Source organism: Limosilactobacillus urinaemulieris (genome assembly GCF_014838745.1).
GTDB lineage: Bacteria > Bacillota > Bacilli > Lactobacillales > Lactobacillaceae > Limosilactobacillus > Limosilactobacillus urinaemulieris.
In genome coordinates, this window is the sequence record NZ_JABUXR010000003.1 from 1 (window position 1) to 57,671 (window position 57,671).

The 57,671-nt window shown below is 40.3% G+C and carries 57 protein-coding genes and 2 pseudogenes (1 of these 59 running past the window's edge); 25 read left to right on the forward strand and 34 right to left on the reverse strand.

Features of this window, described 5'->3' with window-relative positions:
* Positions 1–117 (forward strand): transposase (locus HUK45_RS01965; protein WP_191910853.1); only part of this gene is annotated, 117 nt, incomplete at its 5' end.
* A gap of 85 nt (positions 118–202) precedes the next feature.
* Here the strand turns inward: HUK45_RS01965 and HUK45_RS01970 are convergent.
* From HUK45_RS01970 to HUK45_RS01980, 3 genes are all read right to left on the reverse strand, one after another.
* The gene (locus HUK45_RS01970; protein ID WP_191910854.1) at positions 203–1,195 is read right to left on the reverse strand and encodes a LacI family DNA-binding transcriptional regulator; all 993 of its coding nucleotides are present in this window, start codon (positions 1,193–1,195) and stop codon (positions 203–205) included.
* A 67-nt stretch (positions 1,196–1,262) separates the two neighbouring features.
* Complete coding sequence (locus HUK45_RS01975; protein ID WP_191910855.1) at positions 1,263–2,711, reverse strand: UDP-glucose--hexose-1-phosphate uridylyltransferase; 1,449 nt, start codon at positions 2,709–2,711, stop codon at positions 1,263–1,265.
* A gap of 173 nt (positions 2,712–2,884) precedes the next feature.
* A complete protein-coding gene (locus HUK45_RS01980; protein ID WP_102167912.1) occupies positions 2,885–4,063 on the reverse strand; it encodes a galactokinase in 1,179 nt (392 codons plus the stop codon).
* Positions 4,064–4,288: 225 nt separating this feature from the next.
* On the opposite strand from HUK45_RS01980, the gene HUK45_RS01985 reads away from it, so the two are divergent.
* The 4 genes from HUK45_RS01985 (at position 4,289) to HUK45_RS02000 (ending at position 6,814) form a co-directional block, all read left to right on the forward strand.
* Complete coding sequence (locus HUK45_RS01985; RefSeq protein WP_191910856.1) at positions 4,289–5,242, forward strand: GDSL-type esterase/lipase family protein; 954 nt, start codon at positions 4,289–4,291, stop codon at positions 5,240–5,242.
* Between the two features lie 69 nt (positions 5,243–5,311).
* Positions 5,312–6,052: a tyrosine-protein phosphatase gene (locus HUK45_RS01990; RefSeq protein WP_191910857.1), complete on the forward strand. Its 741-nt coding sequence runs from the start codon at positions 5,312–5,314 to the stop codon at positions 6,050–6,052.
* Positions 6,053–6,065: 13 nt separating this feature from the next.
* On the forward strand, positions 6,066–6,572 hold the full coding sequence (locus tag HUK45_RS01995) for a YbhB/YbcL family Raf kinase inhibitor-like protein (RefSeq protein WP_191910858.1): 507 nt from the start codon (positions 6,066–6,068) through the stop codon (positions 6,570–6,572).
* A gap of 14 nt (positions 6,573–6,586) precedes the next feature.
* A complete protein-coding gene (locus tag HUK45_RS02000; RefSeq protein WP_191910859.1) occupies positions 6,587–6,814 on the forward strand; it encodes a hypothetical protein in 228 nt (75 codons plus the stop codon).
* A gap of 58 nt (positions 6,815–6,872) precedes the next feature.
* Here the strand turns inward: HUK45_RS02000 and HUK45_RS02005 are convergent, their stop codons facing one another.
* From HUK45_RS02005 to HUK45_RS02015, 3 genes are read right to left on the reverse strand one after another with little or no spacing between them, the layout of a single operon-like run.
* Positions 6,873–7,052 carry a hypothetical protein gene (locus HUK45_RS02005; RefSeq protein ID WP_191910860.1) on the reverse strand — a complete coding sequence of 60 codons (180 nt, stop codon included), beginning with the start codon at positions 7,050–7,052 and terminating at the stop codon, positions 6,873–6,875.
* A 13-nt stretch (positions 7,053–7,065) separates the two neighbouring features.
* Entirely contained in the window at positions 7,066–7,392 is a 327-nt protein-coding gene (locus tag HUK45_RS02010; protein ID WP_191910861.1) for a hypothetical protein, read from the reverse strand.
* Between the two features lie 38 nt (positions 7,393–7,430).
* A complete protein-coding gene (locus tag HUK45_RS02015) occupies positions 7,431–8,582 on the reverse strand; it encodes a hypothetical protein (RefSeq protein ID WP_191910862.1) in 1,152 nt (383 codons plus the stop codon).
* A gap of 107 nt (positions 8,583–8,689) precedes the next feature.
* Here HUK45_RS02015 and greA point away from each other — a divergent pair.
* The 9 genes and pseudogenes from greA (at position 8,690) to HUK45_RS02060 (ending at position 17,774) form a co-directional block, all read left to right on the forward strand.
* Positions 8,690–9,208: pseudogene (gene greA, locus HUK45_RS02020) on the forward strand (transcription elongation factor GreA).
* A 222-nt stretch (positions 9,209–9,430) separates the two neighbouring features.
* On the forward strand, positions 9,431–10,177 hold the full coding sequence (pnuC, locus tag HUK45_RS02025; protein WP_191910863.1) for a nicotinamide riboside transporter PnuC: 747 nt from the start codon (positions 9,431–9,433) through the stop codon (positions 10,175–10,177).
* A gap of 98 nt (positions 10,178–10,275) precedes the next feature.
* Positions 10,276–10,959, forward strand: coding sequence for a response regulator transcription factor (locus HUK45_RS02030; protein ID WP_191910864.1), 684 nt, complete (start codon positions 10,276–10,278; stop codon positions 10,957–10,959).
* Entirely contained in the window at positions 10,949–11,935 is a 987-nt protein-coding gene (locus tag HUK45_RS02035; protein ID WP_191910865.1) for a sensor histidine kinase, read from the forward strand. Before HUK45_RS02030 ends, HUK45_RS02035 begins: the two co-directional genes overlap by 11 nt.
* Before the next feature lie 595 nt (positions 11,936–12,530).
* The gene (locus tag HUK45_RS02040; protein WP_191910866.1) at positions 12,531–13,286 is read left to right on the forward strand and encodes an ABC transporter ATP-binding protein; all 756 of its coding nucleotides are present in this window, start codon (positions 12,531–12,533) and stop codon (positions 13,284–13,286) included.
* 2 nt (positions 13,287–13,288) lie between these two features.
* A complete protein-coding gene (locus HUK45_RS02045; protein WP_191910867.1) occupies positions 13,289–15,238 on the forward strand; it encodes an FtsX-like permease family protein in 1,950 nt (649 codons plus the stop codon).
* Positions 15,239–15,364: 126 nt separating this feature from the next.
* Entirely contained in the window at positions 15,365–16,252 is an 888-nt protein-coding gene (locus HUK45_RS02050) for an ABC transporter ATP-binding protein (RefSeq protein ID WP_191910868.1), read from the forward strand.
* Positions 16,242–16,991 carry an ABC transporter permease gene (locus HUK45_RS02055; protein ID WP_191910869.1) on the forward strand — a complete coding sequence of 250 codons (750 nt, stop codon included), beginning with the start codon at positions 16,242–16,244 and terminating at the stop codon, positions 16,989–16,991. Before HUK45_RS02050 ends, HUK45_RS02055 begins: the two co-directional genes overlap by 11 nt.
* Before the next feature lie 12 nt (positions 16,992–17,003).
* Positions 17,004–17,774 (forward strand): ABC transporter permease, encoded by a 771-nt coding sequence (locus HUK45_RS02060; RefSeq protein ID WP_191910870.1) that lies wholly within the window; start codon positions 17,004–17,006, stop codon positions 17,772–17,774.
* A gap of 50 nt (positions 17,775–17,824) precedes the next feature.
* Here HUK45_RS02060 and HUK45_RS02065 read toward each other — a convergent pair whose 3' ends face one another.
* The 8 genes from HUK45_RS02065 to HUK45_RS02100 all read right to left on the reverse strand — a co-directional run bounded on the left by HUK45_RS02065 (position 17,825) and on the right by HUK45_RS02100 (position 26,177).
* Complete coding sequence (locus HUK45_RS02065) at positions 17,825–18,334, reverse strand: O-acetyl-ADP-ribose deacetylase (RefSeq protein ID WP_191910871.1); 510 nt, start codon at positions 18,332–18,334, stop codon at positions 17,825–17,827.
* 175 nt (positions 18,335–18,509) lie between these two features.
* A complete protein-coding gene (locus tag HUK45_RS02070; RefSeq protein WP_191910872.1) occupies positions 18,510–19,511 on the reverse strand; it encodes an SHOCT domain-containing protein in 1,002 nt (333 codons plus the stop codon).
* Positions 19,512–19,711: 200 nt separating this feature from the next.
* Complete coding sequence (locus HUK45_RS02075) at positions 19,712–20,338, reverse strand: helix-turn-helix domain-containing protein (RefSeq protein WP_191910873.1); 627 nt, start codon at positions 20,336–20,338, stop codon at positions 19,712–19,714.
* Between the two features lie 484 nt (positions 20,339–20,822).
* Complete coding sequence (locus tag HUK45_RS02080) at positions 20,823–22,736, reverse strand: M13 family metallopeptidase (protein ID WP_206683752.1); 1,914 nt, start codon at positions 22,734–22,736, stop codon at positions 20,823–20,825.
* Between the two features lie 45 nt (positions 22,737–22,781).
* Entirely contained in the window at positions 22,782–23,075 is a 294-nt protein-coding gene (locus HUK45_RS02085; RefSeq protein WP_191910875.1) for a hypothetical protein, read from the reverse strand.
* Positions 23,072–24,367, reverse strand: coding sequence for a vWA domain-containing protein (locus HUK45_RS02090; protein WP_191910876.1), 1,296 nt, complete (start codon positions 24,365–24,367; stop codon positions 23,072–23,074). The genes HUK45_RS02085 and HUK45_RS02090 overlap by 4 nt, the downstream gene beginning before the upstream one ends.
* Positions 24,364–25,539, reverse strand: coding sequence for an AAA family ATPase (locus HUK45_RS02095; protein ID WP_191910877.1), 1,176 nt, complete (start codon positions 25,537–25,539; stop codon positions 24,364–24,366). Before HUK45_RS02095 ends, HUK45_RS02090 begins: the two co-directional genes overlap by 4 nt.
* A 2-nt stretch (positions 25,540–25,541) precedes the next feature.
* Positions 25,542–26,177: a DNA-3-methyladenine glycosylase gene (locus HUK45_RS02100; RefSeq protein WP_191910878.1), complete on the reverse strand. Its 636-nt coding sequence runs from the start codon at positions 26,175–26,177 to the stop codon at positions 25,542–25,544.
* Positions 26,178–26,241: 64 nt separating this feature from the next.
* On the opposite strand from HUK45_RS02100, the gene HUK45_RS02105 reads away from it, so the two are divergent.
* Positions 26,242–26,640 (forward strand): DUF488 domain-containing protein, encoded by a 399-nt coding sequence (locus HUK45_RS02105; RefSeq protein ID WP_191910879.1) that lies wholly within the window; start codon positions 26,242–26,244, stop codon positions 26,638–26,640.
* 166 nt (positions 26,641–26,806) lie between these two features.
* On the opposite strand, the gene HUK45_RS02110 is transcribed toward HUK45_RS02105, so the two are convergent.
* The gene (locus HUK45_RS02110; RefSeq protein ID WP_191910880.1) at positions 26,807–27,124 is read right to left on the reverse strand and encodes a DUF7671 family protein; all 318 of its coding nucleotides are present in this window, start codon (positions 27,122–27,124) and stop codon (positions 26,807–26,809) included.
* Positions 27,125–27,239: 115 nt separating this feature from the next.
* Here HUK45_RS02110 and HUK45_RS02115 point away from each other — a divergent pair, with 115 nt between their 5' ends.
* Together HUK45_RS02115 and HUK45_RS02120 are read left to right on the forward strand one after the other, a co-directional pair.
* Complete coding sequence (locus HUK45_RS02115; RefSeq protein ID WP_191910881.1) at positions 27,240–27,881, forward strand: NAD(P)H-hydrate epimerase; 642 nt, start codon at positions 27,240–27,242, stop codon at positions 27,879–27,881.
* A gap of 143 nt (positions 27,882–28,024) precedes the next feature.
* Positions 28,025–29,026 carry a D-2-hydroxyacid dehydrogenase gene (locus HUK45_RS02120; protein WP_191910882.1) on the forward strand — a complete coding sequence of 334 codons (1,002 nt, stop codon included), beginning with the start codon at positions 28,025–28,027 and terminating at the stop codon, positions 29,024–29,026.
* 74 nt (positions 29,027–29,100) lie between these two features.
* Here the strand turns inward: HUK45_RS02120 and hisS are convergent, their stop codons facing one another.
* The 3 genes from hisS to HUK45_RS02135 all read right to left on the reverse strand — a co-directional run bounded on the left by hisS (position 29,101) and on the right by HUK45_RS02135 (position 32,414).
* Complete coding sequence (gene hisS / locus HUK45_RS02125) at positions 29,101–30,378, reverse strand: histidine--tRNA ligase (RefSeq protein WP_191910883.1); 1,278 nt, start codon at positions 30,376–30,378, stop codon at positions 29,101–29,103.
* Positions 30,379–30,524: 146 nt separating this feature from the next.
* Positions 30,525–31,700: an MDR family MFS transporter gene (locus HUK45_RS02130; protein WP_191910884.1), complete on the reverse strand. Its 1,176-nt coding sequence runs from the start codon at positions 31,698–31,700 to the stop codon at positions 30,525–30,527.
* A 93-nt stretch (positions 31,701–31,793) separates the two neighbouring features.
* The gene (locus HUK45_RS02135) at positions 31,794–32,414 is read right to left on the reverse strand and encodes an LVIS_2131 family protein (protein WP_191910885.1); all 621 of its coding nucleotides are present in this window, start codon (positions 32,412–32,414) and stop codon (positions 31,794–31,796) included.
* Between the two features lie 224 nt (positions 32,415–32,638).
* On the opposite strand from HUK45_RS02135, the gene HUK45_RS02140 reads away from it, so the two are divergent.
* On the forward strand, positions 32,639–32,839 hold the full coding sequence (locus tag HUK45_RS02140; protein WP_003716400.1) for an LBP_cg2779 family protein: 201 nt from the start codon (positions 32,639–32,641) through the stop codon (positions 32,837–32,839).
* A 105-nt stretch (positions 32,840–32,944) separates the two neighbouring features.
* Here the strand turns inward: HUK45_RS02140 and HUK45_RS02145 are convergent, their stop codons facing one another.
* Entirely contained in the window at positions 32,945–33,880 is a 936-nt protein-coding gene (locus HUK45_RS02145; RefSeq protein ID WP_191910886.1) for a LacI family DNA-binding transcriptional regulator, read from the reverse strand.
* Between the two features lie 337 nt (positions 33,881–34,217).
* On the opposite strand from HUK45_RS02145, the gene HUK45_RS02150 reads away from it, so the two are divergent.
* Positions 34,218–36,191: a LysM peptidoglycan-binding domain-containing protein gene (locus HUK45_RS02150; protein WP_191910887.1), complete on the forward strand. Its 1,974-nt coding sequence runs from the start codon at positions 34,218–34,220 to the stop codon at positions 36,189–36,191.
* A gap of 135 nt (positions 36,192–36,326) precedes the next feature.
* Positions 36,327–36,638, forward strand: coding sequence for an ArsR/SmtB family transcription factor (locus tag HUK45_RS02155; RefSeq protein WP_040530638.1), 312 nt, complete (start codon positions 36,327–36,329; stop codon positions 36,636–36,638).
* Positions 36,639–36,744: 106 nt separating this feature from the next.
* Here HUK45_RS02155 and HUK45_RS02160 read toward each other — a convergent pair whose 3' ends face one another.
* From HUK45_RS02160 to HUK45_RS02185, 6 genes are all read right to left on the reverse strand, one after another.
* Positions 36,745–36,981: a hypothetical protein gene (locus tag HUK45_RS02160; RefSeq protein ID WP_191910888.1), complete on the reverse strand. Its 237-nt coding sequence runs from the start codon at positions 36,979–36,981 to the stop codon at positions 36,745–36,747.
* A gap of 185 nt (positions 36,982–37,166) precedes the next feature.
* Positions 37,167–39,146, reverse strand: a complete 1,980-nt coding sequence (locus HUK45_RS02165; RefSeq protein WP_191910889.1) for an ABC transporter ATP-binding protein/permease — start codon at positions 39,144–39,146, stop codon at positions 37,167–37,169.
* A gap of 122 nt (positions 39,147–39,268) precedes the next feature.
* Positions 39,269–39,955: an ABC transporter ATP-binding protein gene (locus HUK45_RS02170; RefSeq protein ID WP_191910890.1), complete on the reverse strand. Its 687-nt coding sequence runs from the start codon at positions 39,953–39,955 to the stop codon at positions 39,269–39,271.
* Between the two features lie 13 nt (positions 39,956–39,968).
* Positions 39,969–41,033, reverse strand: coding sequence for an ABC transporter permease (locus HUK45_RS02175; RefSeq protein ID WP_191910891.1), 1,065 nt, complete (start codon positions 41,031–41,033; stop codon positions 39,969–39,971).
* 5 nt (positions 41,034–41,038) lie between these two features.
* Positions 41,039–41,557, reverse strand: a complete 519-nt coding sequence (locus tag HUK45_RS02180) for a TetR/AcrR family transcriptional regulator (RefSeq protein WP_191910892.1) — start codon at positions 41,555–41,557, stop codon at positions 41,039–41,041.
* Between the two features lie 178 nt (positions 41,558–41,735).
* Positions 41,736–42,749, reverse strand: a complete 1,014-nt coding sequence (locus HUK45_RS02185) for a zinc-dependent alcohol dehydrogenase family protein (protein WP_191910893.1) — start codon at positions 42,747–42,749, stop codon at positions 41,736–41,738.
* 359 nt (positions 42,750–43,108) lie between these two features.
* On the opposite strand from HUK45_RS02185, the gene HUK45_RS02190 reads away from it, so the two are divergent.
* From HUK45_RS02190 to thrS, 3 genes are all read left to right on the forward strand, one after another.
* Positions 43,109–44,713 carry an Nramp family divalent metal transporter gene (locus tag HUK45_RS02190; RefSeq protein ID WP_191910894.1) on the forward strand — a complete coding sequence of 535 codons (1,605 nt, stop codon included), beginning with the start codon at positions 43,109–43,111 and terminating at the stop codon, positions 44,711–44,713.
* A gap of 262 nt (positions 44,714–44,975) precedes the next feature.
* Positions 44,976–45,557 carry a hypothetical protein gene (locus HUK45_RS02195; RefSeq protein ID WP_191910895.1) on the forward strand — a complete coding sequence of 194 codons (582 nt, stop codon included), beginning with the start codon at positions 44,976–44,978 and terminating at the stop codon, positions 45,555–45,557.
* Between the two features lie 338 nt (positions 45,558–45,895).
* Positions 45,896–47,701, forward strand: a complete 1,806-nt coding sequence (gene thrS / locus HUK45_RS02200) for a threonine--tRNA ligase (RefSeq protein WP_191910896.1) — start codon at positions 45,896–45,898, stop codon at positions 47,699–47,701.
* Between the two features lie 80 nt (positions 47,702–47,781).
* On the opposite strand, the pseudogene HUK45_RS02205 reads toward thrS, so the two are convergent.
* From HUK45_RS02205 to HUK45_RS02220, 4 genes and pseudogenes are all read right to left on the reverse strand, one after another.
* Positions 47,782–48,536, reverse strand: a pseudogene (locus HUK45_RS02205) (MIP/aquaporin family protein).
* A 79-nt stretch (positions 48,537–48,615) separates the two neighbouring features.
* Positions 48,616–48,924 (reverse strand): MGMT family protein, encoded by a 309-nt coding sequence (locus tag HUK45_RS02210; RefSeq protein WP_191910897.1) that lies wholly within the window; start codon positions 48,922–48,924, stop codon positions 48,616–48,618.
* Positions 48,925–50,178 (reverse strand): MFS transporter, encoded by a 1,254-nt coding sequence (locus HUK45_RS02215; RefSeq protein WP_191910898.1) that lies wholly within the window; start codon positions 50,176–50,178, stop codon positions 48,925–48,927.
* Entirely contained in the window at positions 50,179–51,480 is a 1,302-nt protein-coding gene (locus tag HUK45_RS02220; RefSeq protein ID WP_191910899.1) for an alkaline phosphatase family protein, read from the reverse strand.
* Positions 51,481–51,689: 209 nt separating this feature from the next.
* Between HUK45_RS02220 and HUK45_RS02225 the strand changes: the two genes are divergently transcribed.
* Positions 51,690–53,048, forward strand: a complete 1,359-nt coding sequence (locus HUK45_RS02225; RefSeq protein ID WP_191910900.1) for an APC family permease — start codon at positions 51,690–51,692, stop codon at positions 53,046–53,048.
* A 98-nt stretch (positions 53,049–53,146) separates the two neighbouring features.
* Here HUK45_RS02225 and phoU read toward each other — a convergent pair whose 3' ends face one another.
* From phoU to HUK45_RS02250, 5 genes are read right to left on the reverse strand one after another with little or no spacing between them, the layout of a single operon-like run.
* Positions 53,147–53,845: a phosphate signaling complex protein PhoU gene (gene phoU / locus HUK45_RS02230; RefSeq protein ID WP_191910901.1), complete on the reverse strand. Its 699-nt coding sequence runs from the start codon at positions 53,843–53,845 to the stop codon at positions 53,147–53,149.
* A gap of 14 nt (positions 53,846–53,859) precedes the next feature.
* On the reverse strand, positions 53,860–54,615 hold the full coding sequence (gene pstB / locus HUK45_RS02235) for a phosphate ABC transporter ATP-binding protein PstB (RefSeq protein WP_191910902.1): 756 nt from the start codon (positions 54,613–54,615) through the stop codon (positions 53,860–53,862).
* A 10-nt stretch (positions 54,616–54,625) separates the two neighbouring features.
* Positions 54,626–55,507 carry a phosphate ABC transporter permease PstA gene (gene pstA / locus HUK45_RS02240; protein WP_191910992.1) on the reverse strand — a complete coding sequence of 294 codons (882 nt, stop codon included), beginning with the start codon at positions 55,505–55,507 and terminating at the stop codon, positions 54,626–54,628.
* Positions 55,507–56,406, reverse strand: a complete 900-nt coding sequence (gene pstC, locus HUK45_RS02245; RefSeq protein WP_191910903.1) for a phosphate ABC transporter permease subunit PstC — start codon at positions 56,404–56,406, stop codon at positions 55,507–55,509. Before pstC ends, pstA begins: the two co-directional genes overlap by 1 nt.
* Before the next feature lie 3 nt (positions 56,407–56,409).
* Positions 56,410–57,282, reverse strand: coding sequence for a phosphate ABC transporter substrate-binding protein PstS family protein (locus HUK45_RS02250; protein ID WP_191910904.1), 873 nt, complete (start codon positions 57,280–57,282; stop codon positions 56,410–56,412).
* Positions 57,283–57,395: 113 nt separating this feature from the next.
* On the opposite strand from HUK45_RS02250, the gene HUK45_RS02255 reads away from it, so the two are divergent.
* A protein-coding gene (locus HUK45_RS02255) for a winged helix-turn-helix transcriptional regulator (RefSeq protein WP_191910905.1) crosses the window boundary here: on the forward strand, positions 57,396–57,671 show its 5' portion. It continues 438 nt past the right edge of the window; 276 of the gene's 714 nt are visible here — the first part of the coding sequence; the start codon lies at positions 57,396–57,398; its stop codon lies beyond the right edge, outside the window.

Consider the following 57,671-nt stretch of genomic DNA (forward strand, 5'->3'; position numbering starts at 1 on the left):
TTCTCAAATGGCCCCTTAGAAGGAATCAATCGAAAAATTAAAGCACTCAAACGAACCTGTTATGGTTTTGCCAATCAAAAATTTTTCTTTTTAAGAATTGATTGTCTTTTTGTATAAAAAATACCACCCACATTTCTGTGAGTGGTATCGATATCCATCAATACCAGTTGACAGATACCCCTTTTTCTCACCCTTATTAATCTTATTTCGTCGTCTGTCGCTTAATCAAATGGGTTCCAACAACCGTTTTACATGGATCACTAGCTGGATGTGCGAGGCGTTTGACCATCACATCAACTGCGGCGTGAGCCATTTCATCAGTTCCCACATGGATCGCCGACATACTTGGATAAACATACTTCACAATTGCCGTATCATTAAAGCTAATCATTGCTAAACGATCAGGAATATTAATTTTTGCTTCCTGAACGGCCTTTAGTGCCCCGACAGCCATCGGATCATTAGCAATAAAAATTGCGTGAGGTAACTTGTCACCAAGTTCTTCAATTGCCCTCTTCATTGCCCGATAGCCCGACATTGACGTATAATCACCGGCAAACATAAATTCTGGATGATAAATACCACGTTGCCGTAAATCTGCTTCAAAATATCGCCGACGTAGATCAGGAACGACTTCATTGTCCGTTGTCTTTTCTGTTCCGGCGAGCATTCCAATATCCTGAATTCCTTCATCCAAGAACTCGTTAATAACAGTATGGACAGCATTCTCAAAGTCGGGCACTAAGCAGTCATACCCCGCGGCTAAACTATCGAAATCAACAAAAACAATGTTGTTAGTTACCAGTTTTAACTCTTGCACTTGCGAATCACTAAATTTACCAATTGCAATAATTCCCGTTACATTCCGGGGAATCTTCTCTAAGTCGTTTTGATAAATTGGCACTGTTTGGATCCCGCGTTGTTGAGCAGAACGTTCGATCTCCATCCTGATCCCCATATAGTAAAGGTCATCAAGTTCTTGGGTAAGCGAATACCATTGAACAATTGCTACTCGTTGCACCTGGTCACTTCGCGTCCGCTTATGCTTCGTGTAATCTAGCTCTTCTGCAGTACTTAAAACCCGTTGTCGAGTATTTTCGTTAACAGAAAGCGTCGAATCATTATTCAAAATTCGCGAAACCGTTGCAATAGAGACACCAGCTCGACTGGCAATATCACGTAACGTTGCTGCCATGGTAATCACCCCTTCCCATTTTTAGAACTTATTTTACCTGGACTACCGTTAATTTGTCTAGACCGAACTATAATTGAGCGATAAAACGATCCCAACCAGCATTCCCGGCTTCATCATCCTTGAAGACACCGGCATTCTCGAGAACATTAGCAAATACATTTGCCAATTCTTGCTCCATGATTTCATCAACGTTGTCAGCATTGATGTCCATCTTTTCAGCGATTTCCTTAGCCCATGGAAGGTGACTATCAGCAATATTATTTGCTTCACCTAACCAGAACTTCTTAACTTCCGCTAATTCGTCCTTTAACCGAGCTGGTAAAATTGCCCGTCCCATAACTTCGATCAAGCCAATATTTTCCTTCTTGATGTGCCACAACTTTTCGTGTGGGTGGAAGATACCAAGTGGGTACTTGTCACTAGTATTATTGTCCCGTAAAACAAGGTCAAGGACGAACTTCTTCCCATCACGGTGCATAATTGGGGTTACTGTGTGGTGACGGGTATCACCATCGAATGCCTTTAAGGACAGACTTTCATCATCATAGTGATCCCAAACATCAATAATGTGGGAACCAAGGTTAATTAACTCAGTGGTATTCGCACTAGTTAACCGAATGTCACTCATTGGCCAATTAACAATTCCGGCTTCAACGTCTGGGTATTCGTCAAAGTGGAGTGGCTTTTTAATTTCTGCTTTCATCATTGGGAAGCTGTGGCGACCACCTTGGTAGTGTTCATGGGCTAACATTGAACCACCAACAATTGGTAAGTCAGCGTTACTGCCGACAAAGTAAGCAGGCAATTGTTCTTCAATTTCAACTAAGTTAATCAAGGTTTGCCGGTTAATTTGCATTGGTTCATGCTTGCTGTCAAGGAAGATGCAGTGTTCATTGAAGTAAGCATATGGTGAGTACTGGAAGCCCCACTTGTGGCCGCCAACCACGATCCGAATTACCCGGTGATTACTCCGGGCCGCTTGTCCTAGACGTCCCTTGTACCCTTCATTTTCCATACAAAGAGCACATTGTGGATACTTCTTCTTGGTATCATGAGCAGCCGCTGCAATCGCCTTTGGATCCTTCTCAGGCTTAGATAGGTTAATCGTAATTTCTAGATTACCGTACTTGGTTGGCCGATCAAACACAATGTTCTTCTTAATCGCAGCAACCTTAACGTAATCATTCGATGTCATTAACTTGTAGAACCAATTAGTCGCAGTTTCAGAAGATTCTTGGTACTTCTCCCAAAATTCTTCATTCACAACGGATGGCCGTGGCGTCATTAAGTCATAAAGTTGATCATTCAAAATTTCCCGTTCTGTTTGACCATCTTCAATCTTACCCCGCTTAACAGCCAGGTCAACTAATTGGGCAACAACTGGCTGGTCTTCATTACCATCAACATCCTCATCGCCCACAAAGCCACGAATCTTATTCATTACATAAATCTTGTCAAGTGGCTTGTACGCTCCACTGGCAATTACATCATCAGCAAACTTTTCGATTAACTTCATCTTTTAATTCCCCCACTCACTTAATTACATTCCTCAAGCTAACGACCTAGGCAACACAGTCGAGATCTGCTCGCCAGGAACTTGCTAGAGCTAACAACCTCCCTCCCAGATGCTTTCAGCATCCAGTCGGGAGAAATTGTTAGCTTTCCGCAAGTTCTCTGCTGGCTCGCACTCTACAACTTGTGTGGACCATCCACAACTTCGGCGTCGTAGAAACTGGCGTCGTAGCCAATCTTATCGCGGTAGATCTTACCAACATTCTTCTTGAAGTTTTCAGCTTCGGACTTCTTAACAATGGCAATTGCACTGCCGGCAAACCCACCGCCGACCATCCGTGCACCAAGACAGCCAGGTTGATCCCAAGCATTTTCTGCTAAGGTGTCAAGTTCCTTACCAGTAACTTCGTAGTCGTACTTCAAGGAAACGTGTGAAGCGTTGATTAAGCGACCAAGTTCTTCAAGGTCACCCTTTTGCATTGCATCGATGGCCCGCTTTGTCCGTTCGTTTTCACTAACTGCATGCCGAGCACGACGAATCAAAGTGTCATCATTGATTAAGTAAGTGTATTGATCAAACGTTTCAGAATCAATTTCACCAAGCTTATTGATGTTTAACTTCTTGCTGAGACGCTTTACAGCTTCTTCACATTCTTGAACCCGTTCGTTGTACTTAGAACCAGCCAATGAGTGGGTCTTGTTCGTACTCATGATGATAATTTCATAGTCGCCAAGTTCAAGTGGTAAGTACTTGTAGTCCAAGGTGTTGCAGTCAAGGAAGATTGCGTTATCTTTCTTCCCCATCCCCACAGCAAATTGATCCATGATTCCAGAATTCAAACCAACAAAGTCATTTTCGGTCTTTTGGCCAAGCTTAACGAGATCAATTTCATCAATATCTAAGTTAAATTCTTCCTTTAACAGGTTCCCCATCAGCATTTCAATTGAAGCAGATGATGAAAGACCTGAACCATATGGAAGGAAGCCATGGATGTAAAGGTTAAATCCATGATCGATCTTATAACCGCGTTGCTTGAGGTAAACAAGCATCCCCTTAAAGTAGTTAACCCACTTTTCATCTTTAGCAGACTGTGGTTGATCATCATTAATATCAAAAGTAATGATCTTACTATTTTCAACCTTGGCGGAGTTTGCTGAGTAGATGGCTACGGTAGTGTCTTCACGTGGGCCATAAACACCGTAAGTACCAATGCTAATTGCACATGGGAAAACGTGACCACCATTGTAATCCGTGTGTTCACCAATCACATTAATCCGACCTGGAGAGAAGAAAACATCCTTTCCCGGTTCCTTAAATGTGTCTTGATATTCTTTAAGAAAATCTTGCTTATCCATGTCAAAATACCTCCATGACCACTTGAACAAAGTGGCTAAACAAATTAGTAAACTTTTACTAAACTATAATTTAGACTCTTTTACTTCATTTGTCAACAAGCGCTTTCATTTTATAATCAATAGCGTTGTAAGCGTTTTCTATAAAGACTGATAGGACGCCTGTTTGTCTCCCCTTAGTTCGGTTTAAAGTCCTATAATTATAAAAAAAGGAAAGGGATTTTTTTCATGCGTCACTACTCCCCAACTTCTCTTTACGAATTAACATCTCCTCATGGTCGCTGGTTTATTAAAAAGATTAATCAATCTGCAACACTTTATACAACTAACCTTGGAAGCCGATTACGGTTTATTGCTAAAGACGTCAATAACCTGACAGTTAATGTGCTGGATAACCGCAATCCACTTTCACCCTCACAAATTTATGCCTGGAGAATTGACGGCAACCAGTGGCACCGTGAACTAGCAAGTCACCGCAGCTGGCAAGTAAAATGCGGACCGGCAACACACTTAATTGAAATTATAACGGCTGGCAATACGGATCTTGATCGTGTCTGGAACGGTAACGAAGGTTTTGCGATCACTTCGGTTGATATCAGTCAAGGAGAATTAACCTGCGCATCACCAGTTCCGGTAATTGATTTTATTGGTGATTCAATTACCGCTGGCTGTTGGGTAGCAGGTCGCAATGCTTCGACTGATTACCGACCAGAAAGCAATTACGCGGGTACCGCCGTTGACTTACTTCACGTAACTGATGTACGAATTGCTTACTCTGCTGGTGGCGTACTTCGTCAAGCTACTGGTGGGGTCCCGACCGCAAACCACTTCTTAACGAATCTTGACGCCACAACTCCTTGGCAAGTAAACACTCCCGATCTAGTTGTAATCAACCTTGGCGTTAACGACCGCCGTTTTTCGTTAGCTCAGTTCAATGCAAGCTACGATCAGTTTTTATCCCTTGTTACTAATCTTTTTCCGTCAACCCCAATTCTTCCAATGATTCCGTTTAGTCAGACTTTTGCCGAATCAATTCGTTCCCTTACCAAGAAACACACTCTTCCCCTAATCGAAACTAGGGGGTGGTGTTCTAGTTTTACCGATGGCCTCCACCCTGATCAATCTGGAGCCACCGAAAGCGGGTATCGATTAGCAGAGAAGTTATCAAACTGGCTAAAGTAGGGTACAATTAATAAAGTAAAGTACTTAGGATGGTCGCAAGTAGTTCATCCTAGTAAAGGAGGTTTTGACATGACGGGTCAACGCTTATTAGACATTCAAGATGGTCATAATTTTCGCGATCTGGGTGGCTACGAAACTAAAGATGGACGTCATGTAAAGTGGCACCGGCTCATTCGTTCCGGTTCCCTTGCTCATTTAAACAAACATGATTTAAGCACTCTAGCAGCGATTCCCGTTACGATCGACATTGATTTACGGGCGCCAGAAGAGGTTAAGCAAGCTCCTGATAAACTCCCCCAAACTGCTAATTATTATCATCTACCGGTATTTAAGTCTGATGAGACTGACGCTTCTCACAGTGATGAAGAAATCATGAGTCGGATTCTAAAACCAGGCAATGGCTATCAGCACATGCTTGATGTTTACCAGCGAATGTTTGAGCTCCTATTAAGTAATACTCAGGCTAGTCTCTTTCACTGTACTGCTGGGAAAGATCGTACGGGGATGGCTGCTTACCTAATTCTAAGCGCCCTCCAAGTACCTGAAGAAACGATTCTGAAAGACTACCTGCTCACCAATAAGGCAACCCAGGACTTTCGGGAACAGTGGCTTCAAGCGCTGCGTGATAAAGGTGAAAGTGAAGTAGTAGTGGAAAATCGCCGTGCTCTCGGCTCTGTTTCAGCCGACTACCTTAATCAGGCAATCAATTTGATTAATACTAATTACGGGGATGTTCAAAACTACTTAACTGAATACCTCGATCTCTCACAAAACGATCTTAAGCAACTGCAACAACTATATTTAGATTAAAGAAGTGATTTTAATGAAAATTTCAGTCCCGCTTATTAACGGAATGTTAGCTGATGAATACGGCAAGTATGCTCCAGATAGTTTAATGTTGGCTGGCCATCCGATTAAATCTTTCCCGATAGAGATCAATGAAGCACCGGCCGAGACAAAGACGTTTGCCATCGTTTTTATTGATTATGATTCCACTCCGGTGTGTGGGTTTACCTGGATCCACTGGCTCGCTGCGAATATTCCTAGTGACATGACTTCCATTCCAGCAAATGCTAGTCGCCAACTAAGCGATCAATTTGTGCAAGGAAATAATAGTAATGCTGGTTCCCTAGTTAATGGTGATCCTGCGATTTCTAGCGGTTACGTCGGTCCACAGCCACCAGATCAAACTCATCACTACACACTAAGAGTTTACGCTCTTGATGACCAGTTGCCGCTTAAGAACCACTACTGGTTAAACGAGTTTATCCATGCCGCTAAGGATCATATCTTAGCTCAGGCAGAATTTGACATTCCAAGTCGCGCATAAGGAGGAATAATAAAATGGAAACAAGAATTTTCTTTAATCCTGGCGATTCAATCGCTAATATTCATGATTACAACGAAGCAGTTCGCAAGGGCCAAATCTTCAAACGTGAACGAGAAGCCGATGATCTCGTCATCGCTAAGGGACCCGATGACGAAGAATACGCAATCTTTTATGCAAAGGATGCGCAAGTCCAGCCGAAAGCTGATAAGGTTAAGCCATATGAAATTAAGAATCGGCTTTAGCGTAATAAAAACGACCGTGATGGGAATTTCCCATTACGATCGTTTTTTCATTTTAAAATTATTTCTTTTTTAGGAAATACTTTGGCAGCTCGACAACTTCAAACCCTAAAAAGATAATCGCAATAACTTTAATTACCCAACTATCTTTCTCGAAAAGGGTTGTCAACCAAATAATAACTACAAATACGTCTGCATAGAAAGAAGGGACCTTATAAAAAGGCTTACTAGGTTTTTCCATATTGTCATTTCCTTTACCGGCCACCAACCAGCTTAGCAACTTGAGATTCAAGGTAGCCAATCAATGCGTCTGAATCAGCTTTGAAGTCATCAACAAAGCTTTTGCCGTTTGGTGTAACAACACCAACTTGTTCACCCATTGCATCGGTAACAATTAACTTATCCCCGTCTCGTTTTACCTCATCGTAACGTCCTTCAAGTGCCTCATCCAATAAGGCCTGCAAAATATCTGGAACAGCCTGTTCGATCACTTCTTCTGGTGTTACTTGTTCACCATGAACCTGGTGTTTAGCTACCTGAACAGCCACTTCTTCCATATTCTCAGGAATATATGCACTCACTAATCTCAGCTCCCTTTCATCACGACAAAATGAGTTAACTACTTTTTTCGCTTTTTTCGTCGTTTCTTGCTAAATTTAATTCCTTGTGGGACCCGCTTCTTTCTTAACAATTGCCGATCCTTCTCTACCGGAACTGGTTGACGGGTTGCCTGTTGCCGCTTATGCAATTGTTGTCGTTCGTACTCACCCCATGGACTAAGGATCGAACGCATGAATGTTGCCACTTGTGATTGGTGGGCATCCATCCACTTTTCAGTTTTATTCACGTTATCAGTATCGACACCTTGACTCTGAATGTATGAAAGCATCAATTGAGTTGTCCGTTGACGACGCTCCATTGAAGCCAGCATATTCTGAGAGGTTTGCATATGGGCAATTGACTTCAAAGCAACCCGGTACTGATCCATATCAATCTGGTCGGTTCGTTTCAAGTAGTCAAATAACGCTTGAGCAGTTGGAACAATATTCAAAATCTCTAACTTGGTAATATTTGGATCTAGCGGCATCATCATCCCCAAGACCAATTGCAAGTCAGCAAACCGCCACTGATTAATGCCTTGATGACATTCCTGATACATTAATTGCAGAAATTCCGCAACCAGATATTGCTGATCAGCAATGCTGAGGTCTTTCTCCTTAAATTCTGGAGCAGTAGCGACCTCTTTTTTGATCCGCGTAATTTCCTGTTTCATCTTCCCTGCTGGAATTAACTTCACAGGGGCTGTCGGTTGCTTTAGTTCTTCACTTACCGACTCTTTGACGGATTGATCTTTTTGTGGTGCTTCATGGTTACCGGTTTGCTTTTTTGGACCCGAAGCAACTTCACCATTTAATTCAGCTAATGTCTGGTGAGCTTTCTGGCACTTATTCATTACTGGACGCTGCTCATCAATGGCCTTCTCAATTGCGCCTAATTGCTTATTCTCCAAGAACTTTTGATAAGCCTTCAGCACTGGTGCCACGGCGATTCCAAACGAATTAGTTAACGCTGGATCGGCAATAAATTGACCAACCATTACTTGCTGAACCGCTTGGGGTGTCCACGCGGTATCATCCAGTTGGTGCTCTTCGGTCATATACTTATTAAACCGAGTCAAAATGTTTTGAGCATGTTTCTGCTGATTAGCAGATAACTGGTCATACGTGGACGAATTTAAGAACCCTTTAATATGTTCTTCCTGTTCGCTCATTTCCCAATTATTCCTCCATCAAAAATTGAATTATCCTCTCTATCATATCATAATTACAGATGAACAATTAATTAGGCCGTCAGCAAGACGACAAGGAGCGATTTTCAATGCAACGTAAAAAGATCCAAGAAGCAATGGCCCACGTATATTTTCAAAAGATGACACCAAATGGCTATCACGAAATTGAAAAAGAAATTGCCAAATTACAAGCACAGCGACCAGCTAAAATCAGTCAATTAAAGGCTGCTCGCGCTCTTGGCGATTTGTCATAAAATACCGAGTATAGTACCGCTAAGCGTGAATTACGTCATTTAGAAAGTCGGTTACGCTACTTAAATAAGCAACTCCAATACGCTGAAATCATCAAACCTACCGATTCACAGACCATTGATCTTGGAACAACAGTTACCCTTCAATTTATTGACGATAACGAACGGGTTAATTATACGATTGTTGGTAAGCAAGAAGCTGATTTGCAAAAGCAAAAGATTTCATTTGACTCACCGCTCGGGCAAGCACTACTGCATCAAAAGGTGGGACAAACGGTTTCAGTTCAGGCACCACAATCCACCTACCAGGTTAAAATTTTAGCTGTTCGATTAACCTCCCCTGAGGAATCGGTTTAAACTAACTTCGTAAAAAAATATTTTGAAATTAACTCGGTCCCCTGCACTGGCCTAATTAAGGCAAATATCGACTGATTAATTGGCTAATTTTTTGCTTGTTTCGCTAGCGAAGAATGCTATACTAGATCCCGTTGCATTTGCACAGTGCCCACAATATATTGTATTTTTTGCTTTTATTCATTTAGTGTGGGCACAATATATTGATATAGGAGACTTTGAGTAATGAAAAACTATTTACACTTTCTCGCTCACCAACTTAAGGGTTGGCCCCAACAAAACTACTACCTGTTTTTCTTCAGTCTTGGCTGTCAGGTAATGACCTTGGTAAACGATAAAATTACCTGGATTACGGTAATTACCTTTATCGGAACAACACTGGGGGTCCTTTGTATTCTAGCAATCAACGCTGCTAAATCCGTTAACGGTTGGTTAGGGATCCTCTCTGCTATCTGTTTTATCATTGTTGGTTTCAGCGCCAAAAACTATCTCAGTATTGGTGAACAGCTTGCTTACGTTGTTACTCTAGATATCCCAGTCCTGCTTTCTGCTAATTGGAATATCAACATGGTCTCCAAAATCCGGAAATTCACTGGCAAAACTTGGGTCATTGCAATTCTCTCAACTATTGCTGTTTACCTTGTTTCTGGTTACCTGATCGGTGCCTTAACTAACGATCCACGTCCATGGATTGATGCCATTAGCTTCTCAATTAGTTTAACCGCTGGTGTTATTTGCTTCCTTCGGTACAACAACCAATACTTCTGGTGGCTGGCTTCTGGAATTTTCCAGATGGTCCTTTGGGGAATTACCTTTGCCCAAGGTGATGCTTCATTAGCAATGGCCGTTAACAGTATGGTTTACATTATCAATGATGTCTTAGCCTTTACCATTTCACCATGGTACAACAAGCGTGAACGTGCTCGTCTTGAAAAAGAAGAAGCTAAGTATTCAGCAAACTTACAAGCTTAAACTAAATAGATGAATCCCCAATTCAAGTCATCACGATTTGAGTTGGGGATTTTCTTAATGTATGATCTGATTAGTTATTTGAATTTGGGGGTTCAAAGATGGCTAAAATCTTCGTTGTGGAAGACAATCCCACAATTATTAAAACGATCAAAACTGAATTAACAAAATGGAAACACATGATCATTACCGTTAAAGATTGGGATCACGTAGCAGACGAAGTGAAAAAGGCTGATCCTAACCTGATTTTATTTGATATTACCCTCCCAACTTTTGACGGGTTTTATTGGATTAGTGCTGTGCGTCAAATTACAAAAGCACCGATTATTGTTATTTCAGCAGCGGATATTGATAGTAATATCATGCACGCAATTGCCTCTGGAGCCGACGATTACATCATGAAGCCCTTTTCTACCGCTGTCCTCCTCGCCAAAATCCAGGCTCTTCTCCGCAGAAGTCAGGAACCGGGCAACATAGACAACCTCAATTGGGACACTAACGATCTTAATTCACTCACTAATGAATTAACGACACCCGAGGGAAGGGTTCAATTGTCTCCTACTGAAAGTGCCCTTCTCGGTGTCCTTATTACCCACCTAGATCAGACAGTTACTAAGGAGCAACTCCTTGAGTGGCTTTGGCAGGGTGGTAAGTTCCTTAATGATAATACATTAAACGTTAATATTAGTCGGCTACGGTCTAAACTGGCAACTGTCAACCTAGATCATAGTTTGCGAACTGAACGTGGGGTTGGCTATCGATTGGTGACAAGTCATGCGAAATAAGAGATTCTGGTTCTATCAATTAAAGTCATTTTTACCGCTTATCATTGGCTACCTGTTTCTTCTCGGGATTATTAAACTCTTAACAATTTTGTATTACATCCCCAAAAGTTTTTTCTGGGACGTTGTCCGTTTTAGCTTCCCTTTCCTAGTAGTCTGGTTCTTCATCAATAGTTACCAAGCTGCTAAACGACTAAAAGCAATCATTAAGGAACAGGATAGCCCTGCGAACACCCCAATTGAAGCACAACTTCTCCATACTAATAAGTTACAACGACGGAAAAGCGACCATTTAATCCGCGGTTTGCATAATCATCAGCAAGAGCAGTTAGACCATGTTGAACTGTACTCTCACGAAATTAAAAATTCGTTGACCAGTTTACAGGCAGCCGCGGAAAATAACGATATGGTCCCCAGCAAGGTAATCCGTCAAGCTATCCAGCAGGCAGACTACCATTTAGAAATGTTATTAAATGACGAACGGCTCGCAATGTCTAGCAATGACTTTAATTTTGAATGGGTTAACCTGCAAGCACTCATTATGACAATCCTAAAGCAAAATTCTTCTATTTTCATTAGTCGTCAGCTCATTCCTAAGCTCCAGCATCTTAATGGAATCTCCGTTTTAACTGACAGAAAGTGGCTCCGTTTTTGTATCAACCAGCTCCTAGCAAATGCGATTAAATATTCACCTAATGGAGCAACGATTTTCTTTAATTGGGTTGATAACAGCCTCCAAATCATTGATCAGGGAGTTGGAATTTTCAGTAGTGATCTCCCACGTATCTATGACAATGGTTTTTCTGGCAAAAACGGCCACCAAACAACTAAGTCAACTGGGATGGGCCTATATTTAGTTAAGAAGATTACCGCCCAGCTAAATTTTGATCTAACAATCACGTCCAAAGCAGGTCAAGGAACTTGTGCTACGCTCCATTTCCCAGGAAATAACGTTAGACATAAGGCCATTAAAAAGTAACAACACAATCCATAAACATTACAATTCTGTAAGGTTCTCCGCAATTCTGTAAGTACCAATTGCCGGAGAGCCTTTTTATAATGAAGATAGAGTGTGAGCAGGTAAAGAAGACCCGTAAGACAACAATTTCTTCCGACTAGATGCTGAAAGCATCTGGGAGGAAGGTTGTTGTCTATAGGGGCTTCCCTGCGAACACATTTAATAGAGTGCCTTTGCCCCAAAGAGTTTCCGGAAAGCTAGCAATTTCTCCTGACGAAGGCGACTTGCGCCTAGGAAGGAGGTTGTTAGCTCTAGGAAATTCGGGCGAACACGTTTTTGACTCAGTCGCCTAGAACTTCAGCTTGAGGAAGGTTAGGGCGAACACGTTTTGACTATGTTGCAGTCGAACATTAGGCGGAAGCTGCGGTCACGGCGAACACATTTTGACTCAGTCGCCTAGAACGTTATCTCTAGCAAGTTCCTGGCGAACACGTTTTGACTATGTTGCAGTCGGACATTAGGCGGAAGTTGCGGTCACGGCGAACACATTTTTAACTCAGCCACCCACTCCTCACAAATTTAACTATCACAACCATCAAAGAAAGGATCAATCATCATGAAGCTCTTACACCTTAGCCACATTAAACGAACATATAATGCTAATTCAACCCACCCAGTTTACGCACTCAAGGATATTAATTTTGATGTTAATCCTGGTGAATATATCGCAATTATGGGCGAATCAGGTGCCGGAAAAAGTACCTTGTTAAATATTATTGCGACCCTAGAAAAGGCTAGTGCTGGTGAAATTCTATTAAACGGGCAAGATTTAAGCGACCTGACCGCTGACGAGGCAGCCAAGTACCGTCGCGAACACCTTGGCTTTATTTTCCAGCATTTCAACCTTCTGGATAGCCTTTCCAATCGAGATAACATATACCTCCCGCTAGTCCTAGCTCAGATTCCCGTAGCAGAAATGGCTAAACGAGTTAAACCACTTGCTAGAGCATTAGGAATTAACCAAATTATTGATCGCTTTCCAACAGAAACATCTGGTGGTCAGCAACAACGAATAGCAATCGCCCGGGCACTAATTGCTCAGCCGGATCTTCTGTTAGCTGACGAACCAACCGGTGCCCTTGATTCAAATACCAGTAACGAAATTCTTGAGCTCTTTGATACCGTTAACGGCAATGGGCAAACAATCATCATGGTTACCCATAGTGCTGCCGCTGCTAGTCATGCCAAGCGAACTCTTTTTATTAAGGACGGCAAAATCTACCATGAATTATTCCGTGGCAATGACTCGCTCAAGGAATATCAAGAGCAAATCAGCAATACAATGATGACCCTTACGAACGGCGGTGAATAAGAATGCTGTACTTTAAATTAATCAATTCTAGTTTTAAGCGGAACATGCGGAGTTATGGTCCTTACCTAATGGCAACCATTATGCTTGTCGCCATTAACTACATTTTTCTTGCAATCGCAGCTAACTCAAGCTTAAAGAAGCTTAATACTGGAGCTGTTACTTCTGCAATGTTGGATCTTGGCTTCAAGTTTATTTTCCTCGTTACCTTAGCGTTCTTAATCTATGTCAATCGCTTTCTTTGGCAGCAACGGAGTCGAGAAATCGGACTTTATAGTATGTTAGGAATGACCAGTCATAATCTTCAACTCCTGACAATTATCGAGAAGTGCTATCTAATGATTATTAGCCTAGTTGCCGGATTGACTTTTGGGATAGTCTTTGAAAAGTTAGCCTTCCTTGGCTTGGGCTATCTTTTAAATATTGGACATCTCTCTCAGCCATGGTTCGTTTCATCGGCAATTATCAAGACAATTATCAAGACAATTATTTTAACCGGATGCCTCTTTGCGATCATTATGGTAATTGATCTAATCAAGCTTCACCGATTAACGCCAACCCAACTATGGCACCCCGAAGCAATAACACCAAAACGTCATGGCTTTTTCTACTCAATAGCTGGAGTCATTGGCTTTGCCCTTTTAATCTGGGCATACTACATTACACTCACAATCAAGCCTAAGATTTCCGCCATCCCGCATTTTCTTTTTGCAGTAATTCTGTTAGTAATCGGTACCTACCTAGTATTTATCATTGGGAGCATCATTCTCCTAAAATTACTCCAGAAGAATAACCACTTTTATTACAAGCCACGCCATTTTATTGCCGTCTCTGGAATGATTCAGCGGATGCAACAAAACGGTGCCAGTCTTGCTACTATTTGCTTACTTTGTAGTTCAATTCTCGTAATTCTTTTCACTTCAATTACCCTTTACGTTGGCATTGGGAGTACAGTTAAATCCTACACTCCAGAAGATGTTGTAATTACAAGCAATCAAGGATTAACAACGGAACAGAAAGAATTAATTAACACCACTGCTCGTCAGCATCACGCTAAAATTAGCCATTACCTAACTTACAAAATGACAACTCCACAATATGGTTACTGGCGGGATAACAAATTCATTAGTCAGGGCAGTATTCAGAAAATGGACAACAAGACCAGTAGTTCGGTAATTTTATTAACAACTAAGGAATTTAACCGAATCACTAATCAGCATGTTCATCTCACGGGTAATGAAGCATTGACCTATACCAATAATAAAGGGCACGATGGATTGCTAATCGTTAATAAGCAGAAGTATCAAGCAAAAAAGCTTCAGCACTTCTCGGGGTACTTCAATCCCGATCATAGTATTTATACCCCGACCTTTATTATCGCTAATAAGCTTCCGAAGTCCTTACCATTAACCACCGTAACCACCTTTAATTACCAATTGCCAGGAAATCAAAAGCAACGAATTAAATTTGAAAACGCCTTACAAGCAAAGCTGAGGATTAATAACCTTTCATTTACAGGCAAGGCAACGATTACGTCGTTGATTAACGGGCTCTACGGTGGACTTGTTTTCGTTGGCATTCTTATCAGCTTGGCACTAGCGATCACAACAACAATCGTCATCTACTTCAAGCAAATTTCTGAAGGGTACGCTGACCGGAAACGATTTAAGACAATGCAACAAGTTGGTCTTAGTGAAAGGGAAACCGTTAAAAGTATTCATAGTCAAGTCTTAATGGTCTTCCTCCTTCCCGTGGCTGGTGCAATCGTCAACCTTTGCTTTGCCATTCCGGCCATTCGACAAATCATGATTCAACTTAACTTCTATAACCTTCCGTTAATGATTACCGTGGGAATAACCGTTGCAGCCAGTCTCCTTATCCTTTACCTCATCCTCTATGGATTGACTACCCGTACATATCGTCAAATCGTTGACGGCCAGGTTGAGATAAATTAATCTCAAAAGAACTCTTAGTATTGCCATATTCAGCGTACTAAGAGTTTTTAGTTTGCTCACCTATTGATTAATGAACCCCCCCCGTATAAAATTAAGGTGAATTCAACTTATTGGGGAGATGATTCAATGCTAACCGTTAAGAATCTTAATATCTTCTATGGTCATAAGCAGATAATTGAAAATGCTTCATTTAATATCCAACCGGGTGAAATTGTGGGGTTAATTGGGCCAAACGGTGCAGGCAAAACAACCATTATGAAAACGCTCTTGGGTCTGACAAAATTCACTGGATCGATTTCTTTTAATAATCAACCTATTACCGCCAATAACCACAAAGCACTGCAAAATGTTGGCGCCTTGATCGAAAATCCCGCAATTTACCCGTTTTTAAGCGGAAAAGATAATCTCTCCCTATATTCAACTGATAAAGATGAGGTCGCGGAGTTAATCACTAAGCTACAAATGAATTCTTATATTCAACGCCAAGCTAAAAGTTATTCAATTGGGATGAAACAAAAGTTAGGGATTGCATTAGCCCTGCTTAACCATCCCCAGTTTGTGATCTTAGATGAACCAATGAATGGTTTAGACATCGAAACCACCATTCTTATTAGAAAAATAATTCACGAGTATGCCCATAACGGAACCGCATTCCTTATTTCAAGTCATGTTTTAAGCGAACTGCAAAAGGTAATGACTTCAGTAATTATCTTGAACCAGGGACAAATTATTATGGATGTCCCAGTTTCTCAATTCCAAGAAAGAGACAGTCAGCAATATCGCTTAGTAACCACAGATAATCAAACTGCCATTAAATTATTAACTGCTAATTCCATTGCCGTGACTCCTACTTCTACTGGACTAATTGTTAATAAGGACGAACGCTCTCAAATTCAACAAATACTATTCAATAACCAGATTTGGTTACGGGAGCTTGTTCCCAACGTCCCATCTTTCGAAAAGAAAATCATCGCTGTCCTTAAAGAAAGGCGGGAGAATTCAAATGGAAAATAGTTTATCACGAGAAACCTATAAATTCACTCACCAGCGAACCCCGCTTTACGGCTTCCTTGTTATGGTTTGCTTAATGCTCTATAGCAGTGTTCCCACATACAAGGTTAACCCCTTCTTGATCACCCAGGGATTTGGTGCTATTCAATGGTGTGCAATCATCATGGTCGCTGTCAGCGCTGACTTTATTTCAATGGAGTACCGTAATAACACAATGATCACGCTTCTTTTTAGAAGTAACAATCCCCTTACCATTTATCTTGCTAAACTGATTACCCTAGTGGTTTATGGGATTGCTTTGTTGGTAGCTGGTTTTGTTTGCTCACTGGTTTTAATGCTATTTCTAGGGAATAACTATTCATGGTCTGATAGTTTTCATGGTAATTCCCTAATTACCGCATTAGGATATAACTTTCTAGGCGCTTTTATCTACATAATGTTTACCATTTCTCTCTCACTACTTTTGGTTATCCTGTTAAAATCAAATTCAATTGTCATCATTATCGGCCTCGCAGTCGATTTTTTGGGAGCTAACTTTTCTGGGCTATTAATGAATATCCTCCCGAAACAATTATGGGCGTGGAACCCACTCAATATGATTAACATCATTGTTCAACTACCCAATCAAAGTACGATTAAAATTACCCATCTCAGTAATTTTGAATTAATTCTCGGTAACGGTTGTTATACCCTACTATTCATTATTTTGGGACTATGGGCTTTTAAAAACTACCAAAAATAGGGAGGACCAAGTATGTATCCCGAATTACATCGTGAACTTTACAAACTCAGTCACCGCAAACTCACTTGGTGGATGCCCGTGATAATGATCGGTTTGATGATTATTATGGGGTTAGCAATGGGAAGAGATTACTCCAATTTGCTTGTGATGACCTGTTATAATTCTAGCGACATTATTATGCTAATTCTTGTTATCCTTGGATCGACTATTTTTTCAACAGAATTTCAAAATAATACGATCCTTGCACTGATTTATCATTCATCAAGTAAACTAGCGACCTTTATGGCAAAATACATTGCATTATTTATCTATAACGTAGCCCTTCACCTTTTAGCAATTGTTTTTACCATTCTTTTAAATATTATTCCGCTTCTCAATGCACCAGTATCGTGGACAGGCATTTATAAATACCACCAGCCACTAGTAGTAAATATGCTGGCGACGACCGGTATTGACATCATAACTTCAACGCTAATTATCAGCTTACTGTGTCTCTTCTCTTGTCTGATTAACTCCGATGCAATTGTTATTGCGATTAACGCGATTATCATTTTTATGGGGAGGGGCTTTTCTGCAAGTTTACTAAACGCTAACTTGGGAATCGATCAAATTCTCAAGTGGAATCCCCTTAACATGACTAATCTCACAACCCAATATTACAATTACGCATCCTACCATCCCACTTCCATGCTCTCCAACAGCCAACTCTTCTGGGGAACTTGCTGTTATATCATTTTAATTTCGGGATTAGGATACTTAGCGTTTAGAAGAAAGAGATTTTAAACAAATAAACTTCAAGAGCTTCGCAATTAAGTTCTTGAAGTTTATTTTTACTATTCTTCTTTGATTTCTTTTTGGTAAGCTGCATAGGTGGTTGGATCAAAACAAATCATTTCAACTTCAGCAACAACCTGGCTTGTTTTAAGAAAGTCACGGATTGTTGTGATGGCAATATGAGCAGCCCGGGCTAAAGGAAAGGCATACACTCCAGTACTAATCGAGGGAAATGCCACCGTATGACAATCGTTTTCTTCAGCAAGCTGTAAGCTGTTTCGGTATGAATTAGCTAATAATTCGTCTTCACCATTATTGCCACCATGCCAAATTGGTCCTGGAGTATGGATAACGTACTTTGCTGGTAGACGGAAGCCATGTGTAATCCGTGCCTCACCAGTTGGACAGCCATGAAATTTCAAACAAGCGGCATACAGTCCTGGTCCAGCAGCTCGATGGATCGCTCCATCAACACCGCCACCACCAAGTAATGTCGTATTAGCAGCGTTGACAATCGCGTCAACGTGGACCTGAGTAATATCTCCTTGGATTGCTTTAAGTTGGTGCATTTTTATCCCTCTTCTTTACGATTTGCTATCTTTATAATTATAAAAGCAAATTATAATTAGGGAAAATTTAATTTAAGATTATTAATAATGAAATACAAATCAATTAATATTGCAGACTTGTCGTCAAAAAGTTAATCTCTTACTATTTTCAAAGAAGAGCATTTCTAATATATTCCTATAAATCTAAAATCTTCCTTTTTCCTCTGTTGAACTCTTCTTCTGTAAGAACCCCTTGCTTAAATAGTTCCTCAAGTTTTTGAATTTCTAATGCTAAAGAACCTTTATTTTCATTATCACTAAATTCTGCAAGGAAATGCTTCTTTAGCATAACAACTTCTTCTTCAATCATTTTTTCTGAAATTGTAATTTTTTCTCCAGCCGAGTTTTTCAACGTAAGTAAAACGGTAGCAGGAATTTCTCTCAGTTTAGCAGAATTATTAGAATGTATTGTCGTTGTCATTTGTGTGCTTTGTCCCATTGATGAACCAATAATTGCTCCTGTCGTTCCTGCAAAAGCTCCTCCAACTAGAGCCGCACCTGCATTACCTCTTATTTTCCCATTACTTTTACTAGTAGTTTCAACCTCATAATCCGAAACAAAATGTGGGGCAAATTCTATATTAATTAAGTACCACTTATTCTCTATATTTTTCTGCCCTGAAATTTTAAAGTAGTCTACTGAATCCATTTTATATGCATACGCCTTACCATTGCCGAAATAAAAATAACTTGATAATTCGTCATCTTCAGATATTTGAAACCAGTATTTAATTCGTCCTAACCCACATTCATCGAGAGCACCAATTATTCTTTGTTTTAGCTTCTTATCGCCTTCTCCTATATAAATATTAAAAAGAGAAAAATGTGTATCTATAGTTGGAATAATTAAGATCTCTCTTTCAAAAAAATCATAAACAGCATTTTTTAAATTCAGTTCCTTATCTTTTCCATAAATCAGTTTCATATCTTTGATAAAAAGAGGAAATCGTCTACTACCTAATGTAAAGTCCGGGTTTAGTTCATTAATTTTTTCTTGATACCGTTGCTCTTCTGCTTTTTCTCTTTTTTCTTTTTCTTGTTGTTCCCTTTCAATATTTTTATTATTTTCCTGAACTGCATAGTATGTCGGGATCGATATAAGTCCTATTAAAATAAGTATCATCCATGCCTGAATCATTCCATTTCCTCCAAATAACATTTTAAACAACAAAAAGAGCTAATCAGCAATCATGTTGGTTAGTTCTTTTCTACATAGCTAATAGTTTACCATTTCACAGTAGTAAATAGAATTAGTATTTTACTATATTTTCAGTATTCCCGTTTTGGTAATTTGATCTTTTTTGCTTAAACAGGGTTAATGCAAAAATTCTGTTCCTACTATTGTTCAATTTTAGATCTAAATTGCGGATATAACCAAATTGTAGCGGTAACGCAAAAGCCAAATAAGATATATCCCGTAACCCTTCCAGAAACATATCCTAAATAGTTATGGATATCTCCTGGCATTGCTGAAAGTGACGAGTTAGTTAGCTCAAATTGCATCACAGCCAAGATAAGCCAACAAATATAGAATCCGTACTTCATCTTCAACCTTTTCCAGTCAATATACTTTAGAAGAACAACCGTATTGAAAATTAGCGCTAATACTAATACCCACATGAACTTTCGCAGAGTTAAGTTACCCATTATCACAGGCTTTGCTAATAAAATTACTGACATAATAACGTTAATAATGTAGCTAAAAATAAAAGTCCGCCGTTCTTTTTTATTTATTTCATGTTCTTGCTTGTAGTTATCAATCATTTTATGATCCTCCCGTAATAAATCATCTAAACTTACACGGTAGAGATCACTAATTTGAACCAACATAAAGATATCCGGATAACTTCGGTTATTTTCCCAACTAGAAACTGTCTTTCGTGAAATATTTAGTTTCTCAGCAACATCTTGCTGCGTCCAGTTATTCTTCTGTCGATAAGATTTCATTTTTTGAGCAAAATTCATCTCCAATTTAACCTCCACCGATATTAAATTGATTTCCCGGGAAATAATTCTTGATACTAAGATAACCAAAAGCGTGTTAAATGTCACGCTAAGGATCGTGGCAACAAAAAAGTTCCGCTTGTCTACTCTCTCAAGACAAGTGGAACTTTTTTGAACTTACTTTAGAAATGTAGCATTGCTAACGCGACCGCAATCGGTCCTACTGCAACATAGCTAAAACGTGCTCGCCAGGAACTTGCTAGAGCTAGCAATTCTAATGCAACATTACCAAGGACTGTTCGCCGTGACCGCAATCAGTCCTACCGCAGCATAGCTAAAACATGCTCAGCCTAACCTTCCTAGAGCTAACAGTTCTAATGCAACATTACCAAGGACTGTTCGCCGTGACCGCAACTTCCGCCTAGCTATCCCGTCCTTGATTGCAAGCCAATCATCGTCCGGGATTTCCTAGTGCTCAGTTGCTAATCCGTCACGACTCACACACTCACCAGATATTCACCCGATCCTCAGGGGCTTTGAACATCGGATCGTTGGGTTGAATGTTGAAGGCGGAGTAAAAGTCATCGAGGTTTTCGGCTTGGATATTAGCCCGGAGTTTTTGTGGAGCGTGAACGTCAATGGAAAGTAACAGTTGTTCATACTGCTTAGTGGCTTTCATTCGCCAAATTGTTGCCCAGTTAATAAAGAACTTCTTGGCGTCAAAGTCATCTTCTTGCTTGGCGGCTTCTAAGGCACAGCTCAAGCCACCAGCATCAGCAATGTTCTCAGAAACGGTTAACTTCCCGTTAACTTTTTGACCAGCGAATTCAATTCCATCAAACTCTTTGATCATCTTTTGGGCTAGCTGCTTAAAATGTTCAGAATCTTCCTTAGTCCACCAGTTATTCAGGTTTCCCAACTCATCAAAGAGCGCACCGTTATTATCAAAGGCATGAGAAATTTCATGAGCAATTACCGCACCAATTCCACCATAATTCTCACTACTACTTTGCTTTAGTGAATAGAATGGTGCCTGCAAGATTGCGGCCGGGAAGACGATAATATTCTTAAACGGGTGGTAATATGCGTTTACGGTTGCCGCGCTCATTTCCCAACGCATCCGGTCAACAGGTTTGTTCCACCGACTAAACATCTCGCGATTTGCGACAATGTTAGCTTGATTGAGGTTCGCAATCAATGACTCACCCTCATCAATTTTAATTTGATCGTAAAGTGCTGGAATCTTATCCGGGTAGCCGACCTGAATACCTAACTTATCTAACTTTAAGATCGCCTTATCACGAGTAGCCTTGCTTAACCAGTCATTGTTAGCTAGTCGTCCCTTATATACTTTGATCATCTGCTCAACCATATGATGAACATCTTCCTTAGCTTGGGGACCAAAGTACTTCTTCCCGTAATAGTCACCCATTACTTGGCTAAAGACATCTCGTGCCAAGTAGTAAGCAAACTTCCGTTGATTAATCGGCTTTTTACTACCGGAAAGCGCCCGACTATAACGACCATTAATCTCCCGCATTTCATCATCAAGATAGCTTGCGTTAGCTCGAATAACGTTGATTAACGCCCAGCTCTTAAACAATTCAAAGTGATCCGTTAAGATCCCATTAAGTGCCTTAAAATATTCTGGTTCAGTTACAATGACCTTTTCAGGAGTAGTGCCAATGAGCCGTTTAATCACATCTGCCAAGTCAAGCTGATCAGTTGAACTTGCTAATTCTTCTACGGTTTGCAGATTATACATTTTACTATAATCGGCTGCTTCCTCTGCGCTTTTTACGTTTGGAGCAAGAAAAGCATCAAACTTTTTGGCATTTTCAATATGCTTGGCAGCTTCATCCTTATCGTACCCCAGCTTATCCATCAAGATAGTAACCATTGATGACCAGAGCTTTAAAAGCTGATCGTGTTGGTCCTTCTTATCAGCTTCATAGTAGCTTTTATCTGGCAAAATTAACGATGGTGCTGCAGCGAATAGAGCATAAACAGTTGCGTTTTTCATATCAGCATCAATATCAAAAACAACCGGTGACGGCATCCCCGCCATAATCCAGTTACGCCATTGACCCTGGTATTCATCATATGACTTCAATTCTTCAATACTTGTTAGCATCCGCTTAAGTGGGCGTGGACCAACTTTTTTACGAAAATCAAATTTTTTAGCTAATCGGTATAGTTTTACCATCTCGTTGAACCGGGAATCATCACTTTTTTCTTTCCCTTCCGCATAAGCATCTAGGTCATCCATGAGTTGCTTATCAATCTCGTCAACAAGGTCATTAAATCCCCCAGTTGCTGGCTTGTCATCAGGGATTTTAGCGGTTTTTAGCCATTCCCCATTAACCGCTTCATATAAATCGTTTTTAATTTCTTGTTCATTCACTGTCACGCTCTTCATCCTCCTTATCAATCATATAATTATTATACTATTTTTAATTATCCGTTATCCATTAAAGGGCTTTAAGAGCTCGAATCGCGCAGCCCCGCTAAACCATTGAGAATGTTGACTTAATAATTGACCAACTGCCCGATAATCATCAAGGTTAACGTTCCCAATTATTAAATGATGGTGTTGTAGCTGACGAGCTAAAATTACGTCCGCAGCCATTACCCGATCCCAAAAGAGCATTTGATTTCCTAAATCCCAATCAACATTCAGGAGCTTAACCGCCCGCTGGTATTCTTTTGAATGAGTTAGGATCTGTTTCATTACTGTCGGCTTTAATAATTCAGTCATTTTATTTCCTTCTTTAAGCTAAGAACTTGTCCAACCGGACGATGAAGTGACAAATCTGTAACTGACCCAGTTACTAACCAGTCAACCTGATGAAAATCGTATGGGTTAATCTTTTGCTCACCCCACCCATCAGTCATAATTACAACTAATGAATTTGTTGGATTAATATGGCGATCATGAAGAAAATCAAATATGCATTGAAAGCTTGTTCCTCCACCACCAACTCGGCGAAAAATAACCCGTTTACCATTTTCAATATGTTGATAGTGTTCAAAATGAACACGAGCATCAAATGGATAAATTTCTACGGGAAGGTGATCGCTATTTGTCATATAGCTAATCTGGCTTAATGCCTTTTCCAACTCATCATCAGTTACCGAACCAGAATTATCAACAAAGACTAAAATTCTGGGAACCAGTCGACTAACCGATCCCGGAAGTTCCATCCGCCAAGGTTGGCGTCGGTTAAACCTGTACGCTGCTTCTTCTCTTCCTGCAGCTAGCGTTCCCACTTGGCGACTAATCAATTGTTGCCAATTAAACCGGTCATTTATTTGTGGTTTCAATAATGTTGTTAAAATATCACCTGGTAATAATCCACGATCCTTTTTTGGAGTATTCATATACGCCTGGTGTAAGATCTTCTTTAACTGCGCCAACCGCAATTGTTGAATTCCAGAGGCAGGTTGAGCATCGCTTAATTGCCATCCCCGATGTGTTTCCTGAACTACCCGGGAAGGCTTTGCTTGATCATTTTGCCCTGCGCCCTGTTCTTTTTTTCGCTGCAATTTCTGCTTATCTTGATCTGATAGGTTCTTCAATAAACGAAGATAACTACTTGAATCCTGATGTGGCAAAATTCTGCGGTGCAAATACCGTTGCAGTTCTTCTAACGTCATTGTTTCACGGGGAACTTCTGGTAAATATTGGTTAACTGCAATGTCTGTTGCCAATTGAACTAACTCTGGCGTAGGTGAATTAGCATAACGTAGTGGGTGTTGCCATAGTAAATGAAGGGCTTCATGTTCTAATAAAATTACCACTTCATCACTTCGTAGATCGGCTAGTTTTTGGGGAACTACCCTTAATTCAATTTGATCCTTCCGCCAAAAAAGACCCAGGATCGCATCTTGCTCCCGAATAACCCGTCGAGGAACCTGCAGAAGAATTTCACCAAGGATTCGCTGAGTTTGAAGGACTTGAACAATCGCTTGAGTAAGAACACGATTAGCCATTTCATAATCTGACGGGTTTTTTCTTAGTTGTTCAAGCATTTTTGCTAGTCGGTTCATTCGCCACGATCCCCATAAGTTGCTATTTGAGCGCCGGTTTCGTATAACTCTGCCACCGCGCCGTCAGGATTTTCCTTAGCGGTATTATACATTCTATTTAATAATTCATCGTTTTCACCAACTTGCTGAATAAGAGAATATTGACCATCCGGACTAATATCGGTTAGGTATGAACTAAAATTAGCTGCCCCACTATTCTGTGCTAACGTTTCTGAATATTTCCTAACCCATTCACGTAAAAGTGATAACTTATCAGCTTCTTCTAATTGCTGAAAGTCGGTTTCAAGTCCAGCTTGGTTTATCATATCACTTACCTTTAGGCGAATTCCGTGGGCTTGAACAAATTTAGCAAATGAAACTCCAATCTCAGTTCCTAAATCACCACTAAACAAGTCAGGTGCCAATTGTTCTTGTACTTTTCCAGGAAGTTTTTGTAATTGATCCAGATTCCGGGAAACTCGTTCCCAAGCTCTTGGCGTTGGTGTTAAATCAGAGCCAAATTGGTGTGGTTGAACTAGACGACTCGGATACTGCGTTAAGTATTCAATTACCAACGGATTAATTTGAGAACGTTTAGTCTGTTCTCGCGGCTTTTTTGCCCACTCAAGCCATTCGTCAGTCGAACTGGACATTACTAGACGGACAGTTCGATCCTTAATCGCCGCGTCACCAGTTGAGACTGCATATTCACTATCTTCAAACCCTTCCATTGTATTATCTGGATTTTCGGCAATCACAATTTTAACCGTTTCTGGAAGTCGTAAACTATTAATTTGTCGTTGGAGAACCAAGTTCATCAGCTCACTCTGAACAGACTGCGGTCCCCGATTAAATTCGTCCAGAAACCAAATAATTTCCCGGTTGGGATTCTCTTCAGCGTAGCGCACGATTGATACCAACGTTTCAGAGTAACCAAACTGAACATTTGCTAAGCGACCATAATTCTTCGTTTCAATAAAAGAATCACTAGTCAGCGGCGGTACAGGAATTGCAAGATCTCCCTTTTCACTTAAACTAACTACGGTAGTATATAGTTTAGCGTCCATCTTTTTAGCAACTTCCTCTACTAAGGCAGACTTCCCTAAACCAGCTTCACCGACAATGCTAGGAACATTTCCAGCGCGTAAAACTAACGGGACCGTAATCAGGAGCTGTTGATATGTCAGGGCCATTTTTATTCCTCCCATCCATGATCTTTTAAGTTCATTTCACGTTTCCGCAGACCAGAAACATAAGGGTTTCCCTTAACATAAAAGCGGTATGGCTTACGACCATCTTTACCATTTAAATTTACCCCAATCCGACTTGTTGTGGTAATCTCACGCGGCTCGCGACCGGTAGCAAGATTAATCGTTAAGGGACTTGTTTCTAATGGTCGCCCATCTAATTCTCGTGAATGAATTCCGAGTGCTTGAACCAGCTTTGCGGGACCGTTACTAAGATTAACGCCACTCATCCCCCGATTAATTATCATTTGTTCTTGATTAACAGTCGGTTCTAGCCCCCGAATAAGGACTCCCTGAGGCTCTTCGGCATCCTGAACAACCACGTCAAAGCAGTAATGGCCCCTAATTTGATAAAGATAAATATTTCCCGGGTTACCATAAAGCGATTCAGAATAGTTCGTTCGTCGACCATTATATGCATGTGAAGCGGAATCATTTTCACCAAGATAGGCTTCTGTTTCTACAATTAATCCACCAGTTGTTATCCCATCAGCATTAGTATAAGTAATCTGTTTCCCCAATAGTGCTTGGGCAATTTTTTCCGTGGGACGTCCAGTAAAAAACTGTTGATATTTTGTTAGCATCCTTGATTCCTCCTCAACTTGTACTATTCTAAAAGTATCACTAATTAGAAGGGGATTCACTATTATGGAATTAAAGTTAGAAAGAATTTATACAAAGCCTGCCGATTTAGATGGCTACCGAATCCTTGTTGACCGTATTTGGCCCCGTGGGATCTCAAAGGAAAAAGCCCACCTTGATCGCTGGATGAAAGAAGTTGCCCCAAGCAGCGATTTACGAAAATGGTATGGCCACGATGTCGCTCGTTTCCCAGAATTTAAGGAACGCTACCTGAACGAAATTGCAAGCGCACCCTCTTACTACAATACCCTTCGTGCAATTGTTCAGGAAGAATTAAAATCACAAAACGTCATTCTTCTTTATGGTGCTAAGGACGAAGAACATAACCAGGCTGTGATTCTTGCAGATAAGCTCGCGGCTGATTTAGGAGTTAAGGTCCACCCAATTAAAAAAAGCGAAAATTAACATAATCTCCTTAATGCTCTAAAGATAAACGCTAAAAAATGGATTTTTAGCGTTTAGATATCCTTTTTAAGCAACAATAACCCCCGAAAATCAATTTTCGGGGGTTATTGTTTTAAATCCTAGTGATAATTATGCTAAAAATTCAATTTTTGGCCTTAACAGTAACTTATTTTAATAACTTCAACCCTTGCTGCAAAACTGCATCATCTACAAAAGTTGTCAAAAACCGTTGAAGTGGCGTTTCACTATGGCGATCCTTAAATGCCATCGGCTCAGCGTCAATAATAACGGCCATCAGATTATTTTCCGTTAACATCAATTGCCCTGGTCGTTGATATTTCCCCTTTGTATGTTTCCCGGTCCGCCAAATATGGATCTTGGTGTTCCCTTGCTGATCTACTTTAAGTTGATACTGACCATTATCATCTGTTTCGACCGGAATACATGTAAACCGTTGAACTTCATACTTTCCTTTTTTACTCACTATTCTCTTCCTCCAGCTCCGTTAACCTACCCCATATTCTACACTCCTCTAGTCCCACTCACAATTAACAAAAAGTGCTAAGCTAAAGGTAGTTTATATTCAGGAGGTTACCATTATGGCAGACAAAGCAATTACCGCTGAACAAATGCGGCACTATGATTCGTACACGATTAACACAATCGGCATTCCATCACTAGTATTAATGGAACGGGCAGCATTGGCGGTTCGCGATGAGGTATTAAATGCATTTCCGTTGAATTTACAAAATGTTGTTGTGGTGGCCGGAAGTGGCAATAACGGCGGAGATGGGCTAGATGTCGCCCGTCTCCTCCATATTGCCGGTGTAAAAGTCACTATTCTAAACGTTGGTAATCCAGACCACGCTTCCGAAGAACACCAAGTTCAAGATCGGATTTGTCAGTACTATAAAATTCCGCAAACTTCAGATCTCGATGTCCTTAAAGACGCATCATTGATTGTCGATGCCCTTTTTGGTATCGGCATTGATCGTCCTGTTGAAGGCAACTATGCTGCGGCAATTGAGGCTATTAATAACAGTGACGCCGTGGTGGTTGCCGTTGATATGCCATCAGGTATTAATACCGATACTGGAGAAGTAATGGGCGTTGCCGTTAATGTAACGGCAACCGTTACCTTTGCAATAAATAAGGTTGGCTTGACCAAGGGTACTGGTAAAGAACACGCTGGTCGGGTAGTTGTTGCTAGTGATATGGGGACATATCCGATTAACGATTAATAATATTCATTTTTACTGTAATTGTATAAAATTTCATCGAATAAGCTTGATTTTAGATGCATTTTCCCAGATAATTAATGAAATAGTTCTCATAGTTAATATGATTCTATTGCATTTGGATTATCTAAAATGGAGGGAACATTATGAGTAAAATTTTTGCTTTTAGTATCCGAAAAGATGAAGAACCATACTTAAAGGAATGGGCAGCTGCTCATCCTGCAGTTGAAGTAGACTACACTGACAAGTTACTAACTCCTGAAACTGCTAGTTTAGCAAAGGGTGCTGATGGTGTCGTTGTATACCAACAATTAGATTACACTCCTGAAACGCTTCAAGCATTGGCAGACTTAGGGATCACTAAGATGTCTTTGCGGAACGTTGGGGTTGATAACATTGATATGGATAAGGCTAAGGAACTTGGCTTTGAAATTACCAATGTTCCAGTCTACTCACCAAACGCAATCGCAGAACATGCCGCAATCCAAACTGCACGTGTTCTTCGTCAAGACAAGGTCTTAGACGAAAAGATCGCTAAGGGTGACCTTCGCTGGGCACCAACTATTGGTCGTGAAGTTCGTGACCAAACTGTTGGGGTTATCGGAACTGGTCACATTGGCCAAGTTTACATGCAAATCATGGAAGGCTTCGGCGCAAAGGTTATTGCTTACGATGCCTTCAAGAATCCTGAACTTGAAAAGAAGGGTTACTACGTAGACTCACTTGATGATCTTTATAAGCAAGCTGATGTTGTCTCCCTTCACGTTCCTGCATTGAAGGATACTATTAACATGATTAACGATGACACTATCGCTAAGATGAAGGATGACGCAGTTCTTGTTAACGTATCACGTGGTGCATTAGTAGATACTGATGCTGTTGTTCGGGCATTGGACAGTGGCAAGCTCTTTGGTTTCGTTATGGATACTTACGAAGACGAAGTTGGGATCTTCAACGAAGACTGGCAAGGTAAAGACTTCCCAGATGCACGTTTGAAGGACTTAATTGACCGTCCTAATGTATTGGTAACTCCACATACTGCCTTCTACACTACTCACGCAGTTCGCAACATGGTAGTTAAGGCATTTGATAATAACCTCGCATTAGTTGAAGGCAACACTCCAGAAACACCAGTTGAAGTAAAGTAAACCTTAAATAAAAATTATCAATTATAGATAAAGGGGCCAGGAAAAACATTTTGTTTTTCCTGGCCCCTAATTATTTACCGCAAATACTTTGTTGGCTCAGCAACAAAATCTGCAATCTTAACATCAACTGTATCCTTAGTAGCAGCATTTTTCAGTTGGAACTGCCCTTCATCAACCTCACGTTCACCAAAGACCGCAAAGTACTTTGCATTACGACGGAAAGCTTCCTTAATTTGCTTACCAACCTTAACGCCACTGTAATCTTTATCAGCAACAACGTCCTTATCACGAATTTGGTTTAGAATCTTAAAGGCAAGGTTATCACCATCTTCATTTGCACTAGCAAAGAAGACATCTAATTGATCTTGAGGAGCAAATTCTAGATTTTCTTCTTGAAGAAGGAGCATCAATCGTTCTACTCCCATTCCGAAGCCAATTCCTCCTTCTTCAGGGCCACCAAGCTGGCTAATAAGACCGTTGTAACGACCTCCCGCACAAACAGTCGTGTAGCCACCACCAAATACTGGTGAATCTGACATAATTTCAAAGATCGTGTGGTTATAGTAATCCAAGCCACGAACCATATTGGTATCAATTTCGTAGTCAATTCCAAGTTCTTTCAATAAGGATTGAACCTGATCAAAGTAATTCTGTGACTTCTCGTCCAAGTAATCCAGAATAGACGGTGCTTGGGCAACGATCTTTTGGTCTCCAGCATCCTTACTATCCAAAACACGAAGGGGGTTCCGGTACATCCGTTCTTGAGAATCAGAGCTCAATTCATCATAGTGTGGCTTGAGGAAGTTGATTAATGCTTCACGATAATCTTCGCGAACTTGCTTATCACCTAAAGTATTGATTGTTAACTTTACATTGGGAACACCGAACCGCTTGAACAACTGCATTGCCATTGCAATTACCTCAACGTCAATTTGTGGTGATTCGTTATTTAATGCTTCAACACCAATTTGATGGAATTCCCGTTGCCGTCCAGATTGTGGTCGTTCATAACGAAACATTGGTCCCATGTAATAAACCTTGTATGGTTTTGGATATTCAGGACCATACAGCTTATTTTCAACGTATGCCCGAACAACCCCAGCAGTTCCCTCTGGACGCAAGGCGATGTGTCGATCACCCTTATCATGGAAATCGTACATTTCCTTTTCAACGATGTCCGAAGTATCACCAACATTTCGTGAAAAGACGTTGTAATCTTCAAACATCGGTGTCCGGATACCGCGATAACCAAATTGATCAAATACTTCACGCGCAACTTCTTCAACCTTTTCCCAAAGATTAGTCGTTCCTGGTAGTAAATCTGCGGTTCCTTTTGGTTTTTGGTATTCCATACTGGTACTCCCTTCAAAATAAAGCGCCCTCCTAAGACAAAGTGCCTTAGAGGGCGACTAATAAATTAAATCGTCTCTCTATAATTAATCGTTAATCTTAATTATCCATGTGTGATTTTACCATAGCTAGCAGACTTTTTGTACCTTTACCGTGCCTGCTGCTGGTGAATGTGAAATAATTTTATTCCTACAAACATCAAGGTAACAATCATCAGCATGAAAACCGAGAAAAATAGTTCTTGATAATTACCGTGTTCGATTACATATCCGCCATAAAGCGGCCCAATTGCTCGCCCAACTGAAATAACAATATTATACAGGCCCTGATAATGACCAGCATTAGCGGTCCCAGTCAATTGAGTAATCCACGCTGGTAATCCTGCAAAGCTCAATGTTTCCCCAATTGTCAAAATCACAAAGTCAACTACAAATTCGACCAAGTTATGGGCAAAGATTAAGAAGAAAAATGAACTAGCAAAGATTAAAATCCCTAGCACAATCTGAGTTGAAAGCCGCATATAGGGACTCAACTTGTTAACTAATGGTTGACCAATAATAATAATGATTCCGTTTAGCGTCCACAGTAAACTATATGCATAAAACGGAATTCCCATATTAGTCATGTGAACTGCCATAACGCTTTCCCAAAGCGAATAACTAATATGAATTGTCATTACATTGACCAAAATTAAGAACACTAGGGCAATAAATGTTGAATGACCCTTAGTTTGCCGATCTGGTTTTGAACGTTGCTGTCCGCTGCTCTTAACCTCAATATTAAATGTAAAAAGTACCATTAAGGTTAATCCTAAATAGAATGCTGAGGCAACACTAAAGACCAGTACGACACTAATCGGTAATAAGATCCCCACAAGAAGGGTCCCCAACACTACTCCCACGTTAAATGCCATGTAAATATAGTTGAATACAAAACGTGCTGGGTGATTGGCGACTGCTGTCCCGTAAGAATTAACGATCGTCATATTAATTCCATCGCCAAAACTATTAATAACCATTAATACTGCATACCATGGCCAACCGTGAATGAAAACCAGGAGAATAATTGGAACAGTCGAACAAGTTACCCCTAGCAAAGCTGTTCGATAGGAACTCCAATGATCAAATAACCATCCCCCAATGTAATTACCGGCCATCATTGCAATTGATATCAGGAGCATCACTACTCCTGCAGTCGTTAACGTTTGTCCTAAATATTTATTAACATACATCGTTGTTAACGGCCAGATAAAGGCAGCACCAGTATTGTTCAGCAACCTTGCTAGTGCCACCCACTTTAATTGAACCGTTTTTTCTTTCTTCATTCGATCTTTTTCTAATCCCACAACTTTTTATTGAACTCCTCAAAAAGAAAGAGATCGAGATACAATCTCAATCCCAATACTAGATCTCCATAATTAGTGTTCAGCTACCATGCTTTCCTGTGGTACCCGGATTAAAGTATAACTGGATGCAACATGATTTGCTCGTAAACTAAGACCATTTAGCGGTGTATTACGGTAGTGTCCCGTCATCACCGCGGCAAATGCATGTCCTGATTCATTATCAATTTTCTGCAGTTTTTTCTTATTCCATGGCAAGCTCGTTGCTTCGACAGGAATAAGCCGTGTTCCATCACTAATTGAACTAAACCGAGAACTAACCATATACTTAGAATCATCAGCCCAGTAGGTGTACGACACGATCGGCCGCTTTCCCGATGCACTATGCTTGGCAAGAACATAGTAGTAATCGTTCCCTTGATCATGCAATTGTAATGGCTGGTACTTTGTAGATAGTTGTACCTGTTGGTGATCATTGTAGTTAACTGGTTGAATAAAGCGAAGGTATCCTAAGCTTCCTAACCATAAAACAGCCACCAAACTCATTACTACATACTGGGTAAACAGCTTACCGTCAAATCGTTTCTTTGTTTTAGCGATTAACATTAACTGTTTTACCCGAATATAATGGATTACAAAACCTAAAAATCCAATCCCAAGGATCCACATTAACCAGCCTAGCCAGTTCCAACTCATAATTTTAATTCTCCATTTCTTCTCAATAGACTTAACTTATATTGATTATCACACAAAATCATACCATTGTCCGCCCACATCACCAAAACTTAAATATTTATTCCATTTCATTCTCGTAAATTATGATAAACTTAATTTTGGCATCGAATCAAAGAATGTTTTACAATAGGACTGTTAATCTTATATTAGCTTTGCTAAATAGCACTAAGGGGGAAATTTATTTCATGGATAATTTGAACGAAATTGCCCAGGAATTGATCAAATTTGAACGCGAGCACGATATGAACGATAATCAAGTTGCTTTTGGTAGTCACTTATCTGTTGAACGGATTCACGATATCAAATCTGGTAACAGTAACGCAACTGATGAAGAAGCCGAATTAATTGAACGGTTCATGCAAAGCAACAATACCAGTAACGATTAATTTAGTATTACAAGGCCCCTAGCATTCAAGAGAACTGAATGTTAGGGGCCTCTTATGTATAAAGAACTCTAATTTATTCATTAGTACATTAGAGCAGTGAACTAATTATTCCCTAAATTTTACCGGTAGCGTCACTGACTCAACCTTTTTCCGCGGGTTAGCAATTCGTTCAAATAACGTTGAAATCAAATTTTCGGCAAGGGCATGGATCGGCTGAACCACAGTCGGCAACTGTGGAGCAACTTGGCAAATCAGTTGCGATCCATCATACCCAGTGACAAAAAAGTCATGGTTAACCTGATAGCCCCTTTGCCGATACTGTGAAATGATCCTTAGCGCTTGAACATCATTCGACGCAATCACCCCATCAAATTGGTCAGCAAAGTCTGTCTGATCAATTTCTTCTTTAGTTAAAGTTATAAAATTGTGTCCCTGATCATTCAAGTAGTCAATTACTCCCTGCAACCGATTTAGTGTTGGTGAAACGGATGTATCTTCATCGACAATTACCGCCAACCGATCCACCCGATGTTGAATCATAAACTGAGCGGCTAATCTGCCACCACGATAACTATCAGCTGCAACAATCGGAATATTATCAGAAAGGTAACGGTCAAAGGAAACGATTGGCGCAGTTAGTTGCTGATATTCCTCAATTCCCAGGTTATGGGAACCTGAAATAATTCCGTCTACCTGATTAGCAAAAAGCATACTCAAGTACTCGTGTTCAATTTCGCGATTTTCAGCTGAAGAAGCAATAATCGTCTTGTACCCTTTTAAAAAAAGCTGATGTTCCAATTCATTAACTAATTCAGCAAAGAACGGGTTCGTAAGGTTAGGGAAAATCAAGCCAATGAACTTTGACGGTTTTCCTTGCATCGCCCGTGCAAGAGCATTCGGCTGATAGTTTAACTGATTCATTGCTTGATGGACTTTCTTAATGGTCTTTTCGCTTAAAGAACCATAATTGTTAATTACTCGTGACACAGTTGTTACGGAAACACCAGCTAATTTAGCAACATCTTGTAGTTTAGCTACCATACTTCTTCCCCAATCTTTCTCAAACTGCTTTTCATTATATCCTAATATCAAGTTCTGGGATTAAATAAAATAATTTTAACTAAACAACTAGCAATATAATGTTTATTAATAGGGATTATTTAGAAATATATTTTTCAATTGATAAGAATAAGTGATCGTTGTTTTTATAATAACGATAAATGTTAAAATTGCTTGCTCTTTTATCATATTAATGATATTTTTTACTTAGTTTGAAATCTTAATAACTTCTTAAAAAATTTACTTTTTATTACCTTTTAATTATTGTTCGATTAGTTAATAAAGTTCCAAGAAGTTTTTCTAGGGGGGAGTCAGAATAATGAATCGATCAGAACTAACAAATTCGACAACGCATTATAAAATGTATAAAAGCGGTCGAAAGTGGATGTTCGCTGGTTTAACTGCAGTCACCTTGCTAACAGCATCTGGTGCTGTAGCTCATGCCGATGAAACACAACAAACTAGCAATAATACCACTGAAGTCACTGCTAACACTAATTCTAATAGTAACAATACTGACAGTAGTGCTGCTGATACTGTTGCTAGTCAAAGCGCCAACACCAGCAATAATAGTGAGGTCGTTTCTGCAACTGTTGCGGCATCAAACGTCAAGGTAACTAGTGCTGCAGTTAGTGCTGCCAGTGCTGCCACTTCCACCGTTGCTTCAGCTTCTTCTGCGAGCTCTGCACCAGCAACTGCTACGAGTTCTGCCGTTGCTCCACAATCGGCAACTGCTTCTGCTAACACAACAGCAGCCTATGCAGCTCAAGCTCCTGCATCTTCAGTCAATTTAAATTCACTTCACTTTAGCAACAACGCCCGTTCACAGCAGTTCATCCAAAGTGTTGCTCAAGGGGCAATTGATGGTTGGAACCAATACCGTGTTCTCCCATCCATTACCGTTGCTCAAGCAATTCTTGAAAGTGGCTGGGGACAATCAAGTTTGTCGACTAGTGCCCATAACCTTTTTGGGATTAAGGGCTCTTACAATGGTCACTCAGTGGTAATGCGGACCCGAGAAGTCTATGGTGGCCGTTCAGTTTACGTTAATGCTAATTTCCGAGCATACGCTAACAATTCTGAATCAGTAACCGATCATGGCCGGTTCCTAAATGTTAATAGTCGTTACCGAAACTTGCTCGGTGATACTAATTACGTTTCAGTTGCTAACAAGCTTCGTCAAGATGGTTACGCAACCGACCCGAGCTATGCAAGCTCACTGATTAACCTTGTTCGGACATATAACTTGACCCAACTTGATTCAGTTGCTTTCTCGGGTAAGGTTGTTACTAACAAGAACAATAATGGTGATAACAGTAGTTACAATAGTGGTAGCTCAAGCGTAAGTAATACTGGTTACTACACAGTTCAATCCGGTGATACCCTTTCTGGAATTGCTAACCGCTTCAGCACCACTGTTAATCACCTTGCTTCACTAAACGATATCAGCAATCCAAACCGAATTTATGTTGGTCAACGACTCCTTGTTCGGCAACAAGCCAGTTCACAGACTAATACCAGTAACGCTAACACTTCAAGTAATACTACTAACACCAGTTCTAGTGCTACAGGTACATATACCGTTCAGTCTGGCGATACCCTTTCTGGAATTGCTAACAAATTTGGTACCAATTATGAATCTTTGGCAAGTCTGAATAACATTTCTAACCCGAACCGGATTTATGTTGGTCAGGTATTGAAATTAAGTGCTAATTCAAATACAGCTAGTTCCGTTCATCAAACAACCACTAACGTTACCCCAGCAGGTAGCTACAGTGTCAAGGCTGGTGACTCACTTTCTGCAATCGCTGCCCGGTACGGAATGAGCTACGAAACCCTAGCTCGCTTGAATAACATCTCTAATCCAATCCGGATTTACGTTGGTCAAGTATTAAGATTGGGTTCTGGTTCTACTTCTACTTCTACTGTTTCAAATGCTGTTAACCACTCCACTGCTTCGGCTGCTGGATCCTATACCGTTAAGAGTGGTGATTCACTTTCTGCAATCGCTGCCCGATACGGAATGAGCTACGAAACTCTAGCTCGCTTAAACAACATTTCTGATCCAAACCGGATTTACGTTGGTCAAACTCTTAACCTTGGTACTTCAGGTTACACAAGCTATCGTTATGCAGCAAGTTCATCAAGCAACGGTGGTTCCTACACAATCCAAGCTGGTGATACTCTTTCCGCAATCGCTGCCCGGTACGGAATGAGTTACGAAACTTTGGCTCGCTTAAACAACATTTCCGATCCAAACCGAATTGTTGCGGGTCAACGAATCGTTCTCTAATCAAATAATTAAATCATTAAAATAATGCGCTTAAGCATGATAAAAGAATCATACTTAGGCGCATTTGTTATATAATAGAGTTATATGTTATTGATATGTTTTGGCCTGCGTTTAGATAGTGAGAAGGGTGATTACATGATTAGTCAAACGGGGAGAGCCTTTGCTGATATAGAGGAGATTAGCCAATTATTTAAGTTACTTGGTAATCCGAAACGACTACAATTACTATATCTCTTAATTCAAGATTCAATGAGCGTTACAGAAATTAGTCAACGGATGAAGTGGGAACAATCAGGGGTATCCCACCAACTGCAGCTACTTCGTAAGTTTAATTTAGTTGAACAGAGACGCGACGGAAAAACAATTATCTACCGCCTTGAAGATCCACAAGTAATGACATTAATTGCAGATGTACTTTCACATGCAGAGCAAATAATTCATCGGTAATCTTTTAAAATGGGAGAATAAACGGACACCAATGGTTCGCTAAACTGAACTTTTGGTGTCCGTTTATTCTCCTTGTAGGTTACCTAGTGTCTCATCCCCATAGAGACTAAGTAAATTTTAACGCGATCTGATCTTTAGCCATAATGTCCCGAATCACAACTTCCTTTCCATCATGAAAGTCGCTATCAGTTAACCGGAAGCTTGGGTGACTATGTGCGTAAAACTTAAAGTAATATGTTGGTGTCGTTGTTAAATCTTCCACTTTAAGTACACCAGTGGAACCGTCAGAACAATTAAATTCTTGAGTTACGTTCTTTTTGTCTTGAATATAAACCGTCGTCATTCTTAACACCTCCATTATTCATTATATCGCCATTTTCGGATAACCTAAAAATAATTTTTAGGTTCTATCATAAAAATAGTCATTTTTAGCAAAGTAGTATATTAAACACCAGAAAAGGAGCATGCTGACCATTAGCGATGACTAGTCAGTTATGCTCCTTATTCAATATTATTTATTTCTGATCTTTAATCTGCTGCAAGCGCATCAATCGGGTTTAAGTTAGTTGCCCGCCGTGCTGGTAATAATGCAGCTAAGAACGATATTACTAACGCTACCACAAAGGCAAAAGCAATATTACCAAAAGTAATTTGAATAATATTATATTTAATCAAGTGGTACAGGCCATGATTAATTGCTAATGTAACAACAAGAACAATAATCAATGCTAAGATTGCCGAGAAAAAGCCAATAAATAATGATTCAGACGTAAACAACCGTCGAATATCTTTCTTTCGTTCACCCAGTGCTCTTAAGATTCCAATTTCCTTGGTTCGCTCTGAAACCGACATATACATCGTTACAATAATCATCAAGGCAGAAACAAGTAATGAAATTCCGGCAATCGCAGCTAATAACGTCGAGGCTAATTTAACGTACGTATTAACAGTCTTTAAAATTGAGCCAACTGTTACTGCACCTAAAATTCGTTTATTCTGACCGTTACGTAAATTATTAACCCGATCAGCAACAGTCTGTACCTGATTCAGATCCTTAACATTGACAGATAGAAAATTAGGCTGGACACTACCATTAGCTTCCCGAATCATCTTGGTTAGCGTTGCTGAATTAATCGAAGTCCGCACGCTAGTACCGTTAGAAATTCCTGATACCTTGACATTTCCCTCTGCTTGAACAGGCTTTCCTGAACCATCAACCCAGTTAAAACTAAGCTTAACCGTTTTTCCAATTAATTGTCGATAATTCTTAGCACTACTTAATTGAATTGCCTGTTGCTTAGTAAGGACAACTTCACCATTACCTGGCTTGTGGCCCTTAGTGATTCCCCTAGTAGTAGTTGAACTAGTCCAACTATCCATTGAAGTGCCGTTCTGTTGAAGATCCTTGTATGATAACCGATAGCTTGGTATCGTATACCCTTTTTCAACAGAAGAGACCCCGGCAATCTTCTTCACCCGATTAATCTCACTCTGTTTAATAAACATTGATTGAGGATCAGCCATCATATTCTGGGTCGACATCTGTAACTGATCCTGTGTCATCTTCTTGCCAGTCGTGTTTTTTAGAATCGTTACACTTCGCGGATTAGCTAGTGAGTTAATTTGATCTTGGATATAACCATTTACCCCATTGCCTAAACCACTAAACAGGAGAACCGCAAATATCCCAATCGCAGTGCCTAGCATTATTAGTGAATTTCGCCAAAAATTATACATCAAATGCTTAAACGCAGTCCGGTAGCTTGCCATTGCTGGAAGAACTCGCGATTGAAGATGCTCTGGATCATCTGGAATCGGGTATGCCGGTCTAAGCCTTTCATCCCCATCAATTTTCCCGTCTGCAAGATGGACAATTCGAGTACCATGATCCGCTACTTCTTGTGAGTGAGTAACAGCAATTACTAGTTTGCCGTCTTTTGCAATATCATCCAGAAGGTTCAATACTTCTTTCGTATTCTCAGAATCCAGGGCTCCTGTCGATTCATCAGCAATGATTAACTGCGGATCACTAGCTAGTGCCCGTGCGATCGCTACCCGTTGCTTTTGACCACCGGATAAATGGTTGGGATGTTTATTTACTTGATCTGCCAATCCAACCCGCTCAAGCAGTTCCAATGCCCGCTTTCGTCGAGCAGTTTTATCTAATGTCGTCATATCAAGAGCAATCAAGACGTTATCAAGGACTGTTAAATGAGAAATCAAGTTGTATGACTGGTAAATATAACCAACAGTTGAGCGCCGATAGTTGTCTAGCTGTTTCTCCTTACCGTGATCAATCGTCTTCCCATCAACGATTACTTTTCCTTCAAAATCACGGTCTAAGCCCCCAATAATATTCATTAAAGTGGACTTTCCACCACCGGATTCTCCAAGAATCGAAACAAATTCACCACGTTCAAAAGAAAGGTTAATCCCTTTGAGAACAGGAAATTTCTGTTTATCTAGGTAATATGCTTTGCGGATATCCTTTAACTCAAGAAAGGACATAGTCTCCTCCTTAACTGTTCTATCTAAACACTTATTAATATAAAGATTATATCAAGGTTACCGCTCTTATAAAATTACCTCAGATAATTCTAAACTAAATCTTATTATCATTTCCCGGGAAATTATTGGTGAACTTTTTCGCATTTTAGTTTGCCATCTTCCAATTGATAAACCTTATCGGCAAATTGACGTAACCGAAGATCATGAGTTACTACGATTACTGCCTTGTTTCGTTTGGCAGCTAATTCTTTTAACAGTTTTCCAACCATTTCCACCCGATCACTATCAAGAGCAGATGTTGGTTCATCAGCTAAAATAATTTGTGGTTCAGTATAAAGTGCTCGAGCAATTGCGACTCGTTGATTTTGCCCACCAGAAAGCTCTGCCGGATACTGTTTTAAGAGCTTCTCAATTCCAAGTTCGTCTAATAATTCATGGAATTCTTTTTGATCCATATTGCCATCTTCCTTTACTTGCTGAACCAGCTTAAATTGATCGGCAATGTTTAGGTATGGTAACAAGTTATACGATTGAAGGACAAAGCCAATTTTATTTAACCGAAATTGATCTCGTTCCTTACTGGGCATGCTCAAGAAATCTTGACCATCAACGATTACTTTCCCGCTATCCGGTGTTTGAAGACCACCCGCAATTGTAAGAAATGTACTTTTTCCAGAACCCGAAGGACCAAGGACCAAACATAGTTCACCGAGATTGGCGGTAAAATTAACATCCTTTAATACCTGGACTTTGCCGATACCCTTACCGAAGGACTTATTTACATTCTCTAACTTGATAGCTGTTTCCATAATTCTCCCCTCCTTAATTAAGTGCCTCAACCGGATCAATCTTTAAAATTAGTCGTACCGGCAGCAACGCTCCTAATATTCCTAAAATAATCATCACAGAAGACAATCCTAAAATTAAGGGCCAGTTCATCAAAATTGGTACTGAGGTTGGTAACATCAGTGAAATCAGTTCAGTTAAAATAATTCCTCCAATATCGCCAACAAGGACCAAGATTATTGCCTGAGCTAGCGTTGAACTGATCAGGTGCTTTGCAGGAACCCCTTGAGCTCTAAGCACAGCGAAATGGGCCATTTTCTGCATCGTTAAGATATAGAGGAAAACGGCAATGATAATCAATGAAATTACCATTAAAAATGAAATCATAAAGATAAAAGTTGTATTCTGAGCTCGGTAGCCTGGCAACTTATCAATAAATTCTTTTACTGTATAGTGAGCTAACTGAGGTTCATTACTAGCTGCTTGCTTTTGATTGCTAAAAATACCACTAGCAACAATTGAACTATTTGCTCCCTTTAATTTCCGCCATGTTCCCAAGCTGCCGTAAGCAATTGGTGCAATATTTAGCTTTGCGTTCTTCGCAAAACCAACAACTTCGTATTTTTGCGAAAGTGAATTTAAGGTGACCTTTCCTCCTAAGCGGTATCCCTTATCTTTCATGCTCTCATCCAATACAATCTGGTGATCATTCTTTGCCCGGTGTCCACTAACTAGTTCTAACTGGTCTTGATAAATAAATTGATCGCGATCTAAGCCAACAAACTGGATATTTTCCTTATGGCGGTCCGTTTTAGCGCTTGTTTCGATGACTACCGGAGTTGCCCCGACAAGCGCATCATTTTTAGAAAGGCCTTTAACTTGATCCTTTGTAATTAATGATTGACTAAGACTATCGTTACTATCCTTATTTAAAAATACTGTCTGAGTATCCCAGGACTTTATCGCTGCCGTATTCTCATTCGCTAGCCCCAGCATTAATCCCATTAAGATCAGCATTAAATAGCTAATCAGGATAAACATCGCCATTATTAGGCCATAACGAAATTTTTCATGTAAAATTTCCTTAATTGCTAAAAACATCTTAATCACGCTTTCTTTGTCAGAAGTCGAATTGCTTCATAACATCGTTCGATAATCTGCTTTTCCTTCTCTGGAGATTGGAGGCTCTCCTTGATTGCCTCATGACTTAATACCATCACTCCCCACTCTCGACTATCTTTTGGTTGCGGTGCCTTAGAGTGACTTGGCTTGACTAGGCTTTCATTTACTTGAAAATGAAGCCTCATCAAATCTTGATACGGACTGCCATTAACAGCATCTAAAAATTCTTTAATCTGCTTCCGGTACTCTTCCGCACTAAGTATTTGGTTACTGTTCGTGATCTTTTTATGAATTTCAACCATTGCTTGTTGGTAAAGATAAGTATATGCACCTTGCAAATCATCAAAGTACTTGTAAAACGCCCCACGAGCAATTCCAGCTTCTTTAACAATTCGTGCAACTTGTGCTTCAGAAACACTATGATTACTAAACTCCAGCAATAACGACTGAACGATCTTTTTCTTTTTATCTTCATTTAAATTTAAAAAAGTTGTACTTGGCATTTTAATTCCTCCATCGCTAAGTTGACATTGTGTCACTTTAGTTGAATTAACATTAACATTTTAGTGACACAGTGTCAACTTAAGAACAAAAAAAGAGAATCAGAAAAAGTTCTTCCTGATTCTCCTACTATAATTCGGTAGTTTTAAACTTAACTAAGACTAATTTCCAGCTTCTGTTTTATGCTTCTTCCCCAGCTAACTTAACAACAGCCTTAGAAACACCCTTAATTCGACCATTTACAAAGCCATCAACTTCTTTAAGGTCAAATTCGTGAGAAAGCAATGGTAAAACATCAACCTTACCTGAACCCATCAAAGCAATCGCATCTTCAAAGCAGTAAGGGTTAATGAAGGCCCCTTGAATGGTTAATTGCTTTTGGAATACTTCATAACTGTTAATGGAGAACTTATCATCTGGATTCCCAACACCAAACATCAATACTTGGCCACCACGAGCAGCTGCTTCAACCGCTTGTTCTTGTGTTTCTGGGCGACCAACGGCTTCAATAACAATGTCATAAGTATCGTTAGGAATCTTTTCACCCTTAGCGGTGTTAATAGTCTTCGCACCAAATTTGTCATGGTTTAACTTCAACTTGTCTTCGGAAAGACCACTTAAAGTAACTTCTTCTACTCCTTGAGCAAGTAAAGTCTGAACAAAAAGTTGTCCCATGAAGCCATCACCAATAACCAATACTTTTTGGTATGGGTGTAATTCAAGAAGGTCAACCCCGTGAACGGCACATGAAAGTGGTTCAGTAACCGCAGCAGCCTTTAATGAAAGACTGTCAGGAATTGGGTAAACAACCTTAGCTGGTGCAGTAAAGTAGTCTTCAAATCCACCATCACGAGTAACACCAACAGCATCTAAGTGTTCACAAAGTTCTGGACGGGATGTCCGGCAGTACTTACATTCGCCACAGTAAATGTTAGGGTCAACAGAAACCCGGTCCCCGACCTTAACATTCTTAACTTCTGAGCCAACCTTAGCAACTACACCAGAGTTTTCGTGTCCTAATACGATTGGCGGAACAGCGTCTGCTGAACCTGGTAAGCCAGCGTAGAGTGCGTGATCGGTTCCACAAATACCTGCATAAGCAGTGTGAACAAGCACTTCATCGGGCTTGATTTCAGGCATATCAACGTCTTTAACTTCTAAGTTCTTAACAGCAGTTAATACAAGAGCTTTCATTAATAATACCTCGCTTGTGAAATCTTTCTTTTAACTTATGCGTTTGATTATAATTGAATTTACGCTCTGATGTCAACCGGTTAACATAGATTTCTTCTACTATTTTTGTTATTTCATTTCTCGTTCCTTTTTTAGAAATAATTAACTAATTTTATGAATTTTAAATTTTATTTTCGCTTTTTGAAAGCGGTTTGATCCTCATTAGGTCAACCAAAATTTGCCTTTTGCTTTTCCTTATTTCATTAACAAAGCCCGTCAAATAGGCGATCTTCCATTGTAGTATATTATTTTTTATGTTATCCTAAAAAAGTAATCAATTTAAGTTAACCGATCTGTTCAATTTGTGTTAACAAAAAAAGATGAAAGGTGGATTTGGCGTGGACAACACAAAAAATCAACACCGTAAGCATCATTTAATTGAATATGCTAACGGTAAGTCTCTGGAAGAGATTAACGGAACTGTTAAGGTTCCACATGGTAAAGGTTTCTGGCGAACATTATTCGCTTACTCTGGCCCTGGTGCATTAGTTGCCGTGGGTTATATGGATCCTGGTAACTGGGCTACTTCAATTACCGGTGGTCAAAGTTTCCAGTACACCTTAATGACTACTATCTTGATTTCAAGTTTGATTGCGATGTTACTCCAATACATGGCAGCTAAACTCGGAATCGTGAGTCAAATGGACTTGGCCCAGGCAACACGGGCCCGTACCGGTAAAGCATTAGGTGTTATTCTCTGGATCATGACTGAGTTAGCCATCATGGCAACTGATATTGCTGAAGTTATTGGTGCCGCAATTGCCCTTAACTTGTTATTCCATATTCCGTTGATTCCATCAGTATTTATTACCGTTCTTGATGTTTTGGTATTGCTATTATTAACCAAGATTGGTTTCCGGAAGATCGAAGCAATTGTTGCCTGCCTAATTTTAGTTATTCTGTTCGTCTTTGCCTACCAAGTCGCATTGTCACACCCTAACTGGGGTGCTGCTTTTGCTGGCTTATTGCCTTCCACTAAGGCAATTGCTAAGTCACCAGAAATTGGTGGAATTACTCCATTAAGTGGTTCACTTGGTATCATTGGTGCGACTGTTATGCCTCACAACTTATACCTCCACTCAGCAATTTCTCAAACTCGGCAAATCGACCACAACGACTTGGATAGTATCCGCCAAACTGTTCGGTTCACTACTTGGGATTCTAACATTCAATTGTCATTAGCCTTTGTTGTTAATGCATTACTGTTAATCATGGGGGTTGCCGTATTTAAGACTGGTGCTGTTCAAGATAGTTCATTCTTCGGTCTTTACGATGCATTGAACAACACTTCGATGCTCAGTAATCCAATTTTAATTGCGGTTGCTAAGTCTGGTGTTCTTTCAACGCTATTTGCTGTTGCGTTATTAGCTTCTGGTCAAAACTCAACCATTACTGGTACCTTAACTGGTCAAGTAATCATGGAAGGGTTTGTTCACATGAAGATGCCACTTTGGGCTCGGCGGCTTGTTACACGGATCATCTCGGTTATCCCTGTTTTGATTTGTGTTGGGATGACTTCAGGCGAATCAACTATCCAACAACACACCGCGTTGAACCTTTTAATGGAAAACTCTCAGGTCTTCTTAGCATTTGCCTTACCATTCTCAATGTTGCCATTATTAATGATGACTAACAGTGATGTTGAAATGGGTGAATTTAAGAACCGTGGCTGGGTTAAGGTTTGTGGTTGGATCTCAGTTGTTGCATTAACCTTCTTGAACCTTTACAACCTTCCTTCAACATATGAAGGATTTGATATTTGGTCAAAGAGTACTTCAGATGTTCTAGCCTACATCACCATCATTATCATCCTTGTTCTCTTAGCTTGGACTTGTGTTGAACTATACCGTGGTGACAAACGCTTTGCCGCTGAAGGAAAAGGGTTCGGCCAAAAGGAAGAAAAGATGATTGATAGTAAGGACTAAAGAATCCTACTGAAGATTAAAACTTCCTTTATTATTCACTCACAAATTCTTCAAATTTTACCTATATATTAGGAAGCATAAGATAACTCCTATATCTTTTCCTCCCTAAATAAAAGCAAAGATTCAAAAATTAGGGACTGGGGTAATTCCCAGTCCCTAATTTTTTGCTTCTAAGTAGCACTAAGCCAGTCGATAATCCGGTAAAATGTTATAATATATCTTTGATAATATAAGTCTCATCCTTAACTTTGAGGTGAATTCATTGAATAATCAAAATAATAATGAACGTCCTACTCGCGTTCAGCTATATGATTCAAATAATAGTCGTCGTTCCCACCTTCATAAAGGCGGTAAAAAGCCAAAAATGCCCCACTTTAAGGGGAAAAATAAGCTTTTCAAAATCCTGCTGGCAATTCTGTTAGCAATTTTAGTGATCATGATTATTGTCTTTTTGATCAAGCAACAAAACCCTGTTAATACTGATAACAACGACACAACAGTCTCAACTAGCAGTAAGTCGTCGTCACACAAGAAGAAGCATCATAAAAAACACCAGTCTTCTAGTACCAGCGATGATAATCAGGATACTTATTCATTCTCTTACTCCACTAGTAACGGTGGCGGTTCACGGGGAACACAGCATTACTCAAATCAAGACCAACATCCCACAAATAATAATGGTGGAAACACTCCTTCTTCTCAACCTAGCACCCCACAGGCAAACCAAAACAATAATAACGGGAATGCTCACCAACCTAGCAATTCCGGTAATAGCCAAACTAATAGCGGAAATAACGGGGGTAGTACTGGTTCTACACCAGCAACAAATTCTGCTAGTCATTAAAAAAATTTAAAAAGGGGGTTGCGATCCGTTCTCCCAGTGATATAATCATAGGCAATTGAAGGATATGCACATTAGTTACCCTCTACTAGGGAGTCGGTGTCTAGGCTGGAAACACCGTTGAGGATCTAATTATTGTTGTACCACCTTTACTTATTGCTTGCCGAAATAAGGCGAGTCGGGTCGTGTCCGTTAATACACCTTAGAGAGGACAGTATTAATATGTCCTGAAGATGGGTGGAACCACGCTAATTATAAAAATAATTGACGTCCCTAACACTACTAAAGTAGTAGTGTTAGGGACGTTTTTTGTTTAACTAAAAAAAAGGGAGAGATTGTTTATGGCTCAAGTTGCTGTTATGTCACCAGATGGATCAGTTAAAAAAATTGATCGCGATTCAAAAGAAGGTTTACAAGCATTACGGAAGCTTTCTGCATTAATGTTGAAGGCTGCCTTAAAGCAAGAATTTAAGGGAATTCGTTTAGGAGAAGCAGTCGCTGACGAAGATGGCTTCCATGTTGATTCAGACAAGGATAACCAACAAGTTTCTGCTGACGAATTACCAGCACTTGAAGATGTTATCAAGGGAATGGCAAAGAATGACGCAAAAGTTGAATTTGTCGAAGTTTCCGTTGATGATGCTTTAGCAGAAGTTGAAGCAGACCGCTTCTCAAGTGAACTAATCAAGGAAAGCGCTAAGGATGGTAAGGTTGCAATGTATCAATTAGGTGACGTCAAAGCCGTTGCCGACGACGATATTCTCCTTTATGGTGATGTTGTCAAGAATCTTCGTCTTCTTTCCGTTGCCGGTGCTTACTGGAAGGGAATGTCATCAAACCCAATGCTTCAACGGATTTATGGTACTGTCTTCTACAAGAAGGATGCCTTAGAAGAAGATCTTAAGAAGCGTCAAGAAGCTAAGGAACGTGATCACCGGGTTATCGGTAACCAACTTGACCTCTTCTTCGTTGATCCAAAGGTTGGTGCCGGGTTACCATACTGGATGCCAAAGGGTGCCACTATTCGGCGGACAATCGAACGTTACATCATCGATCGTGAAGTAGCGGACGGTTACAAGCACGTTTACACTCCAGTATTAATGAACCTCGACGCTTACAAGACTTCTGGTCACTGGGAACACTACCGTGACGATATGTTCCCACCAATGGACATGGGTGACGGTGAAATGCTTGAATTGCGGCCAATGAACTGCCCAAGCCATATTCAAGTTTACAAGCACCACATTCGTTCATACCGTGATCTCCCATTGCGGATTGCTGAACTTGGAATGATGCACCGTTACGAAAAGTCTGGTGCCCTTTCTGGTCTTCAACGGGTTCGTGAAATGACCCTAAATGACGGTCATACTTTCGTTACCCTTGACCAAATCCGTTCTGAATTTGCTAAGATTCTTCGCTTAATCATGGATGTTTACAAGGACTTTGATATTACTGATTACAGTTTCCGTCTTTCTCTTCGTGATCCAAAGAATGTTAAGAAGTACTACGCTAACGATGAGATGTGGGAAAAGTCTCAATCAATGTTAAAGAAAGCCATGGATGACCTTAACCTTGATTACTACGAAGCTGAAGGTGAAGCTGCTTTCTACGGTCCAAAACTTGATATTCAAACTAAGACTGCCCTTGGAAACGATGAAACCATGTCAACAATCCAACTTGACTTTATGCTTCCAGAACGATTCGGTCTTACTTACGTTGGCCAAGATGGTAAGGAACATCAACCAGTTATGATCCACCGTGGTGTTGTTGGTACCATGGAACGGTTCATCGCTTACTTAACTGAAATTTACAAAGGTGCTTTCCCAACTTGGCTAGCTCCAGAACAAGTTCACATTATTCCAGTTAATGAAGATGCTCATGGCGAATATGCTGATGAACTTGCTAAGAAGATGAAGGCTGCTAATATCCGGGTTGTTGTTGATCACCGGAACGAAAAGATGGGTTACAAGATTCGTGAATCTCAAACTCAAAAGGTTCCTTACACTCTTGTTGTTGGTGACGATGAGAAGGCTAATAACGGTGTTTCTGTACGGAAGTATGGCGAAAAGGAACAAAACGAAATGAGTCAAGATGCATTTATGAACGAAATTCTCGATGATATTGCATCCTACTCCCGTGAAAATTAAAAACTAACTATCCTAGTAATAGAGGTCGAAAATCCTGGATTGGATCTTCGACCTCTATTTATATTCTATAAAGATATTTTTTAGATTACTGCTAACTGCTCCACCCAGCACGCAAAAAGGCTCCCAGCCAATGGACCTAGCATTGGTACCCAAGCATATGACCATTCGCTTTTTCCCTTATTGGGGACAGGAAGAACAGTATAAGCTAACCGTGGCGACCAGTCTCGGGCAGGATTCAAGGCAAAACCAGTCGTTGAACCAAGACAAGTTCCAATAACAGCAATCACAAGGCCCACCATAAGCGGTTTTAGTTCTGAGGTAAAGTTACCTAAATTCAGCAAGACAAAAATAAAAGTAAAGGTTGCAATAAATTCTGAAAGGAAATTAAACGGAGCGTTCTTGATTGCCGGACGCGTAGCAAAAATTCCAACAGTATTTCCTTCCTTAGGTGTTTTGGTGACTTTAAACTGCGGGTAAAACTGAATAATTACAATGATCGCACCAACAAATGCTCCCAGGAATTGACCTGCTAAATAGGGAACAACCGAATGCCAAGGAAACAAGCCAAAAATTGCATACGGAATTGTTACTGCTGGATTAAGATGTCCTTGAGAACCAAGGAATCCAGCAACATAAACTCCCATTGTTACTGCTAACCCCCAAGGAATCCAGCAACATAAACTCCCATTGTTACTGCTAACCCCCAAGAAATACTAATATACCACCAGTTACTTCCCCGACCGTAACTTTGTTTTAAATTTACGCTGGCACATGCACCACAGCCAAGAACAATTAAGATCATTGTCCCAAAGAATTCGCCAATAAATCCATGCATTCGAGTTTCCGCCCTTCTTGTATTCGCTTACAGAGATGGTTTAATTTTAGCATACTTAGGTCAAAATTACTGTTAACTATTAGATTCCGCGCCATTGACATCGTTTGATATCAACATGGTTTTCATCCTTAAATGGTACCTTCTCAGCCATCAGCATTGGTCGTTGGTCAAACCACCCTGGAACAAGTCGACCAGTAGCAGTTACTACTCTGTGACATGGATGTTTACCATACCCGCCAGATTTGCCAAGAGCCATCCCCACTAATCTAGCATTTCGGGGACGACCAATTATCTTAGCAATTTGCCCATAAGTCGCCACCCGACCTAGCGGAATAATATCAACAATGTTTAGTACAGATTGCATAAACTGCTCATCAATCTTTGTCATTTAATCACTCGTTTCCTGAGTCAAACGCGGTAACATTAGAAAAATGATTAGTCCAATTAAGAACAGAATACTAAGAGAAGCCGCGCCAACTGTTGACTTATTAGTCAGTTGGGTTACAAAGCCCACAATTACCGGGCCTAAAATAGCAGAAAATTTACCAAGGATATTATAAAAGCCAAAGAACTCACTACTCGAATTTTTAGGAATTAGCTGGCCAAAATAAGACCTGCTAAGTGCTTGCAACCCACCCTGACTTGTCCCAACTAAAATAGCAAGAACCCAGAAATCAGTTAATGATTTTAAGCGTAACGCATCTAAACAAATAAAAAGATATATGATAATTCCGACTAAAATCGCTAACCGGTTAGAGGTCTTCTGGGCTAACCAACCATAAAGAATTGAGCACGGGAACGCAATTAATTGAACCATAAGCAAAACAAGCATTAGCATTGTTGTTTCAATCCCGAGGTCCTTCCCAATTGCAGTTGCCATTGTAAAAATAGTATCAACGCCATCAATATAAAAGAAGTACGCAACCAGAAACCAGAAAATTTTTCTGTGTTGTTTAACGTGATAAAGCGTTCTTCCCAATCGTTTGAAACTATCCACCACTGGATCGGTTACCGCTTGAACATTATGGTACTGATGACCATGCCTTAACAACGGCCAGGCAAAAATAACCCACCAGACCGCAGCAAGGATAAAGCTAAACTTGGCGATTCCATAGCTACTTAAAAGGCCATTAAACCCACCAGTTAGTTGTGCACCAAGAAAAATAATGAAAGCTAGAACGCCGCCAAGGTAACCCATTCCGTAACCAGTTGTTGAAACAGCATCCATCTGCTGATTATCAGCGACATCTGTAAGAAAACTATCATAGAAAAGGTTTCCGCCAGAATAACCGATTACCGAAAGAACATAGATGATTAATAACGCAGCCCATTGATTTATCGGAACAACAGCTAACGCAAAGGTCATCGCGATTCCAATCCACGTAAATATATTCAGCCACCAACGTTTTGAGTTAGGGTAATCCGCCAATGCACCAAGCAATGGTGCCATTAATGACACAATTAAAGTACCAAAGCTATTTGCATAACCCCAAAGTGCGGTTGAATTTGTTGCACTAATCCCGTTCTCACTTGCGATCGCTTTAAAGTAAACCGGTAAGACAGCAGTTACTACTAAGATTCCGTAACCAGAATTGGCCCAATCATAAAAAATCCATTGCCACTGTTGCTTATTAAACTTCACTTACTTAACCTCACTTTTAATTACTCCAGGGATTACCTGACCAGCAGTTGGTGCAGGATAATGGAGTCCTAATATCTTAGCAAATGTTGGCCCCTCATCAACCAAGTGAGCTGTTTCTACTTCCTTTCCTTGATTAATACTTGGCCCAGCAAAAATTGCCGTTGTAAAATAATTGGGCTGGTTAGGGCCATAACCGTGAACAGCACGGTAGCGATCATGTGTACCAAGTGATTTTGGATCAACCTTTTCGACGACTGCTGGTTGATTAACTTCATCGGTAAAGTAATACCCTGGCTTAGCCTCAACCAAAAAACTACACTTTGGATCAGCACCGAGTTTTACCGCTTCGGCACCACTATAAATTCGTTCAACACCTTCGACACCAGCAATCAATCGCTTCAGCTTGTTCAAATCAACATAGCCCTTGGTATAAATATATGTTTCCCCGTCGCATGTTTTAGCAGTCACTCGCCAATTATTTTTGTATATTGACTTTCCTTTAATTGGAGTTAGCAAGCCCTGTTTGGCAAAGACCATGTTAAGGTGAATCATTTTATTAACATTGATTTGATAGTGGTCACCCAAAATCACGAAATCCGTATCACTATACGTCCCCGCATCACGACTTGCCTGAATAATCTTTGCCACTCGACGATCTAGCCTTTGTAAAGCAGCCTTAGCTTGCGGAGAGCGGACTCCATTCCGGTGACGCATGCTATCCATGTCAACTAAATGGATTAGTGTAAGGTCCGGCCGCTTATTTTTGATCGTATCTACAGCACATGCCGTCACAAAATCATCGAGCCACGGTTGCTTGATTCCTCGGCGAAGTTTTCCGTAACGATGGTTCATTTGGTAAAGAAACAGCGGTGAGCTTGCTTTAAGCGACACTAATACTTGGTTCGTCCAAATCCTATTAGGGAAAATTTCTGCTAAGTTATAATTTATTTTACTTCCCGCAGTAACCGGCCACAAAAACGCTGCCGTTGTTAAGCCGGCTTCACGTGCAACATCATAAAGCGGCATTGACTTAATATCTTTACGGTACCAATACCAATCCGGTGATTCGCGTTGTGGCTGAATTTTTGTGTTATTTACAATGCCATGAATTGCCGGATATTGACCAGTAATGATTGAAGTATGCGATGGATAAGTTAAGGTTGGAAAGATCCCCTTAACGCGTTTGACCCACGTCCCCCGCTTAATTAATTGATCAAGATGGGGAACAAACCCGCGAAACTCATTGAGATCACGAAAGCCCATCGAATCAAGAGAGATTACTACCAATTTATGTAATGCCATTATCCCATCTACTTCCTTTTAAGTCTTGTTTCCATTTTAAAATAAAAATTAACAGATTCGTAACCCTAAAGAGCTAAAATGATAAAAGTAAATTTAGTGAAAGAATAACCAGAGCAAGCGGTTACAGGATTTGCAATTTGATTCACAGCGATTTTTAATGTAAAATTAAGGTTCAGTTTTCTGTATTTTTTTTGAAAGGAATCATCATTATGCAAAATCAGTTACCAAAGGGTAAAGAGCATGAGAAAACTCTCGGTCTCTTTGACCTTTCCATTTTAGGTATCGGCGCAATTATTGGTACGGGAATTCTAGTATTAACTGGAATTGTCGCCGCGGAAGATTCAGGTCCAGCGATCGTCTTTTCTTTCTTAATTGCCGCGTTAGCTAGTGGATTAATTGGCCTCTGTTATTCTGAACTAACTACTAGTTTACCTAATTCAGGGAGTGCCTTCTTCTATGCTTGGGTATCCATTGGTAAGTTCGTCGCATTTTTGGCTGGCTGGACATTAATTGGGGTTTACGTTACTACCACAGCGACAGTTGCAAATGGATGGACCGGTTATGTCCAATCATTTCTAGAGGTTCTTGGCATTAACCTTCCCCATCGTTTCCTCGTTACTCCAGCTGCTGGAGGTTATGTTAACCTTCCAGCTGTCCTGATGATCTTTCTAATGACAATTATCCTAACTCGGGGAACAAGCGAAAGTAAGTTAATTAATAACTTCCTTGTTGGGGTAAAAATTTTTATTATTCTTTTATTTATTATCGTTAGTGTTCCACACGTTAACCCAAGTAATTGGCACCCCTTTCTCCCGTATGGTTATAAGGGGATCTTCACCGGTGCTTCTGCTGTTTTCTTCTCGTTTCTTGGCTTTGACGCCCTAGCAACTTCCGCAGAAGACGCTAAAGACGTTGATAAAAATATTCCCCGGGCAATAATCTTGTGCCTGGTTATCTCCACCACCCTCTATGTATTAGTAAGTCTTGTCATGACAGGAGTTGTTTCCTATACCAAGTTAAACGTCTCTGAAGCCATGTCCTACGTTCTGATTGTTAAGGGACATAGTTTTGTTGCGGAAATCGTCTCACTTGGAGCTGTTTTAGGGATCATGGCGGTTGTGTTCGCCTTTATCTACGCCGGCTCTAACATTCTTAAATCAATGAGTCGGAGTGCCTTTCTTCCCAAGGGTCTTGCTAAAGTAAACACTAAAACTCAAAGTCCTAATCGGGCAATTTGGTTAGTGGGAATTTTCTCAGCAATCTTAGCTGGTGAATTTGATCTTCACTACTTAGCATTAATTGCTAACATCGGTTCTTTAATGGTGTTCGCGTTAATCTCACTTATTGTTATTATTCTGCGTCTACGGTACCCAGAACTCAAACGACCTTTTAAGGTGCCATTTGGTAAAACAATTCCGGTACTTTCAATTATTATTTGTATCGTTCTTCTTGTTAGCATCTCGTTAACCGCCTGGCTAACATATCTTGTTTGGATTGCTCTTGGCTTAATTATTTACTTCTGCTACTCACTCCGTCATGCGGATGAATTTAATTTTACAAAGGAATAAGATCCATCTTTACTATATTAAAAAGCTTCAAGTATTCGGGCTCCCCTGAATATTTGAAGCTTTTTTAATGTGAATTATCAGTTAACGCTATCGTTTGCTTATTTTTGTAGTTTCCGTTTAACCATTGTTGGATCGGCCTTCCCGGGATTCAACTCTACCAACTTACCTGAACCACTATAGATAATCCATTCTGCAAGGTTCACAATATGATCGCCAGCACGCTCAAGGTAACGAATTACGGAAAGGTAATCACCATATGTTTTCACGTTCTGCCCTGCTTTTACTAATGCATTCATAATTGCTCGTTGTTGCTGAACATAGATTAAATCAACTTTTAAATCCTCGTTAGCAACTTCATAGGCCTTTTGTTCATCAGTATAAACATATGCATCCAGAACTCGTTCTAACATCTCCCGAACAATCATCATCATCTTTTCAATCTGTTCTTCAATTTCTTCATTATGCTCTCGATCACTTAAATGAATAGCTGCCCGGGCAATATGGGATGCATAATCGCCTAATCGTTCAATATCACTACTTGCTTTCAAAATACTGATAATCTTGCGAAAATCGCTTGCTACAGGTTGCTGCAATGCCATTAGCTTAAGTGCCTCTTTTTCAAGATTAATTTTCTCATCATTAATCTTGGGATCAGCTTTTAGAACCTGTTCTGCCAGCGCTGTATCACTTTCTGTGAACGCCTTTGTCGCCTGGTATATCTGTTCACTAGCGTCAATCCCCATCTCCATAAAGTGACCACGAAGCCGTTTTAATTCATCATTAAAAATTGCACCCATCTATCTACAACCTCCTAACCAAACTTACCGCTTAAATAATCAGCAGTTTTTTGTTCTCGTGGATTCATAAAAATATTTGCCGTCTTATCAAATTCAATGAGGTGTCCCTGATGCATAAATGCAGTCCAGTCTGCTGAACGTGATGCCTGCTGCATATTGTGGGTTACCATAATGATCGTTAATTGCTCTTTCAATTGTACTAGAGTATCTTCAATTTGCGAAGTTGAAACTGGATCAAGGGCACTGGTTGGTTCGTCCATTAGAATAATTTCTGGTCGAACTGCTAGCGTCCGGGCAATACAAAGCCGCTGTTGTTGTCCTCCCGAAAGCGCGAGTGCACTGGATTTTAACTGGTCCTTTACTTCATCCCACAATGCTGCCTGACGAAGACTTTCTTCAACTCGTTGGTCAAGTACCCGTCGATCCCTTTCGCCCGTTAACCTAAGACCATAGATCACATTTTCATAAATTGACAGCGGAAATGGCGTTGGCTGCTGGAAAACCATTCCGATTCGCTGACGAACTCGGTAAACGTTAACTTTCGGTTGATTGATATTTACCCCGTGAAAATTAATTTCTCCCTTTACCGTTGCAAAGTCATCGTTCATCCTATTCAAGCTCCGCAATACCGTAGATTTTCCTGAGCCAGAAGCGCCAATCAATGCCGTAATTTTATTTTGGGGAAATTTTAGATTAATATCATGAGCAACATGCTTTTCACCATAAAGGACCTGAAGATTTTTTGTTTCTAAAGCCGTACTTGTTTGCATTTGTTTCTCCTTACTTAGTTAAACGTTGCTTAATTCGGTGACCAGCATAGCGGGCTGCAAGATTAAACAGCAGAATCGTAATAATTAATACGGCAGCTGAACCATTTGAAACCGCTCGGGCATCAGGAACTAGCCCCTCGCTATTCACTTTCCAGATGTGAACCGCCAATGTTTCTGCTGGTCGCATTGGGTTCAGGAAACTTGTTGGACTAAAAGGATTCCAATCAGCATAGTTAATTGCTGGAGAACTTTGCCCCGCCGTATATATTAATGCGGCTGCTTCACCGAAGATTCGTCCAGCGCTTAATATTGCGCCAGTAATAATTCCTGGTAGTGCTGCCGGAAGAACAATTTTAGTCGTGACCCGCCATTTTGACATCCCTAATCCTAATCCTGCTTGGCGTTGCAAATACGGGACCTGTTGTAGCGCATCCTCACAACTACGGGTTAAGATTGGTAAGTTTAAAATCGTTAATGCTAATGCTCCTGCTAATAATGAAAAGTCAAAGCCAAACTGCAAGACAAAGACTAAGTAGCCAAACAGACCAACTACTACAGAAGGTAAAGAACTTAAAACCTCAATCGCCAGCCGAAGCATTTGTGTCCACCGATTTTCTGGAGCATATTCACTCAAATAAATTGCCGCACAAAGAGCTAGCGGAACTGAGACGATTAGGGTCAAAAGCACTAAGTAAAGGGAGTTAAAAAGCTGATCACGAATCCCACCACCCGCAGCAAATGATTCAGCATTAGCCGTTAAGAAGTGCCAGGAAATATTAGGAATTCCCATTGCTAAAATGTAAATTAACAAACTAAGGATTACCAAGCCAACCAATCCTGCCAGTCCTAGTATTATCCCAGTTGCTACTTTGTCAACTCGCTCTGGATTCATCATCTTGCTCCTTTCTTACTTACCAATCGCATTAATAAGTTGAATGCCAGAGACATCACAAGAAGGATTAATGCTAGCGACCACAAAGCATTATTCGATGCTGTTCCCATTACTGTATTCCCAATCCCCGTTGTTAAAACACTCGTGAGCGTGGCTGAGGATTCCATCAAACTCTTTGGTACAATGGTCGTATTTCCAATTACCATTTGAACCGCTAATGCCTCCCCAAACGCCCGTGCCATTCCAAATACCATCGCCGTTAAAATTCCACTCTTCGCACTGGGAATTATTACCCGGGAAATAGTCTGCCACCGTGTCGCTCCTAGGCCGGACGATGCTTGCCGATACTTTTGTGGAACTGCTTGTAAACTATCAATGGTCATTGATGTCATTGTTGGGAGAATCATTAGGAAAAGAACACTTGTCGCTGCTAGAATTCCAAATCCAGTTCCCCCAAATGCTTGACGAAGATATGGAACTATTACGGTTAACCCGAGGTACCCGTATACAACTGAAGGAATCCCCACAAGCAATTCAATTAATGGTTGAAGATACTGATAGGCTTTTCGCGGAAGCATTTCCGTAATTGCAATTGCTACCACCAACGCTAATGGTAGGGCGATAATTCCCGATAAGGCAGTTACACTAAACGAGGTGATAATCATTGGTAACGCACCATAGTAATGATGACTTGGCTGCCAGTCAGTACTGGTTAAAAAGTGCCAAACTGATACCCCATCATCCTTAAAGAGGGCAATTCCTTTAACGGTAAGAAACATTAGAATTGTCACCACCAATCCGCCAATCAAAATAATTGCCAGGTAGCTGATCAATTTACCAACCCATTCCTGCTTACTTTCAATTGACGGTTGACTTAACTGCTTCTTCAAATCATCCATTACTTACTCCTTTATACTTGTCTTCCCGTCCGCTGTTCGTTGGACCTTCATATCATGAATATTAATGTAGTTTGCATCTTCGACTAATGTTTGTTGAACCTTCTTCGTTTGCATGTAATTAATAAATTCCTTAGTTGCCCTAGTTGGCTTTTTCTGGGTATACATGTGTTCATATGACCATAATGGCCACTTATTTGTCGTAACATTCTTTGCCGTTGGTGTAACTCCATCAATCTTTACTGGCTGAACTTGATCGTTAAGGTAGGCAAACGAAATATAACTAATCGAGCCTGGAGTATTCTTAACAATTTCCTTTACAGTGCCGTTCGAATCCTGTTCTTGAGCATTAATTGACCGTTCGCCATTTTTGAGGACTACCTGTTCAAATGCTACCCGGGTTCCGCTTCCGGCAGCTCGATTAATCACTGTTATTGGTAAATCGGGGCCACCAACTTGGCGCCAGTTTGTGATCTTCCCCGTATAAATTTGCCGTAATTGTTCAAGAGAAAGATTATTAATTCCTAGTTCATGGTTTACAACTGGAACAATTCCAGAAACTGCAACGATATGATCCGTAAGTTTCTTTTCATTAATCCCATCCTGTTGATCCGCGAAAATATCTGATGAGCCAACATTAACTGCTCCTGCTTGAACCTGACTTAATCCAGTTCCAGATCCGCCACCTTGGACAGTAATACTCGTTTGTGGTTTTACCTTCCGATAGTTCTCAACAACTGCTTCAGTTAATGGTTGGAGGGCAGTAGAGCCAACAATTGTAATTTTTTCTTGCGGTGGTTGTTTCTTCGCTGCAACCCAACCGGCCCCTAATCCGACGATTATTGCTGCAACAATAACTCCTGTAATTATTCTCTTCATCTTATCTCCCTAGTTGTTTTCGTTAACTTCATATGATACAAATAGAGAATATCAAGTCGATGTAAATATTTAATCTTCGCATTGTAAAAGTTGTGTAAATTTTGGAGAAGAATATGACTAACAAGTTTTTATTAATGAGTCAGAACACTGAATTAACTCAGCAACTAACCACCCTTTGCAAAAAAGCGCGGTGGACTCTTAGCCAAATTACAACCCCAACCGGATTAGTGGTTGAACTCGAAAAGCAACCAGTTACGGGGATCTTCTGGGATCTTACTGACACAACTCTAGATACCACGATCGCAACAATGACCCTGATCCGCGAGCAGATCCATGGCCCAATCATTGTTTTGGCAGCTAAATTAACAGAGCGAATCCAGCGAAAGCTT

Excerpts from the sequence above, each read along its gene's own strand:
- HUK45_RS02180 (WP_191910892.1), bottom strand. The coding sequence starts at position 41,557 with ATGCCAAGTACAACTTTTTTAAATTTAAATGAAGATAAAAAGAAAAAG.
- HUK45_RS01995 (WP_191910858.1), top strand. The coding sequence starts at position 6,066 with ATGAAAATTTCAGTCCCGCTTATTAACGGAATGTTAGCTGATGAATAC.
- HUK45_RS02170 (WP_191910890.1), bottom strand. The coding sequence starts at position 39,955 with ATGGAAACAGCTATCAAGTTAGAGAATGTAAATAAGTCCTTCGGTAAG.
- HUK45_RS02120 (WP_191910882.1), top strand. The coding sequence starts at position 28,025 with ATGAGTAAAATTTTTGCTTTTAGTATCCGAAAAGATGAAGAACCATAC.
- pstB (WP_191910902.1), bottom strand. The coding sequence starts at position 54,615 with ATGCAAACAAGTACGGCTTTAGAAACAAAAAATCTTCAGGTCCTTTAT.
- HUK45_RS02075 (WP_191910873.1), bottom strand. The coding sequence starts at position 20,338 with ATGAATTTTGCTCAAAAAATGAAATCTTATCGACAGAAGAATAACTGG.
- HUK45_RS02065 (WP_191910871.1), bottom strand. The coding sequence starts at position 18,334 with ATGCACCAACTTAAAGCAATCCAAGGAGATATTACTCAGGTCCACGTT.
- HUK45_RS02135 (WP_191910885.1), bottom strand. The coding sequence starts at position 32,414 with ATGAGTTGGAACTGGCTAGGCTGGTTAATGTGGATCCTTGGGATTGGA.
- HUK45_RS02100 (WP_191910878.1), bottom strand. The coding sequence starts at position 26,177 with ATGCTAACAAAATATCAACAGTTTTTTACTGGACGTCCCACGGAAAAA.
- HUK45_RS02045 (WP_191910867.1), top strand. The coding sequence starts at position 13,289 with ATGCTGTACTTTAAATTAATCAATTCTAGTTTTAAGCGGAACATGCGG.
- HUK45_RS02140 (WP_003716400.1), top strand. The coding sequence starts at position 32,639 with ATGGATAATTTGAACGAAATTGCCCAGGAATTGATCAAATTTGAACGC.
- HUK45_RS02040 (WP_191910866.1), top strand. The coding sequence starts at position 12,531 with ATGAAGCTCTTACACCTTAGCCACATTAAACGAACATATAATGCTAAT.
- HUK45_RS02090 (WP_191910876.1), bottom strand. The coding sequence starts at position 24,367 with ATGAACCGACTAGCAAAAATGCTTGAACAACTAAGAAAAAACCCGTCA.
- HUK45_RS02105 (WP_191910879.1), top strand. The coding sequence starts at position 26,242 with ATGGAATTAAAGTTAGAAAGAATTTATACAAAGCCTGCCGATTTAGAT.
- HUK45_RS02160 (WP_191910888.1), bottom strand. The coding sequence starts at position 36,981 with ATGACGACGGTTTATATTCAAGACAAAAAGAACGTAACTCAAGAATTT.
- HUK45_RS02115 (WP_191910881.1), top strand. The coding sequence starts at position 27,240 with ATGGCAGACAAAGCAATTACCGCTGAACAAATGCGGCACTATGATTCG.
- hisS (WP_191910883.1), bottom strand. The coding sequence starts at position 30,378 with ATGGAATACCAAAAACCAAAAGGAACCGCAGATTTACTACCAGGAACG.
- HUK45_RS01980 (WP_102167912.1), bottom strand. The coding sequence starts at position 4,063 with ATGGATAAGCAAGATTTTCTTAAAGAATATCAAGACACATTTAAGGAA.
- HUK45_RS02085 (WP_191910875.1), bottom strand. The coding sequence starts at position 23,075 with ATGACTGAATTATTAAAGCCGACAGTAATGAAACAGATCCTAACTCAT.
- HUK45_RS02150 (WP_191910887.1), top strand. The coding sequence starts at position 34,218 with ATGAATCGATCAGAACTAACAAATTCGACAACGCATTATAAAATGTAT.
- HUK45_RS02070 (WP_191910872.1), bottom strand. The coding sequence starts at position 19,511 with ATGATTCAGGCATGGATGATACTTATTTTAATAGGACTTATATCGATC.
- pstA (WP_191910992.1), bottom strand. The coding sequence starts at position 55,507 with ATGAATCCAGAGCGAGTTGACAAAGTAGCAACTGGGATAATACTAGGA.
- HUK45_RS02130 (WP_191910884.1), bottom strand. The coding sequence starts at position 31,700 with ATGAAGAAAGAAAAAACGGTTCAATTAAAGTGGGTGGCACTAGCAAGG.
- HUK45_RS01975 (WP_191910855.1), bottom strand. The coding sequence starts at position 2,711 with ATGAAGTTAATCGAAAAGTTTGCTGATGATGTAATTGCCAGTGGAGCG.
- pnuC (WP_191910863.1), top strand. The coding sequence starts at position 9,431 with ATGAAAAACTATTTACACTTTCTCGCTCACCAACTTAAGGGTTGGCCC.
- HUK45_RS02050 (WP_191910868.1), top strand. The coding sequence starts at position 15,365 with ATGCTAACCGTTAAGAATCTTAATATCTTCTATGGTCATAAGCAGATA.
- HUK45_RS02250 (WP_191910904.1), bottom strand. The coding sequence starts at position 57,282 with ATGAAGAGAATAATTACAGGAGTTATTGTTGCAGCAATAATCGTCGGA.
- HUK45_RS02060 (WP_191910870.1), top strand. The coding sequence starts at position 17,004 with ATGTATCCCGAATTACATCGTGAACTTTACAAACTCAGTCACCGCAAA.
- thrS (WP_191910896.1), top strand. The coding sequence starts at position 45,896 with ATGGCTCAAGTTGCTGTTATGTCACCAGATGGATCAGTTAAAAAAATT.
- HUK45_RS02190 (WP_191910894.1), top strand. The coding sequence starts at position 43,109 with ATGAAAGGTGGATTTGGCGTGGACAACACAAAAAATCAACACCGTAAG.
- HUK45_RS02165 (WP_191910889.1), bottom strand. The coding sequence starts at position 39,146 with ATGTCCTTTCTTGAGTTAAAGGATATCCGCAAAGCATATTACCTAGAT.
- HUK45_RS02055 (WP_191910869.1), top strand. The coding sequence starts at position 16,242 with ATGGAAAATAGTTTATCACGAGAAACCTATAAATTCACTCACCAGCGA.
- HUK45_RS02080 (WP_206683752.1), bottom strand. The coding sequence starts at position 22,736 with ATGAAGAGCGTGACAGTGAATGAACAAGAAATTAAAAACGATTTATAT.
- HUK45_RS02225 (WP_191910900.1), top strand. The coding sequence starts at position 51,690 with ATGCAAAATCAGTTACCAAAGGGTAAAGAGCATGAGAAAACTCTCGGT.
- HUK45_RS02030 (WP_191910864.1), top strand. The coding sequence starts at position 10,276 with ATGGCTAAAATCTTCGTTGTGGAAGACAATCCCACAATTATTAAAACG.
- HUK45_RS01985 (WP_191910856.1), top strand. The coding sequence starts at position 4,289 with ATGCGTCACTACTCCCCAACTTCTCTTTACGAATTAACATCTCCTCAT.
- HUK45_RS01970 (WP_191910854.1), bottom strand. The coding sequence starts at position 1,195 with ATGGCAGCAACGTTACGTGATATTGCCAGTCGAGCTGGTGTCTCTATT.
- HUK45_RS02095 (WP_191910877.1), bottom strand. The coding sequence starts at position 25,539 with ATGGCCCTGACATATCAACAGCTCCTGATTACGGTCCCGTTAGTTTTA.
- HUK45_RS02145 (WP_191910886.1), bottom strand. The coding sequence starts at position 33,880 with ATGGTAGCTAAACTACAAGATGTTGCTAAATTAGCTGGTGTTTCCGTA.
- HUK45_RS02220 (WP_191910899.1), bottom strand. The coding sequence starts at position 51,480 with ATGGCATTACATAAATTGGTAGTAATCTCTCTTGATTCGATGGGCTTT.
- HUK45_RS02185 (WP_191910893.1), bottom strand. The coding sequence starts at position 42,749 with ATGAAAGCTCTTGTATTAACTGCTGTTAAGAACTTAGAAGTTAAAGAC.
- HUK45_RS02015 (WP_191910862.1), bottom strand. The coding sequence starts at position 8,582 with ATGAGCGAACAGGAAGAACATATTAAAGGGTTCTTAAATTCGTCCACG.
- HUK45_RS02000 (WP_191910859.1), top strand. The coding sequence starts at position 6,587 with ATGGAAACAAGAATTTTCTTTAATCCTGGCGATTCAATCGCTAATATT.
- HUK45_RS01990 (WP_191910857.1), top strand. The coding sequence starts at position 5,312 with ATGACGGGTCAACGCTTATTAGACATTCAAGATGGTCATAATTTTCGC.
- HUK45_RS02210 (WP_191910897.1), bottom strand. The coding sequence starts at position 48,924 with ATGACAAAGATTGATGAGCAGTTTATGCAATCTGTACTAAACATTGTT.
- pstC (WP_191910903.1), bottom strand. The coding sequence starts at position 56,406 with ATGGATGATTTGAAGAAGCAGTTAAGTCAACCGTCAATTGAAAGTAAG.
- phoU (WP_191910901.1), bottom strand. The coding sequence starts at position 53,845 with ATGGGTGCAATTTTTAATGATGAATTAAAACGGCTTCGTGGTCACTTT.
- HUK45_RS02175 (WP_191910891.1), bottom strand. The coding sequence starts at position 41,033 with ATGTTTTTAGCAATTAAGGAAATTTTACATGAAAAATTTCGTTATGGC.
- HUK45_RS02155 (WP_040530638.1), top strand. The coding sequence starts at position 36,327 with ATGATTAGTCAAACGGGGAGAGCCTTTGCTGATATAGAGGAGATTAGC.
- HUK45_RS02035 (WP_191910865.1), top strand. The coding sequence starts at position 10,949 with ATGCGAAATAAGAGATTCTGGTTCTATCAATTAAAGTCATTTTTACCG.
- HUK45_RS02005 (WP_191910860.1), bottom strand. The coding sequence starts at position 7,052 with ATGGAAAAACCTAGTAAGCCTTTTTATAAGGTCCCTTCTTTCTATGCA.